Here is a 53,769-nt window from a genome sequence, read left to right as displayed (position 1 = left end):
CACCCGGCAGGGTGCCGATGACGTAGTTCGAGTTCGGCATGGCGTCGTAGCCGAAGTACGAGAGCGGGATGAAGAACGGCGACCCCGGGAAGGCGTAGCCGTGCTCCCCGTCGTGGTTGTTCGGGTGGTTGGTTTCCGTGTTGTTCGGATCCGAATACAGCGCCAGGTCGAAGTCTTCCAGGATGCTCCGGGTCTGGCGACGGGTCACCGACGCCGACAGGCCGATATCCGAACCGAAGGTGGTCGAATAGCCGAGCATGTACTCGTCCGTGTACGGCGTTTCGGTGGTCGGCGCGAACAGGGCGTCCGGGGTGCTCGCCCCGCCGCGAACGCGGAACGTGACCCATTCGCCGTTGACGTTGAGCTGCTCTTCGGTCACCGGGCCGGTCAGGGCGCCCGCGAAGTCCGACATGTTGTTGCGGACCGGGTCATAGTAGCGACCGATGAAGCCGAAGACCTTGCTGCGGCCGTCGCCCGTGAGGTCGTAGACCACGCTGAGACGCGGCGCGATCTCCCAGTCGAAGGTGGCGACCTGCGAGCCATCGGAAGCGAAGTGCTCCCATTTCTCGGCGCGGAGGCCCGCTCCGACGGTCAGCTGGCCCAGCGTCCAGGTGTCCTGCAGATAGAGGGACTGGCCTTCGCTGCGCACCTCATAGGCCCCGCTGACCGTGCGCAGGGCGCGGTAGAGGTTCACGTTGCCGTAAGGGTTGCCGGTGGTGTCGGAGAAGACGAGGGCGTTGAGTTCGTCCTCGGTGACCACGCCGTCGTTGTCGGTGTCCACGGAGGCCTTCGCCGTGGCGTTGCCTTCGAGCGCCTGAATAATGCGAGCGGCGTCCGGGGCGCCGACCGACGGCCGGGCGGTCCAGCCGCCGTCGACCAGCACGCTCTGGAAGGTGCCGCCGGCGGAACCGATGGCGAGCGAGTTGTAGGTCACGTCACCGGGAACCGTGGAGTCCTCGGCGTAGACGTTTTCGGTGCGGTTGTAGCCGGCCTTGATCGTGTGGGTGCCGAAGCTGGTATCGAGGAAGTACTCGAAATTGGCGCCGAACTCGTCACGGTTCCGGAAGGTTTCGATGTTGGAGCCGGAGCCGCCCAGGGACCGCTGGGCGAGCGTCGCGTTCGCGGCGGTCGGGAAGACGAGCGTGTCACGGATATCCGAGCTCGCGGCGAAGTTGGAGACCTCGCCCTCGTGGCGGAACCAGTAGGCGTTGACCAGCAGGTCGCCCCAGGTGCGCGAATAGTCGATCTTGTAGTTGTCGCCGCCCTGCACCCGACGGGTGTCGCGATTGTTCAGGACGCCCGCCGACGCAGAACCCGTCGTTTCGAACGGATCGCTGAACCAACTGGCCGACAGACGATCGTCGTTGGTGACCTGCCAGGTGGCCTTGGCGAAGGCGTACTCGCTCTCCTGCTCGACCGTGCGCAGGATATCGCCGTTGGTGATGTCCAGGACCTCGTCCTCGCGGAACTTCTTCTGGTACGAGCCGAAGATCCACAGACGGTCACGCAGGATCGGGCCGCCCAGGGTGAAGGCGGTGTCGTAGGTCGAGAAACCACCCGACGTGGTGTGCTCGTCCTCGGCGACCAGTTCGTCGTTCTGCAGGTAGTAGTTGAGCGAGCCGTGCCACTCGTTACCGCCGGACTTGGTGATCACGCGCGAGATCAGGCCCGAGCCGCCGGCGTATTCGGCCGGCACGCCGCCGACGATCACCGACTGTTCCTGGATGATCTCGGAGTTGAAGTTGGCGCCGAAGGTGCCGGTGGTCGGGTCGGTCACGTCGACGCCGTCCAGATAATAGACGTTGTCCGACGAGGAGCCGATGGAGCCGCCGATGTCGGAATAGTTCACGCCCGAACGCGACGAGGGGTTGGCGCCGGGCTTCGTACCCGGGACCAGCTGCAGATAGCTCTGATAGCTACGGCCGGTGGGGAGCGATTCCACGGTGTCCAGAGTCAGCGTGGTGCCGACGGTCGCCGAGGTGACGTCCACCGCCGCCAGCGAGCGGCCGGTGACAATGACGTCGCCTATGTTCGTCGCGTCATCGGCCGCGCGCGCGCCGCTGATCAGGACATAACCCAGGCTCAGGTCCCTGCCGCTGACCACAGCGACATTGCTGGCGGTGTATTCGTCATAGCCGGCGGCCACCACGCTGACGGTGTAGTTCGTCGCCGGGTCCAGGCCCGCGAGGCGGACGCGCCCCTCTGCGTCGGTCACGCCGGTTCTCGTCACGAGGCTGTCGGGCGAGCTGACGGTCACCGTCGCGCCGGACAGCGGTTGGCCGTCATCACCGGTGACGTCGATCCGCAGCGTACCCGTTTGCGATTGAGCGAAGGCGGCGGTCGGCGTGAGCAGGGTGACGGTCGACACGGCGGTCAGCGCCATGAGCGCCGCTCCGCCGATCATGGTCGAGTGCAGCAACCGCTGCTTGATGGCGTGATTCTTCAACAGGTAACCCTCCTGGAACCGCAGGACGCGTCCAAGAGGAAGCGAACATTGACGGCAACAAACACCGCGCGCCCCAATGCACCCGGATCAGGAAGACCCTAGCTTGGCAATAAGCGAACCGCCCGCACAATTACCGGTTTGTAATCCAATCCTGGCCAGCCTGTCGCAATCTCGCCACATATGATCTCAACTAGCTGAAATACGGATACTAATGACCGGAATAATTACCGCGCTCCGCCGCCTCTCACCACAAGTCTGGGTCACGGGACAGGTCCTGCCAGACCAGATCGCGGATCTGGCCGCGGCCGGATTCACCTGTCTGGTGAATCACCGACCCGACGACGAAGAGCCGGGGCAACCGCGCTCATCGGAGATCGAACGAGTGGGGTCGGAGGCCGGCCTCAGGGTCGTGCACGCCCCTGCCCACGGCCTGCCCGATGCGGCAGCCGTCCAGGCGACCCGCGACACGCTCGACGCCCTCGGACCGGACGACAAGGCGGTGTTCTTCTGCCGTTCCGGGATGCGGTCCGCCGCCGCCTGGGCCATGGCGGAACGGCTCGCCGGCGTCGAGCCCGGCGCCCTGCGCGACGCGGCGGCGGGCTACGACCTCAGCCGCGTTCCGTTGTAGAAACTCCGTCAGCGAACGAGGCTGACACGGACGGCGTAGGGCGCCGGCTCCGGCGTGCAGGACGCGACGGCGAGTTGCGCCGCCATGAGACACAGGAAGGCCGCCGCGATGGGCTGGAGCCGTTTTGAGACAGCCAGGGCGATGGAAACGGCCATATCGGGCACTCCGGGGAAGGTTCACCGGGGCCTGACGCAAGGCGCGGGCCGGGCTGGAAGGACGACGCGATGATCCCCTTCGTGCGCGAACTGGACGTCGCCTACGGCCGGGTCGACCCGGTGTCGCCGCTGATCCGGCGGGTGATCGCCGCCAATCCGGGCCCGTTCACCTTCACCGGCACCGGCACCTATGTCGTCGGAGGGGCGGAGCCCGGCGCGGGCGTGGCCGTCATTGATCCCGGCCCGCCCGACGACGCGCACCTCGCGGCCCTGCTGGCGGCGGTGAAGAGTCAGAGGGTCAGCCACGTGCTGGTCACCCACACCCATCGCGACCACTCTCCCCTCGCCCGCCCCTTCGCCCGGATCGTCGGCGCGCCGGTGCTGGCCGCCCGCCCGCCCGCGCAGGTCGTTCACGCCTCGGGCCGGCTCGACGAGGATGAGGACGAAGCCTTCACACCGGATGTGATCCTGACCGGCGGCGAGGTCGTGGCCGGCGACGGCTGGACCCTCGAGGCGATGGCCACGCCCGGCCACGCCTCCAACCACATGGCCTTCGTGCTGCGCGAGGAGAACGCGCTGTTCAGCGGCGATCACGTGATGGGCTGGTCGACCACCGTGGTGGCTCCGCCCGATGGCGACATGACCGCCTACATGGCCAGCCTGGATGCGGTGATCGCGCGCGGCTTCTCGACGATCTGGCCGACGCATGGCGCGCCCATCACCGAGCCGGGGCCGTTCCTGACGGCCTATCGGGCTCACCGGCTGGAACGGGAGAGGCAGATTCTCGACCGGCTCGCGGCGGGCGACCGGCGGATCGCCGACATGGTCCCGGCGCTCTACGCCGGCGTGGACGAGCGGCTATGGCCGGCGGCCGCCCTGTCGGTCTGGGCCCACCTGATCGCCCTGGTCCGCCAAGGCCGGGTCGTCGCCGAGCCCGAGGCGACGCCGCAGGCGGTCTATCGGCCCGCCTGACCCCGCGGCGCAGGCGGTGCGGACCGTCCGCCAGTCGGCTTCGGTCAGGGCCGGCGCGCCCGGCCGTCCGGCTGCCTCGGCCGCGCGCTCCCGCCGGCTGGAGGCGGGATGGCTGTTGATGAATTCCGTGGCCTCCTCGAGACGCCCGCCGCCGCCGGCCCGGGAGAGTCGGGCGAAGAAGGGGGCCATGCCCTGCGACGACAGCCCGGCCCGGCGTAGCAGGGCCTGGCCGCGGGCGTCGGCTTCCATCTCGGCGGCGCGGTCGTGGCGGAGGCTGGTCAGTTGGCCGCCCAGCAGCACCGCCTGCTGGCCGGCCCCCGTGCCGCCGCCGACCACCAGGTCCAGCAGCATGCCGGCGCCGAGGTCGCGCCAGACCGCCTGCATGACATGTCGCTTCTCGACGTGGGCGACCTCGTGGGCGATCACCGCGGCCAGTTCGTCGGGCGACTCCGCGTCCCGGATCAGGTCGTCGGTGACCAGAATCGCGCCCCCCGGCAGGGCGAAGGCGTTGACCAGCGGCGCGTCGACCGCCCTCACCCGGATATCGAAGGCGGAATCGGCTCCGGCCGCTAGCCGCTGGCCGAGGCGGTCGAGGACGGCTTGGGCGGCGGGCTCCTCGCAGGCCGGAAAGACCGCGCCGATCTGGGCCTCGAAATTCACGCCCATGCGGCGCTCCATCGAGACGGGCGTGACCCGGGCCAGCGGACCGGACAGGGCCGGGACGCCCACGGTGACGAACAGGACCACCGCGGCCGCCATCCCGGTCAGTCCGCCGACCAGCCACATCTCCCGCCGTCGTCGCGTCCGCCGCCGGTCGTCGAGGCGGCTCCCCACCAGCGTCCGCCACTCGTCGGCCGGAAGGACCAGCCGGGCGTCGGGCTCGCGGCGGCTGGACACCCGCGCCTCGCCGGCCTCGACCTCGACGTCGAGATCCCGCACCGGCCAGACGATCTCGCGCCCGTCGGCGAGGATGCGCAGGGCGTCGCCGTCGACGGTCGCCCCGGCCTCATGCGCCCGCGCCGTGCGGCCGTCGAAAAAGCGGACCGCCATGCCTCAGATGGCCGAGAAGCCGAAGGCGTCCGCCAGGCCCTCGCCGCTGCCTGGACCGCGACCGGCCTGCCGCGCCAGATCGAGACGGGCTTCGCCGGTCGACTCCAGCCGTTCCGCCAGGAACCGGGCCGTGCGCGCCTGGGCCCAGGGCATCAGGAAGCCGAGGGTGATCAGCAGCAGGAACAGGTTGGTCACCGTCAGCCACCACAGCGGGATGGCCTTGACCTTGAGCCGGAACGTGGCGTCGTCGAGCCTTACGCCGGCGACGACCGACCTGAGCATCGCGGCCTGGTAGGGCGCCCAGAGCAGCAGGGCGAAGGGCGCGATCAGAAGGGCGATCCCATAGAAGGCGAACACAAAGGCGAGGTCGGGCACGGCCACCGGCCCGTCGGGCGATTCCGCTATGAGACCGCCGGTCGAGAGGGCCGCAGCCATGAATACCCCGATGAAGACGAAGTAGCCGACCAGGGTGCCGATCCAGCCGATGGCGTAGGCGCCGTACACCCCCTCGGCCTCAGCCCGCTCCTTGCGGAAGCGGAGCGGGCGATCGCCGAAGCGCAGGCCGCCCCAGATCTTGCCGGCCAGGTTGCGCTCGGCCGAGGGCCAGTACCAGCCCGCGGTGAGGCCGCTCAGGAGGACGGCGCCCAGGTAATGGAGCCCATAGCTGGCCGCCGAACCCTTGAGCTGAAAGCGCACCCCGCGCCAGGTCGTGCGGCTGGCCATGTAGCGGAAGGCGGCGAAGGTGCCGAAGCCCCAGAGCCAGAACATGAACAGGTAGAGCGGCAGGTAGGCGACCAGGATGAACCACTCGCCCAGGAACTGGACGGCGAACACCACGCCCAGGAAGGGGGCGCCCAGGACCAGCAGGGCGAGCAGGAAACCGATGAACAGCTCGACGCCCCGGCCGGTGTATTCGAATGACTCGCCGTTCAGCCGCAGGCCTCGCCAGACGCGCTGGCGCACCTCGGTTTTTCCCCAGAACCGGTAAAGCGTCAGCGTGACGAGATTCAGCAGGCCGTTCTTCAGGCTGAGGCCGAGAAACCGGCCCGGCTCCAGCGTGGTGGAGAAGGTCAGCCCTTCGGCCGCGCCCTCGTCGCCCAGCGGACCGAGGCCGCCGTCGGCAGTTACGTCGCTCATTTCAATGTTCCCCCAAACCCCACCGACAGGCGTAGCACAGCCGAAGGCGGAGGCAACGGATTCCGTCACAACCGGAAAGGGATTTACCCGCGATCCTGGTCAGCCGCCGCTGCGGAGGGCAGCGCTGATGCGGGTCGCGAGCCGACAGGCCTCGCCGCCGTGGCGGCGGCTGTCCCGGGCCGCGACCCGGACATCCGTACGGCCCGGGCGGATGCGGATGACCGCGTCGTGGACCGAACCAAACCAGAAGCCGCGGTGCGACCCCGCCGCGCGCCCGACGCCGGCGCCGCCCTGCAGGCTGAAGCCGGATTCCTGCAGCGCCCAGACGGCCGACTCCGGGGCGACCTGCGTCATGGCGGGCACGGCGCCCGGGCAGGCCCCGACGCCCGCCCTCCCGGCCGGGCCCGGCCCGCCGCGCCGGGCGTTCAGTTCGCCGAAGCCGGGAACCTCGGTCATGTCGGTGCTGATGTCGTCCGGGGGTCCCGACGCGATCCGCCCCGTCTGCCAGGCGTAGGCCCCGATCGTGGCGGCGGAGACTGCGACGGCGGCCAGGGCCAGCCACGGCGACGCCCTGCGGCGCAGGGCCATGATGAGCAGCGCCAGCGCCGCCAGCGCCCCGAGACCGGCGAGAACGGGGCCGACGCGCATCGCCAGCAGGTCGTGGCCGACGGCGTAGCTCCACCATCCGGTCCGGGTCCCGAGCGCGGCGACGAAGACGAGCAGCGGGGCGGCCAGCGCCAGTGCGGCCAGGCCCTGGACCTTCGCCCCGCTCCTGTTCGCGCGCCGCGCCATCGTCTCAGCCTCCGTTCGGCAGTCGGTAGTCCTTCATCCGCTCGCGGACCAGCTTCTTGTCGATCTTGCCCGTGGCCCCCAGCGGGATGTCATCGACGAAGACCACATCGTCCGGCATCCACCACTTGGCGATCTTGCCCTGCAGGAAATCGAGATGTTCCTGCTTGTTCTCGCCCTGGCCGGGCTTGAGCTTGATGACCAGCACCGGGCGCTCGTCCCATTTCGGGTGGGCCGCGCCGATGACGGCGGCCAGCTCGACCTTCGGGTGACCGACGGCGATGTTCTCGATCTCGATCGAACTGATCCACTCGCCACCGGACTTGATCACGTCCTTGGCGCGGTCGGTGATCTGCATGAAACCCTGCGGGTCGATGGTCGCGACGTCGCCGGTGTCGAAGAAGCCCTCATTGTCGAGGATTTCGCCGCCCTCGCCCTTGAAATAGGCGCCCGCGATGGTCGGTCCCTTGATCATCAGCCGGCCGTAGGTGTGCCCGTCGTGCGGCATCTCCTGGCCGGCCACGTTCTTGAGCTTGAGCTCGACACCGAGCGGCGGCGTGCCCTGCTTGACCCGCCACTTGATCTGCTCGTCGTAGGGCAGCGCCTTCAGCTCGGGCGGCAGGTTCGAAAGGGTGCCGATCGGCGAGGTCTCGGTCATGCCCCAGCCCTGCAGCACCTCGATGTCGAACTCTTCCTGGAAGGCGCGGATCAGGCTTTCCGGCACGGCCGAACCGCCGATCAGGACGCGCTTCACCGTGGGAATCTTCAGATTGTTCTCGCGGAGGTGGGTCAGCAGCCCCTGCCACACCGTCGGCACGGCGGCCGAGAAGGTGACGCCCTCGCTCTCGATCAGTTCGTAGATGGCCGCGCCGTCCATGCGGGCGCCAGGCATGACCAGCTTGGACCCCGCCGCCGGCCCGCCGAAGGCGATGCCCCAGGCGTTGGCGTGGAACATCGGCACCACCGGCAGGATCACTTCGCTCGGCGTCGCGCCCAGCACCGTCGACTGCAGGCCCAGCAGCGTATGGATGAAGTTGGAGCGGTGCGAGTACAGCACCCCCTTCGGGTTGCCGGTCGTGCCCGAGGTGTAGCAGAGGCCGCAGGCGGTCAGCTCGTCGAAGCCGCCCCACGCCACGTCTTCGGAGGCGGTCGACAGCAGGGCCTCGTAGCATTCCGCGCCCGGCAGCTTCGTCGCCGGCATGTGCAGTTCGTCGGTCAGGACCACGACCCGCTCGACCGAGGGGCAGTGCGGCAGCACCGCCTCGAGCAGGGGGATGAAGGTCAGGTCGACGAAGATGATCTTATCTTCGGCGTGGTTGATGATGTAGGCCAGCTGTTCCGGGAACAGCCGCGGATTGAGGGTGTGGCAGACCGCCCCGATGCCCATGATGCCGTACCAGGCCTCGATGTGGCGGCCGCTGTTCCAGGCCAGGGTGGCGATGCGGTCGCCGACCTTGACGTCCCAGTCCTGGAGCACGCTGGACACCCGTTTGGCGCGGGCGTGGATCTCGGCATAGGTGGTGCGGACGATCGGCCCCTCGACCGACCGGGTCACGACCTCGCGATGGCCGTGCCAATTCCTGGCGTGGTCGATGATCTTGTCGACCGTCAGCGGCCAGTCCTGCATCAGTCCGAGCATCGGTGTCCCTCGATTGCGCCTGCTTCACCGGGCGCTTGGCGATCACGCTATCGGCTCGATCAGCAACAGGCAACGTGACGCAAGGTCAGCCTGGGCCGTCGGTGCTGGCGCAATTCGCCCGCCAGACCTAGAAGGCCGTGATGCCCATTCTGATCGCCATCACCGGAGGCTCGGGCTCCGGCAAGAGCACCCTGGCGGAGACCCTGGTCGCCGCCCTGCCCGCGGGCGCGGCCGTGCTGGTGCGCGAGGATTCCTACTACCGCGACGCGGCCAGCCTGCCGGGCTTCGACGCCGCCACCTTCGACTTCGACGACGTGGCCGCGCGCGACCATGAGCTGATGATCCGCGACCTGGCCACGCTCAAGGCCGGACGGGACATCACCGCCCCGGTCTATTCCTTCATCCACCACGGCCGCGAACCGGGCGGCGAGCCGGTGCGCGCGGCCGATGTGGTGATCGTCGAGGGCACCCACCTGCTGTGCACGCCCGGTCTGGTCGAACTGTTCGACATCCGGGTGTTCGTCGACACCCCGGCCGACATCCGCTTCATCCGCCGCCTGCTGCGCGACCAGGCCGAGCGGGGCCGGACCGCCGACTCGGTGATCCAGCAATATCTGGGCACGGTCCGCCCGGGGCACGAGCGGCTGACCGAGCCGTCGCGGGTCAACGCCGACTTCATCGTCGCCGACGCCACCGCCGCCGTCCGGCTCGAGGACCCGCAGGCGGTGGTCCGGCTGGCCGCGCCGGTGCTGGCCCATCCGTTGTTGGCGCGGCTGTTCACCGGCTGAACGGCCCGGCCGGGGTCAGGGCCAGAGCCGCGTCCTGGTCCATCCCTGCCCGGCCCGGTCGAAGCGCAGCCGGTCATGCAGGCGGAACGGCCGGTCACGCCAGAACTCCACGACGTCCGGAACGACCCGCCAACCGGTCCAGCGTTCCGGGCGCGGCACTTCGCCGTCGGCGAAACGGGCGGTCTCCCGGGCCACGGCGATCTCCAGCGTGTCCCGGCTATCCAGCGGCCTCGACTGGTCCGAGGCCCAGGCCCCGATGCGGCTCTCGCGGGCGCGGCTGGCGAAATAGGCGTCGGCCTCGGCTGCGCTGACCGGCTCGACCGCGCCGCGCACCCGCACCTGGCGGCGCAGCGACTTCCAGTGGAACAGCAGGGCCGCCGACGGATGCGCCGCCAGCGCCTCGCCCTTGGCGCTCTCACGGTTGGAGTAGAAGGTGAGGCCGCGGGCGTCGACGTCCTTGAGCAGCACCATCCGGGCATCGGGCCGGCCGTCCGTGTCGACGGTGGCCAGGGCCATGGCGTTGGCGTCGTTCGGCTCGGACGCCCGCGCGTCGGCCAGCCAGTCCACGAACAGGCCGATCGGCTCGACGCGGTCGAAGATGGTCTCGTCGCTATTGGCGGCGAGGGCGGCGGCGTACTGCTCCGCGTACTCCTCGCGGGTCGGGCTGGGCGGGATCACGGGCGCGGTCATGATGTGCAGATAGACCCTCGCGGCCTCGCTGGGGAGAGGCGTCACGGTTAACCGGACCTTGACCATGTCCGTGGCCTTAGTGGGCCATGCGCGCCCGATCGCACTCCGAGGTCGCCTCCCTCGACGAGGCCCACGCCCTGCTCGGCCTGACCGGCCCGGCGGCGGACGGCGAGGCGCTGACCGCCGCGTTCCGGGCGGCGGTGAAGGCCGCTCACCCTTCGGCCCCGGGCGGAGACGCCGACCGCTTTCGCCGCGTGATCGCGGCCTGGCGACTGATCCAGAGCCGTCATCGCCCGCTGGCGCTCGCCGCGCCGGCGTCGCCCCCATCCTCGCCGCCGGTCGTGTCCATCGGCCCGGTGGACGCCCTGAACGGCGGCCGTCTCGCGGTCCGGACGGCCGGTCGCACCTTCGATATCCGCCTGCCCAGGGGCCTGCGCAGCGGCGAACACCTGCGCCTGCGCGGTGCGGGCGGCGGCGGCGCCGATGTCTATCTGCCGGTGCTTATCCGCGCCGCCGACGGGCTGAGCGTGCTCGGCGACGACCTGTACATGGACTGGCCCGTGCCGAACCGGCTGATGGAGGACGGCGGGCGGCTCGAGATCGACACCCACGCCGGACGCCGCTCGGCCTGGATAGTGGCCGGACATGCGCCGCTGCGTCTGCGGCTCGCCGGGCTGGGCCTGCCGGCCCGCGGCGCCCGTCCGCAGGGGCACCTGTTCATCAACCTGAGGCCGTCCGACGACGCCCCCTCGGCGGCCGAGGATCTGCTGATCCGCTTCACCCGCGTCTGGACGCCGGACCGGCTGGCGGCTTAGGTCGCTTCCATGTCCCACAACAGTTTCGGCCATCTGTTTCGCGTGACCACCTGGGGCGAGAGCCACGGCCCGGCGATCGGCTGCGTGGTCGACGGCTGCCCGCCGCTGATCCCGCTGACCGAGGCCGACCTGCAGCCGTGGCTGGACCGGCGCAAGCCGGGCGGCAGCCGCTTCGTCACCCAACGGCAGGAGAGCGACACCGGCCGCATCCTGTCCGGCGTCTTCGATGATGGAAACGGCCCGGTCACCACCGGCACGCCGATCGCCATCCAGATCGACAACGAGGACGCCCGCTCGAAGGACTATGGCGACATCGCCCGCGCCTTCCGCCCCGGCCACGCCGACTACACCTACCAGGCCAAATACGGCGTCCGCGACCACCGCGGCGGCGGCCGCTCGTCGGCGCGGGAGACGGCCGTGCGGGTGGCGGCCGGCGGCGTGGCGCGCAAGGTGCTGGGCGAGGCCGTGCGCATCCGCGCCGGCGTGGTTCAGCTGGGCCCGCACCGGATCGCCCACGAGGCGGTGGATTTCGACGCGGTCTACGACAACGCCCTGTTCGCCGCCTCCGCCGACGTGGTCCCGGCCTGGGAGGATTACCTCGACGGGGTCCGCAAGGCCGGCTCGTCGATCGGGGCGGTGGTGGCGCTGGAGGTCACGGGCGTGCCCGCCGGCTGGGGCGCGCCGGTCTACGGCAAGCTCGACGCCGAACTGGCCGCCGCGATGATGTCGATCAACGCGGTCAAGGGCGTCGAGATCGGGGCCGGCTTCGGCGCCGCCGAACTGTCAGGCGAAGACAACGCCGACGAAATGCGGATGGGCGATGACGGGCTGCCGGTCTTCCTGTCCAACAGGGCCGGCGGCGTGCTGGGCGGCATCTCGACGGGCCAGCCGGTGACCGCCCGGGTCGCCTTCAAGCCGACCTCCTCCATCCTCACGCCGCGCCAGACCATCACCCGCGACGGCGCCGAGACCGACCTGCGCACCAAGGGCCGTCACGACCCGTGCGTGGCCCTGCGCGGCGTGCCGGTGGTGGAGGCGATGGCGGCGTGCGTGCTGGCGGATGCGATGCTGCGGCACCGGGCGCAGGTGGGGTGACCCCTTTCCGCCACTGACACTGTTACCTATATAGCTCCCGAACGGCGCGTCATACGATGCGCCCCCAATCGGGAGACCCCTCATGATCGACGTCCGCCCCTTCTCCAGCCTCGGCGGCGCCAACCACGGCTGGCTGAACGCGAAGCACCATTTCTCCTTCGCCAACTACTACGACCCGTCCCGCATGGGTTGGGGCCGGCTGCGCGTCTGGAACGACGACGAGATCGCCGGCAAGTCGGGCTTTCCGCCCCACCCGCACGCCGACATGGAGATCATCACCTATGTCCGCACCGGGGCGATCACCCACGAGGACTCGATGGGCAACAAGGGCCGCACCGGCGCGGGCGACGTGCAGGTGATGAGCGCCGGCACCGGCGTGCGCCACTCGGAGTTCAATCTCGAGGACGAGACCACCACCCTGTTCCAGATCTGGATCGAGACCGACAAGCCGGGCGCCAAGCCGGGCTGGGGCGCCAAGGCCTTCCCCAAGGCCGACCGCACGGGCCGCTTCTCGGTGCTCGCCTCGGGCGACGCGGCTGACGACGCCCTGACCATCAACGCCGACGCCCGGGTGCTGGGCGCCACGCTCAACGCCGGCGAAAGCCTGACCTACAGCCTGGCCGAGGGCCGCCGCGCCTATCTGGTCCCCGCCGTCGGCGAGGTCGAGGTCAACGGCGTCAAGCTCAACGCCCGTGACGGCGCGGCCATCAAGGACGAGGCCGACATCACCATCACGGCCAGGGCCGACGCCGAACTGGTGATGGTCGACAGCCTCTGACCGCTGTGCTCCACGACGGCGCCGGGTGTAGCATCCGGCGCCGTCGCTCCGGAGAGCCGCCATCCCCGCCCGTTTCACCCAGACCTGCCACGTCCTCGCCGTCCCTGACGTCGAGGCGTCGGCGCGCCATTACATCGAGGCCCTGGGTTTCGAGCCGCTGGACATCCCCGCTCCGGGCTGGCGCTTCGTGCAGCGGCCCGGTGCGGTTCGATCTCGGCGAATGCCGGGACGCCCTGCCCGCCCACGAACTCGGCGACCATTCCTGGGTGGCGCGCATATTCGTCGAGGGCGTCGACGCCTATCACGACGAGATCGCCCCCAAGGGCGCCTTGATCACCTCGCGGCCCACGACCAAGCCATGGGGCTTGCGCGAGATGGGCGTCAGTACGCCGGACGGGCACCGGCCGGTGTTCTGCGAGGCGGTGAACCGCTGAAGAAAAACCCCGCCCGGATCGCTCCGGGCGGGGTTCTCTTTGTCAGTGGGTGGCAACCACCGTGCCGGGGTCCTGCACCGGCGGCGGCGGCGGCAGGGGCTCGGCGGACTCGTCCCATTCGACCGGCGTCAGCACGCCCGTCAGGGCCCACTTCAGCGCTTCGTCGGCGGTCTTGATCGGGACGATCTCCAGCGCCGACTTCACATTGTCGGGCACGTCGGCGAGGTCCTTCTCGTTCTCTTCCGGGATCAGCACCGTCTTGATGCCCGAGCGGAGCGCTGCGAGCAGCTTCTCCTTCAGGCCGCCGATGGCGGTGACCCGGCCGCGCAGAGTGATCTCGCCGGTCATGGCGATGTCCTTGCGGATCGGGATGCCGCTCAGCACCGAGACCATGGCCACCGTCATGGCCACGCCGGCCGAGGGACCATCCTTCGGCGTCGCGCCGTCCGGCACGTGCACGTGGATGTCGGTCTTCTCGAACACCGGCGGCTTGACGCCGAAGCTGAGCGAGCGGGCCCGGACGTAGGAGGCGGCGGCGGAGATCGACTCCTTCATCACCTCCTTCAGGTTGCCGGTCACGGTCATGCGGCCGCGGCCCGGCATCTTGATCGCCTCGATGGTCAGGATGTCGCCGCCGAACTCGGTCCAGGCCAGGCCGGTCACGATGCCGACCTGATCCTCCTCGTCCGTCTCGCCGTAGCGGTACTTCTTGACGCCCGCGTATTCGGCCAGCTTGGCCGCGTCGACGGTGATCGACAGCGTCTTCTCCCGGGCCATCTCGCGCACGGCCTTGCGGGCCAGCCCGCCCAGGGCGCGCTCGAGCGAACGCACGCCGGCTTCACGGGTGTAGTAGCGGATCAGGTCGCGGATGCTGTCGTCGGGCACCACGAACTCGGCCGGCTTCAGGCCGTTGTCAGCCGTGACCTTGGGCAGGACGTGACGCTTGGCGATCTCGACCTTCTCGTCCTCGGTGTAGCCGGACACCCGGATGATCTCCATCCGGTCCATCAGCGGCTGCGGCATGTTCAGGCTGTTGGCCGTGGTCACGAACATGACGTTGGACAGGTCGTAGTCGACCTCGAGGTAGTGGTCGCCGAACGCGTTGTTCTGGGCCGGGTCCAGCACCTCGAGCAGGGCCGAGGACGGGTCGCCGCGCCAGTCGGCGCCCAGCTTGTCGATCTCGTCCAGCAGCACGAAGGCGTTGGTGGTCTTGGCCTTCTTCATCGACTGGATGATCTTGCCCGGCATCGAACCGATGTAGGTCCGGCGGTGGCCACGAATCTCGGCCTCGTCGCGCACGCCGCCCAGCGACATGCGGACGTATTCGCGCCCGGTCGCCTTGGCGATCGACTTGGCCAGCGAGGTCTTGCCGACGCCCGGAGGGCCGACGAGGCACAGGATCGGGCCCTTCAGGCTGTTGGTGCGCGCCTGCACGGCCAGGTACTCGATGATGCGTTCCTTGACCTTCTCGAGGCCGTAGTGGTCCTCCTCGAGGATGGCCTCGGCCTTGTTCAGGTCGATCGGCTTCGTCTTGGCCTTGCCCCACGGGATCGACAGCAGCCAGTCGAGGTAGTTCCGCACCACCGTCGACTCGGCCGACATCGGGCTCATGTTGCGCAGCTTCTTGACCTCGGCCTCGGCCTTGACCCGGGCTTCGCGGGACAGGCGCGTCTTACGGATGCGCTTCTCCAGCTCCATGATCTCGTCGCGGGCGTCGTCGGTCTCGCCCAGCTCGCGCTGGATCGCCTTCATCTGCTCGTTGAGATAGTACTCGCGCTGGGTCTTCTCCATCTGGCGCTTGACGCGCGAGCGGATCTTCTTCTCGACCTGCAGGACCGAGATCTCGCCCTCCATCAGGCCGTAGACCTTCTCCAGCCGCGACGGCACGGAAATGGTCTCCAGCAGGCCCTGCTTGTCGGCGATCTTGACCGACAGATGGGCTGCGACCGAGTCCGCCAGCTTGGACGGATCGGTGATCTGGGGGATGGAGCTGAGGGCCTCGGGCGGCACCTTCTTGTTCAGCTTCACATAGTTTTCGAACTGCTCGACGACCGCGCGCAGCAGGGCCTCGGACTGCGAGGGGTCACCCGCGTCGTCGGCGATCTCGACCGCCTCGGCCTCGAAATAGTCGGTGCGGTCGGTGAAGCGGGTCAGGCGGGCGCGGCTCTTGCCCTCGACCAGCACCTTGACGGTGCCGTCGGGCAGTTTGAGCAGTTGCAGCACCGTGGCCAGCACGCCGATCGGATAGATGGCGTCCGCCTGCGGATCGTCGTCGACGCTGTTCTTCTGGGTGGCGAGCAGAATCTGCTTCTCGCCCTTCATGATCTCATCGAGCGCCTTGACGGACTTCTCGCGCCCCACGAACAGCGGCACGACCATGTGCGGAAAGACCACGATGTCTCTCAGCGGCAGGACGGGCAGGGTTTTGGTCTCGGACATGATGCGTACTTCCCGGGGCTCTCGTTGATCTCAAGCCCGCCGGGCCGGCGTTCGGGGCGACTGTGCCTCGCCGTTTCGACTCGGCCCGCCATTCGGCGGCCTTTGACGAGTATGTGGTTCGGATCGCCCGGGGTTCAAGCGTAACGGGTAGGCGATCGTCCCTTCCATCCACAAGGTTCCGGCGGCAACCGGCGGGCGCCGACAGAGGTTCCCCGGCATCGCCCGTGCGCGCGCGGGGCCAAGGCCGCACAAACCCGCCGCCACGACCTGTGACACCGTCGCATCACTGCGCCCGACGAAAAGGGCGGGCCCGTCGCCGGGCCCGCCCCTGTCTCTCCGTCGGCGCGGCGTCGTCAGGCGGCGCCGTCGGCGGTCTTCTTCTTGGTTTCCGAATAGATCAGCAGCGGCTGGGCCTTGCCCTCGATCACCTCGGCGTTGACCACGACCTCCTCGACGCCCTCGAAGGTGGGCAGTTCGAACATGGTCTCCAGCAGGATGCCCTCGAGGATCGAGCGCAGGCCGCGGGCGCCGGTCTTGCGGGTGATGGCCTTCTTGGCGACGGCGGTCAGCGCGTCGTCGGTGAAGGTCAGGTCGACGTTCTCCATCTCGAACAGGCGCTTGTACTGCTTGACCAGGGCGTTCTTCGGCTCGGTCAGGATGGTGACCAGGGCTTCCTCGTCGAGGTCCTCCAGCGTCGCCAGCACGGGCAGGCGGCCGATGAACTCCGGGATCAGGCCGAAGCGCATCAGGTCGTCCGGCTCGACGCCCTTGAGGATGTCGCCCGTGCGGCGCTCGTCGATCTCCTTGACCTTGGCCCCGAAGCCGATCGAGGCCCCGTCGCCGCGGGCCGCGATGACCTTCTCAAGGCCGGCGAAGGCGCCGCCGACGATGAACAGAATGTTGGCGGTGTCGACCTGCAGGAACTCCTGCTGCGGATGCTTGCGGCCGCCCTGCGGAGGCACGGAGGCGACGGTGCCTTCCATGATCTTCAGCAGGGCCTGCTGCACGCCCTCGCCCGACACGTCACGGGTGATCGACGGGTTGTCCGACTTGCGCGAAATCTTGTCGATCTCGTCGATGTAGACGATGCCGCGCTGGGCCCGCTCGACGTTGTAGTCCGAGGCCTGGAGCAGCTTGAGGATGATGTTCTCGACGTCCTCGCCGACGTAACCGGCTTCGGTCAGGGTCGTGGCGTCGGCCATGGTGAAGGGCACGTCGATGATGCGCGCCAGCGTCTGGGCCAGCAGCGTCTTGCCGGAGCCGGTCGGCCCGATCAGCATGATGTTCGACTTGGCCAGTTCGACGTCGTTGTTCTTCGTCGCGTGGTTCAGGCGCTTGTAGTGGTTGTGCACCGCGACCGAGAGCACCTTCTTGGCGTGGCTCTGACCGATCACATAGTCGTCGAGGACCTCCCGGATCTCCTTGGGCGACGGCACGCCGTCCTTGGCCTTGGAGAACGAGATTTTGTGCTCTTCACGGATGATATCCATGCAGAGCTCGACGCATTCATCGCAGATGAACACGGTCGGCCCGGCGATGAGCTTGCGCACCTCATGCTGGCTCTTCCCGCAGAAAGAGCAGTAGAGCGTGCTTTTGGCGTCTGTGCCGGCGGCTTTGGTCATCGACCCTTCTCACTCCCGCGATGGCCCCGATATGAGGCCTAACGCGCTTCCTCCGCGTTGATTCCCGAACAATGGGCGCAAAGGTCTTCAAAAAATGACAATCACCCATCACAGCGCCCGCCACAACCCCGCGAAAGCGGAGCAGCAGGCGGAAGCGGACGGTTCACTGTTGATGGTGATCGCGGCGAATGTCTGACATGGGAAGCGACGCTCCATTTCGCCAGCCGCCCCGCAAGGATCAGGCCATTGTCGCCTTCGACTTCGACGGCACCCTGACGATCCGCGACAGTTTCACCGAATTCCTGCGCTGGCGGGCCGGCGCGGGCGGCTGGGCCCTCGGCCTGGTCAGGATGGCCCCGGCCGTGGCCACCTACGCCCGCGACCGTGACCGGGGGCGGATCAAGGCGGCCTCGGTGAGGGAATTCCTCAAGGGCGTGCCCCGGGCGCAACTGGAACAGGACGCCGATGCCTTCGCCGGCCAGGTCTGGCCCGGCTTCATGCGCTACGACGCCCTCGCCGTCTGGAAGGAATGGGGCGCGAAGGGCGCCCACCGCGTCATCGTCACCGCCTCGCCCGAGACCACGGTCGCGCCGTTCGCCCGCCGGCTGGGGGCCGAGGCCCTGCTCGGCACGCCTCTGCTTTTCGACGGCGACGACCGCGTCACCGGCGCCTTCGCCAGCCCCAACTGCCGCGGTGAGGAGAAGGTGCGCCGCCTGCGGGCGGTGTACGGCGAGGACGTCCGGCTGGCGGCCGCGTACGGCGACACCTCCGGCGATACGGAAATGCTGGCGATCGCGGACGCGCCAGGCTTCCGGGTGTTCACGGCCAGGTCTTGATCGCGGCGGCGTGACAACGCCTATTCGACGACCGGCTCGTCCGCCCTCCTGAGAACGTCGGCCAGCCGGCCGCCCTGGTCGCCTCCGGATACGCGGCGGTCCGGGTCAGCTTGATACAGGGCGGCGAGATACGACCTGTCCCAATGGGTCAACCCGGTGACCGGGGGGCCGTCGAACAGGTTGAGGATCGTCTCGTACCCCGCAGTGTCGCCCTCCGGATCGACCTGTGCGTATCCGACCATCAGCAGGTAGTCGCAGAGCTGATCGATTGTGACCGATCCCAGCCTCTCGACATCGACGAGCACCATGACCCTCAACAGGTCGTCGCGGACCCGCGAGACCTGTTGGGACTTGCTGTAGATCTGGATCTGGGGCGGCGGGCGGTCGGGAAGCCGGACCGCCGGCTGCGCCCGCCCCGTGAAGACATCGAAGCTCGTGGGGACGCTGACGTGCCACCACCGCACGGCGGCATCGCTCGAGACGAAGCTCTCGAGGACGCTCGGCCGCGCCGCCGCGCCCGAAAACCCTGGCCGAAACAGATCCGGGCTGCGCGCAACCCATTCTCTCGCCACCCCGGGAGCATCGATCGTGCCGATGATGAAAACGTTGGGGTTGCAGTCGAGCTCGCCCACCGGCAGCCCCAGTTCGTCGGCCCGCGCCACCAGTTCATCGGCGATGTAGCGCGCTGCGGCTCCGTCGAAATTCACCACTCCGAAGCAGGCGCTCCCGGCCCAGCGCGCCAGTCCCCGTCTCTGGACCGGTTGCGCGACCTCGTCGACGAACGTCGCGGCGCGCTCCTCCAGCGTCTGACCGGAGACGACGACGTCTTCCAGGGTGCTCGCCGGAAGGTCCCGCCCGGCCTCGCCCGAAGGCGGGGTCTGCGCCCATGCCGGCCCGGCGCCGACGAGGATCAGCGTGGCGATCAAGACCGACAGCCGGAGCATGCGGACACCCTCCAGAGTTCCCGGACAGCATCCTACCCGCATTCCGCGAGGAGTCACGGCGCCGGCAAACGGCGCTCTTCCGGGTGGCCTGGACGAAGGATGGTTCCGCTCAGCGGCCGTCGGCGTCCACGTCGAAGACGACGGCCTTGCCGCGCGAGGTCGGGTTCCAGCCCGCCTCGATCGCCGAGGCCACGGCGTTGCGCACGGCCTCGACGTTGATGCGCTGCCTGTCCTGGTCCGGCCGGCCGTTCGGGCGCATCGGCATGGGGAACTGCACGACCGCCTCGCGCTTGAAGTCCTTCAGGCGAAGGCTGAGGGCCATTCCTTCCCACTTACCTCCCGCCAGCGGCTGGGGCTGGCGGCGGATTTCCCACTCATAGGTCTCGCCGTCGACCTCTACGGTCCCGCTGGTGTCGCGCGTGTGTTGCATGGCGGCCTGATAGCACAAATGAAAAGGGCGCGCCGACGATGGCGCGCCCTCTTCTCGTGGCGACGCAGTCGATCAGGATCCGGGCGTCTTCACGCCGTCTTCGTCCGCCTGTTCGCGTCGGTCGTACACGTGGTCGACGATGCCCCAGGCCTTGGCCTCTTCCGCGCTCATGAAATGGTCGCGGTCCAGGGTCTTCTCGACCTCTTCATAGGTCTGCCCGGTGTGGTGGACGTAGATCTCGTTGAGGCGACGCTTGGTGTAGCGGATGTCCTCGGCGTGGCGCTCGATGTCCGAGGCCTGGCCCCGGAAACCGCCCGAGGGCTGGTGCACCATGATGCGGGCGTTCGGCAGGGCCACGCGCTGGCCCGCGGCGCCGGCGGCGAGGATCAGCGAACCGGCCGAGGCGGCCATGCCCATGCACACCGTCGACACCGGCGAGCGGATGTATTGCATGGTGTCGTAGATCGCGAGCGCCGAGGTCACCTGACCACCGGGGCTGTTGACGTACATGCTGATCTCCTTCTTCGGGTTCTCCGACTCAAGGAACAGCAGCTGGGCGCAGATCAGCGAGGCCATGCCGTCCTCGAAGGGCCCGGTCAGGAAGATGATCCGCTCGCGCAGCAGGCGCGAGAAGATGTCGAAGGCCCGCTCGCCCCGGCTGGATTGCTCCACCACCATGGGGACGAGGTTCATGTTCATCAGTTCGATAGGATCGCGCATATGGGCCTTCTCGGGATGCAAGGGCGCGACTCACCGGCCGCTGCCTGTTGGACAGGATATCGCGTTGCCGGACCGTTGACGCAAGGCGCGACGCCACCGAAGCCTCAGGGGCGCGGATCGGGCGCTCCGGTTTCGCGGGCTGATGCCTGGCGGCGGTCGCGGACCACGGCATCTGCGACCGAGTGGACCTGGCTGTTCCGATTGATGCGGAGCTGGTCGTGCTGATACAGGGCCTCCAGATAGGACATGTCCCACTCCGTCAGGCCGTCAGGGCCGGTCGCCGGATCGTCGAACAGGTTCAGCACCGTATCATAGCCCGAGATGTCGGCTTCCGGATCGACCTGAGCCAGCGACACCATGGTCACATAGTCGGCCAGCTGGACCAGATTGGCGCCCGCCAGCCGGTCGACGTCGACGATGACGATGGTGCGGATCATGTCGTCGCGAATCTGGGTCCGCAGGCGCGAGGCGGCGAGGACGTGAATGGTCGGCGCGGACGGCCGACCCGTGCTGGGGTCGATATCGCCCGGCAGCCGGACGGCCCGGCTGCCCGTTTCTGCGTCGATCGGCATGCTGATCTGCCACCAGCGGACCGGTCGGTCGGCCGTCTGGAAGGCCGCGAAGGCGCGGGTCCCGGCGTCGGTCCCGTTATGGCGCAGATCGAAATTGCGCGGCCGGTCCGCAACCAGGGCCGAAGCCAGGGCCGCGCCGTCCACCGTGCCGACGATCAGGATATTGGGGCGGCAGCCGGGTTCCGAGGCCTCCACCCCCACGTCACGGGCGACATCTGAGACCCGGTCCACGACATATTGGGCGGCTTCGGGGCGCAGATTGACGGCGCCGACGCAGATCGGCCGATTCCAACGCGCAAGACCCCGGTTGTGGGCCGGAGCCGACACTTCGCTGACGAACTCCCGGACCAGGGCTTCGAGCGCCCGTCCCTCGACAACGACATCCTGCAGTCGCGAGGCCGGCGCCGGTTCCTGGGTCGCCGGCGCACCAAGGGCAAGGGTCACGGCGAAGGCGGCGAGCAACGGCATGGGATCAGATTCCGGAAACGGTCAGTCAACAGCGGCGGCGACGTTCTGCCGGCTCAGGGGGTGGGGCCGGCCGGCGTTTCGTCCTCGGGTTGCGCGCGGTAGGCCCGGGCGATGGAGGCGGCGACGGCCTGAACCTGCGATCGCTGGTTGATGCGCGTCGACTCGGAGTCGCCGTACAGCCCGTCCAGATAGGCGCGGTCCCACCCCGTCAGGCCGGCCGGAGCCGTGGCGGGGTCGTCAAACAGGTTCAGTATGGTGTCGAACCGTCTGGTGTCGGCGTCCGGGTCGATCTGGGCCAGCGTGACCATGGCGAGATAGTCGCCCAATTGCGCCAGAGACGTCTGCCCCAGCCGATCGACGTCGATGATGACGAAGGCCCGCTTCATGTCCTGCCGATACTGGGACGAGAGCCGCGAGACGCCTCTCACGGCGGTGTTGGGCGCATAATCCATCGCCGAGCCGGAGCCGATGCAGGTACGGTTGCATTGACCCGGCATTCGCACGGTCGACTGACCCGTATCGCTATCGGTCGGCTGGCTGATGTTCCACCAGCGCACGGCTGCGTCCGAGGTAAGAAACCGCTCAAACGCGGCCGGGCCCTGGTTCATGCCCGAGCCGCCCGGACGGAACAGCACCGGACGCATGGCCACGAATTGTTCGGTGAAGGCGGCGCCGCCGGTGGTCGCCACGATCAGGATGCTGGGGTGGCAGGGCGGTTCATGGGCGCGAAGCCCCAGGTCCCGGGCGAGGTCCGAAACCCGGTCCGCCACATACTGGGCGACCTCGGGCTCGAGGTTGGCCACCCCGACACAGACGCCAACATGCCACCGCGCCAGCCCGCGACGCGAAACGGGCGCCGCGACCAGGTCCACATAGGCCTCGGCGGCGTCCTCCAGCCTCTGGGCGTCGACGACGACGTCCTCCAGCCGGATGGGCCCAGGATCGACGGTCGCCCCGGGATCCTGGGGGGACGCCAGCGCGGCGGCGAAAAGCAGGGCGGCAAGCATGTGAAACCCCGTGAAGGTTGACGACGACAGACTATCACGCGCGCAACCGAACGCCAGTCACGGACGACATTGTCAACCCGGGGTTGTCGTCAAAGGAAAATGGGCCGCCGCTGGCGACAGCGGCGGCCCGTCGGTCGGGTCGTCAATCCGGTCGTCCCGGCGGGACGGTTCCGGGTCGAAGGCGACGATCAGAGGTCGTCGTCTTCCTTGAGCAGCTCTTCCTTGGTGATCTTGCTGTCGGTCACCTTGGCCGTGTCGAAGATCAGGTCGCAGACCTTCTCCTCGTAGATCGGGGCGCGCATCTGGGCGGCGGCGTTGGGGTTCTGGCGGTAGAAGTCCAGCACCTGACGCTCCTGGCCCGGGTAGTTGCGGGCTTCCTGCATGATGGCGTTGTTCAGCTCCTGGTCGGTGACCTGGACGTTGTTGGCGCGGCCGATCTCGGCCAGCACCAGGCCCAGGCGCACACGGCGCTCCGCGATCTTGCGGTACTCTTCCTTGAGCTTCTTCTCGGACTTCTTGGCGTCCTCTTCCGGCAGGTTGCCGGCTTCCTTGTCGGCCTGCACCTGCGACCAGATGCCGTCGAACTCGGCGTCGACCATCTTGGGCGGCAGCGGGAAGTCGTGGGCCTTGTCCAGCTCGTCGAGCAGGGCGCGCTTCAGCTTGAAGCGGGCGGCGCCCTTGTACTGCTGGTTCAGGTTGTCGCGCAGCAGCTCCTTCAGCTTGTCCAGCGACTCCAGGCCGATGCGCTTGGCGAAGTCCTCGTCGACCTTGGCCGGGGCCTCGGCCTTGATGGCCTTGACGGTGACGTCGAAGGTCACGGCCTTGCCGGCCAGATTCTTCGCCTGGTAGTCCTCGGGGAAGGTCACGTTGAGGACCTTCTCCTCACCGACCTTGGCGCCCTTGAGTTGCTCCTCGAAGCCCGGGATGAAGCGGCCCGAGCCGATCACCAGCTGGGCGTCCTCGGCGGCGCCGCCCTCGAAGGGCTCGCCATCCAGCTTGCCCAGGAAGTCGATGGTGACCTCGTCGCCCTCGGCGGCCTTGACGGTCTTGCCCTTCTTTTCCTCGTAGGATTTGGCCTGGCCTGCCAGCTCGGTCAGCGCCTCGTCGAGGTCGGCGTCGGTGGCCTCATAGGTCGGGCGCTTCAGCTTCAGCGTCTTGACGTCGACCGGGGTGAAGTCCGGCATGACTTCCAGCGACATCTCGTAGGCGAGGTCTTCCTGACCGGCGATGACCTTGTCCATGTCCGAGGTCAGCTTCATCTCGGCCGGGGCGGCCGGGCGGACCTTGGCGTCGTCGAGCGCCTTCTGGCTGGAGCTGTTCAGCGCCTCGTTGACGATTTCGCCCATCAGGTCGCGGCCGAAGGTCTTCTTGACGTGCGACGCCGGGACCTTGCCGGGCCGGAAGCCCTTCAGCTTCATCTGCGGCGCGACTTCCTTCAGCTTCGCGTCCAGCTTCTGGTTCAGCTCCGCGACGGGGATGGTCACCGCGATCACGCGGCTGAGGCCTTCGTTGGACTTTTCGACGACTTGCATGGTCGGGATTCTGACGCTCTGGGGCGGCGCCTTCGAGGCGGGGCGCGCGCGATGTGGGTAAAGCAATAAGGGCCGCCCTTGCGAGGCGGCGCCTTGAAGCCCGCCCTTATGTAGACGACGGCCCGAAAGGTCAATGTGAACCCGCAGGGCTCGGGTTTCGGCGGCGGGCCGGAGCCGCTATCTGGACGCCATGGACCAGTCCCCTCCCCCCATCGGCGTCGCCGTGTTCCCGGTCACGCCGCTGCAACAGAACTGCACCCTCGTCTGGTGCCGCAAGACGATGAAGGCCGCGATCATCGATCCGGGCGCCTCGGTCGACGCCCTGCTGGGCGCGGTGGCGAAACAGGGTCTGACCCTGGACGCCATCTGGATCACCCACGGCCACCTCGACCACGCCGGCGGCGCGGCCGAGATGCAGGAGAAGACCGGCCTAGACATCATCGGTCCGCACCCGGAGGACCAGTTCTGGATCGATGGCATCCCGCAGCAGGGCCAGCTCTACGGCCTGCCCGACGCGCGCAGCTTCACGCCGACCCGCTGGCTGGCCGACGGCGACGTCCTGGCGCTGGGAGAGACGACCTGGGAGGTCTACCACTGCCCCGGCCATACGCCCGGCCACGTGATCTTCTTCAACCGCGAGGCCCGTTTCGCCCAGGTCGGCGACGTGCTGTTCCAGGGATCGATCGGCCGCACCGACTTCCCCCGCAGCGACCACGGAGCCCTGCTCGAGGCGATCACGACGAAGCTCTGGCCGCTCGGCGACGACGTGACCTTCGTGCCGGGCCACGGCCCCAGCTCGACCTTCGGGGCCGAGCGGCGCGGCAATCCGTTCGTGTCGGACCAGGCCATGCGGCGGGCGCCGATCGCGCGCGCCGCCGTCGGGCCGTCCTGATCCTCCGTCCTAACGGGCGATCAGCATGCCGATGACCACGCCGAGGCCGAGCGCATAGAGGGTCGCCCGCATCGGCTCGTCCTCGACAGCGCGCCGCAGCCGATCGGCGCGGGTCCGGCTCCAGTCGCGTGCGGCGAGGGCGTCCTCGCGCACCGCTTCGTGGATCGGCCGCGGGCCGAAGGCGCGGGCCTCTCCGTCCATCAGGATGGCGTCCGCCTCCCGCTCGAGCCGGGCCGACTCCAGGTCGGCCTGGTCGTCGATGTCCTCGGGTTGGGTGGGGCCGGTGTAGGTCTCGGTCATGGCGGGCTCCTGCGGTTCGTTTCGGCTGTTCAATCCGCGCGCGCCGCCGGAGTTCCTGCCGTGAAGATCGTGATTGAACGGCCGCTCGGGCCCCGCGTTCAAACCGCACGAAGGAGGCAGCCATGACCTATATCGAACCCACCCCGCCCGGCACGCCCCAACCCGACATACCGCCGCCGGACACGCCGCAGCCCGACATCGATCCGGGCTCTACCCCCGACGAGGTGCCGCCGCTCGAACCTGGCGGCGGCGGCGAGGGCGACTCCCGGCCCTATGGCGAAGACGATGATTGAGCCTTGGGCAAACCCTCTGATTCGCTCGCGTTTCTGTGAGGTCGAAACCGGAACCGGACGACGGCGCGGGGGTTCACTCAGCAACCTCGACCGTCGGCACGAAAGGACATTGCAATGGCTTTAGGTCAGCCCACCCGAGCCTCCGGTGTTTCCAAGCGAGGCTTCGCCTCGATGGATCCGGAACGACAGCGGGAGATCGCGCGCAAAGGCGGCGCCAGCGTGCCGAGCGAAAAGCGCAGCTTTTCCCAGGATCGCAGCCTGGCCGCCCAGGCCGGTCGCAAGGGCGGCGAGGCCTCGCACGGATCACGGACCAAGGAGACGCGTCCGTCCGAATAGGGACCGGGCGCAAGACAGGATTGAAGGGGCGGCGTCGGGGCTGACGCCGCCTTTTCTGTATTCAGCCCTCGAGCAGCGCCAGAGCCACGGACGGCTCCGGACCCGCCTCGAACGCCGCCACGGTCCAGCCCGAGGCGGCCGCCAGGTCCCGCACCGACGCCTCGGTGAATTTGCGCGAGTTCTCGGTGTGGATCGTCTCGCCCTTGCGGAAGGCGATGACGCGACCGTCGATCTCGACCTCCATGTCCCGCGTCGCCTCCAGATGCATCTCCATGCGCGAGGCCTCGGCGTTCCAGACGGCGCGATGGACGAAGCTGTCGACATCGAAGCCCGCCTTGAGCTCGCGGTTGGCGCGGACCAGCAGGTTGCGATTGAAGGCCGCGGTCACGCCGGCGGCGTCGTCATAGGCCGCGGTCAGCACCTCCTGCGCCTTGACCAGGTCGACGCCGAGAATGAAGAGCGCCCGGTCGCCGAGCTGGCGCCGGGCGGCCGTCAGGAAGGCCACCGCCTCGTCCGGCTCGAGGTTGCCGATCGTGGAGCCGGGGAAGAAGCCGACCCGCCGCCCCTGCCCGATCCCCTCGGGCAGCGCGGCCAGATGCAGGAAGTCGCCGACCAGCGGCGCGACCTTGAGACCCGGGTAGGCGTCGTCGATGCGCCGGGCGGCGGCGTTCAGCGCATCGGCGCTGATGTCGATCGGCACATAGGCGGTCAGCTCGGGCGCGGCGTCGAGCACGATCCGCGTCTTCTCGCTGGCCCCCGATCCGAACTCGACCAGGGCCGCGTCCGGCCCGAAGCGACCGGCCCAGGCCGGGGCGACGTCGCGCAACAGCGCCGCCTCCTGCCGGGTCGGATAGTATTCCGGCAGGCGCGTGATGGCCTCGAACAGCCGCGAGCCCTCGGCGTCGTAGAACCATTTCGGCGATGCGGTTTTCGGCGTCCGCGTCAGGCCGGCGATCAGGTCGCGGCGAAAGCGGGCGGTCTCGCCGTCCTTGCTTGCGCGCGCCGACGGGGCGGGGAGATCCTCGGCCAGTCTCAATCCCATGAACGCCCACCTCTGATGCGGATAGAAGAAGTTCCGGTAGCTGGCCCGTCCATGCCCTTCCGGCGTCGCCCAGGAGGAACCCCGCAACACCATCTGGTTGGCCATGAACTTGCCGTTGTACTCAGACGCGGTCCCTGCGGTCGGCCTGAACCCCCGATATGGGGCGTAACTGCTCGACGTCCACTGCCAGACCTCGCCAAAAGCGTTCGAGAAGACTTCCGGGCGGCAACGGACCGCATGTTCCCACTCCGCCTCGGTCGGCAGACGGCGGCCGGCCCAGCGGGCGTAGGCGTCCGCCTCGTAGAAGCTGACGTGCCGCACCGGCGAACCCTCGTCGACCGGCCGCCGTCCCGCCAGCGTCATGGTCGTCCAGCCTGCGTCGTCGAGGCGCCAGTACAGCGGCGCGGTCCAGCCCTCGGCCTTCACCGTCGCCCAGCCGTCGGACAGCCACAGCTCCGGACGGGCATAGCCGCCGTCCTCGATGAAGGCCATCCAGTCGGCGTTGCTGACCAGATCGCGGTCGAGGCCGTACGGCTCCAGCCATTGGCGATGGGCGGGGCTCTCGTTGTCGAAGGCGAAGCCGCCGCCGTTATGGCCGATCTGCACCAGTCCGCCCTCGAACCGGGTCGCGCCGCCACGCGGGCGCTGCGCCGGCGACCGGCGCGGTTCCATGTCATAGGCCGCCGGATCCAGCGGCGAGCGGGCCATCAGATTCAGCAGGTCCATCAGGAACAGCTCCTGATGCTGCTGGTCGTGATGCAGCCCGAGCGTGAACAGATAGGCCTGCCGCGCATCCGGCCCGCCGCGCTCCAGCCACCGCTCCATGCGGCGGTCGATCTCGCGCCGGTAGGCCAGCACCTCGTCCAGGGACGGCCGCGTCATCAGACCGCGCTCGCCCCGCCCGACCCGCTCGCCCAGGGTTTCGTAGTAGCTGTTGAACAGGGTCTGGAAGCGCGGATCGACCGGCTGGTAGCCCGGTTCCCCGGCGAGGATCATCGCCTCGAAGAACCAGCTGGTATGCGCCAGGTGCCATTTGCCGGGGCTGCAATCGGGCATCGACTGGGCCGCGAGGTCTTCCGGGCCCAGACCCCAGGCCAGCGCCGGCATGGCGGATCGGACGCGACGGAACTCTTCGAGCATCGCCCCTGTCGCCGCCGAGGCTCTCATCGATGCGCTCATGCGTCGGGTCCCTCGCCTTGTCCGGTTCCCGCGGTTCGAGACAACCGACGGCGGTCCCCTTTTGTTCCATGCCGAAGCCGCCCTGTCCAGCGGAACGGTCCCGTCGAGCGGGCGTTCAGATTGCACGTCCCTGATTTACGGTGACATTCCGTCCGTATCGAGAGCTTGTCCGCATGTCGCTGCCCAGCGCGCCATTCGAGGGTCACGACTCCGGCCCCGACGCCCCCGGCGGCATCGTCGATCGCGCCCGCTGGCGGGAAGCCGTCACCGCCCGCATTCCCTCCCTGCGCGCCTTCGCCTGGTCGCTGTCGCGCAACGGCGCGGATGCGGACGATCTGGTCCAGGAGACGCTGACCAAGGCCTGGACCTACCGCGACCGCTTCGAGCCAGGCACCAACCTCAGGGCCTGGCTGTTCACCATCCTGAGGAACTCCTGGTACTCTTCGGTGGCCAAGCGCAGCCGCGAGGTCGCCGACGAGGACGGCCATCACGCGGCCCGCCTCACCGCCGAGGGCAGCCAGGAATGGACGGTGGAGCTGAGCGCCCTCAAGGTCGCGCTCGACGATCTGCCGGCCGAACACCGCGAGGCCATCGTCATGGTCGGGGCCGCCGGCCTGTCGTACGAGGAGGCGGCCGAAATCGCCGGCTGCGCCCTCGGCACGATCAAGAGCCGCGTCAACCGCGCCCGCAACCGTCTGGCCGAGGCCATGGACATGCCGCGCGGGGCCCTCTGAGGCTAGTGGGGCCGCCCCCGCATCCGCGGCTCGCCCGTCAGCCGATCGACGTGATCCTTCAGCGCCTCGGGCGTGGGCTGCGCCTCCACCGCCTCGAAGGCGTCACGCAACGCCTTGTCGCGCGGCGGCTTCGCGCCCGCTTTCGGTCTCTTGGCCATGCCCCGCTCCGGCGCCGGCGGCGCAGCACGAATGATCTCTATGTCGGCTATCCGATGTCCGGACGCCTATCAGACCCGCCGAATCGCGTCCAGAAGCTCGTCCACCGCCTCGGTCGTCGTCGCCCATGAGCAGACGAAGCGCACCGAGCCGTCGTCGAACCGGTAGCAGGCCCATCCCAGGTCGTTGAGCCGCTGGTGGGCGGCGGGCGGCATGCGCACGAACACGGCGTTGGCCTCGACCGGATGCGCGAGGGCGAAGGCCGAGCCGGCGAGGATGCCGTCCGCCAGACGCTGGGCCATCAGGTTGGCGTGGGCGGCCCCGTCCTCCCAGGCGTTGCTCTCCAGCAGGCCAAGGAACGGCGCGGCCAGGTAGCGGGCCTTGGACGCCGTCTGCCCGGCCTGTTTCAGGCGATTGTCGATCCGCCGGGCCAGAGAGCGGTCGAACATCACGATCGCCTCGGTGCAGTTGGCGCCCGCCTTGGCCCCGCCGAACACCAGCACATCCACGCCCAGGCGGGCGATCTGGGTCAGGTCGAAGCCCGCCGCCGCCGCATTGGCCAGCCGCGCCCCGTCCATGTGCACGCCGCAGCCCTTCAACTTCACCGGCTCGATCAGGTGCCGCAGCTCCTCCTCGGTGTAGACGGTGCCGTATTCGGTCGACTGGGTCAGGCTCAGCGCCGCGGGCGGCTGACGATGGCCGACCTCGGCTTCGTCCAGCGCGGCGTTCAGGGTGAGCGGATCGATCTTGCCCGAGAACCCGGGCAGGCCGATCAGGCCGACGCCCGAGCCGAAGAAGCCCGGCGCGCCGGTCTCGTCGGTGCACACGTGAGCGGCATGGTGGGCCAGCACCGCCTCGTGCGGCCAAGCCAGCATCGACAGGGCGATGGCGTTCGCCGCCGTGCCCGAGAAGACGAAGCGGATCTCGGCGTCGGCGTCGAGCCGGCGGCGGATCTGGTCGGCCGCGCGGGCGGTGACCTCGTCGGCCCCGTAGGCCCGGACGTAGCCGTCGTTGGCGTCGATGAGGGCCTGCAACGCGGCCGGCGCCATGCCCGCGGTGTTATCCGAACCGAAGTCGTAGCGCATGGGATTTAGGCCTTTCGGACCAAACGCCGGCGGCGGGGGGCCGGCGCGGGGGGCTCGGGCTTGGGTTCGGGCTTGGGCTTCTCGACCGGGTCGGGGCCGGGCGCGGGCGGTTCATAGGCCACCGCCACCTGATGCGGGAAGGGCAGTTCGATGTTCGCGGCGTCCAGCGCTTCCTTGACCCCTTGGGTCAGGTCGGCCTTGACCTGCCACCAGTCGTCGACCTTGACCCAGGCGTGAAGCGTCACCTCGACGGCGCTGTCCAGCAGATTGGTCACGCCCGCCCAGGGCGCGGGGTCCGCAAGCACCTTTTCGTGCGCCTCGGCCACGCCCGCGATCACCGCCCGGGCCTGTTTCAGATTGGCGCTGTAGCCGACGCTGAACAGGATCTCGACGCGCCGCGTCCTCTGGCCGGTCAGGTTGATGATCACATCGCCCAGCACCTTGGCGTTGGGCACCACGATCTTGTGGTTGTTGGCGTTCGACATCTGGGTGGTGAACAGGTCCAGCCGCTGCACCGAACCGCTCACGCCGCCGATCTCGATGACGTCGCCGACCTTGTAAGGCCGCAGCACCAGAAGCAGCACCCCGGCCGCGACGTTGGACAGGGTCCCCTGCAGGGCGAGACCGACCGCCAGCGAGGCCGCGCCCAGCACCGCGATGATCGAGGTGGTCTGCACCCCCAGCCGCTGCAGCACCGCGATGAAGCCGACGATGTAGACGACGACCCGCACCACCTGCACGACGAAGCTGAGCACCGTCTGGTCGTGTCTGAAGCCGCGCACCCGCGAGAGCGCCCGGCGGGTGATCCGCGAAGCCCATTTGGCCCCGATGACCGTCGCCGCGAGGATGATCAGGGCGATCGTCAGGTTGACCGCCAGATCGCCGGCCATGTCGGTCAGCTTGGCCAGCACGGCCGCATCCATGCTCACCGCCCGCTGGCCGGCGACCACCGCGTCGTTCAGGGAAGTCGGAAGCTCGATCATGAGCCGGGTCTAACGTCCTCGCCCCGATTTGGAAGCCCGTCGGACCGATTCTTCACACCCGCGCCGCTCCGACCCTTCCGCCGCCGCTTTCCAGCGCGTCCAGCAGGTCCATGACGTCGTCGAGCGTATTGGCCTCGCGCGCCGGCTTGTCCCAACGAATCCGGCTGACCCGCGGGAAGCGCATGGCCACGCCGGACTTGTGCCGGGTCGACCGGTTCAGCCCCTCGAAGGCGATCTCCAGCACCAGGCCGAAGTCGCGCTCGGCCCGCACCGACCGCACCGGCCCGAACCGGTCCACCGTGTGGTCGCGGACGTATTTGTCGAGCTGTTTCAGCTCCTCGTCGGTGAAGCCGAAATAGGCCTTGCCCACCGGGGTCAGCGCCCCCTCGCGCGTCCACACCCCGAAGGTGTAGTCGGAATAGAAGCTGGAGCGCTTGCCGTGCCCGCGCTGGGCGTACATCAGCACGGCGTCGATGACGTGCGGGTCGCGCTTCCACTTGAACCACGGCCCCTTCGGCCGGCCCGCGACATAGGGGCTGTCCCAGCGCTTGAGCATAAGCCCCTCCGCCGCCGCCCCGACCGGCGGATCGGCGCGCAGCACGGCCAATTCGTCCCAGTTCGCATAAGGCACGATCGGCGACAGGTGCAGCCGGTCTCCGCCATGGCCCGCGACCACCGCCTCCAGCCGGGCGCGCCGGTCCTTCAGCGAAAGCGGCCGCAGATCCTCGCCGTTCTCGGCCAGCAGATCGTAGGCCACGATGGCCGCCGGAAAGGCCGCCATCATCTTCGCATCCACCGTCTTGCGGTTCAGCCGTTGCTGCAGGTCGCCGAACGGCGCCACGCCCCCCTCCCCGTGCTCATCGGCCCGCCAGACCACCAGTTCGCCGTCGACCGCCCCCTCGAACGCCAGCCCCGCCACGACGTCGGCGAAGGCCCCTGAGATTTCGTCGCCGGTGCGGGAATACAGCTTCACCGCGCCGCCCTCGCGCACCGCCTGCACCCGGATGCCGTCCCACTTCCACTCGGCGGCGTAGTCGGCCGGGTCCAGCTTCTGGAAGTCGACCGCCTCGTCGATGGCCACCGCCAGCATCACGGGCCGGAACCGCCCCGGCGCCTCGGCGTCCGGCCGCGCGCCATGCCCCTCCAGCCAGGCGAAAAGGTCGCCGTAGGGCGGGGTCAGGGCGTGCCAGACCTCCTCGATCTCCGACACCTCGACCGACTCGAGCACCACCGCCGTCTCGCCGCCCTCGGGATCGGGCGGCTCGCTGACCGCCGCGGGCCGGATCATCGCCGCGGCGGTCTTGGCCAGCCGGGCCGACAGACCGACCCTCAGGCCCCCGGTCATCAGCTTCAGCAGCGCCCACCGCCCCTTGGGCTCCAGCGCGTCGAGCCAGCCTTCCAGCAGGCTCGCGACCTCGCTCCGTGAGGCGGTGCGCAGCGCCTCGACCACCTCGCCCAATTCGGGCTCGCGGTTGGCGCGATAGTCCGGGTCGCGCGGCCAGATCAGCGCCACCGTCTCGGCCAGGTCGCCGACGTAGTCATACGACCAGCCGAACAGGACCGGGTCGACCCGCGCCTCGACGGCCTTGCGGATCATGGCGGGCTTGGCGGCGTCAAAGGTCAGGTCGCCGGTCAGGGAAGCCAGGGCCCAGCCCCGGTCCGGATCGGGGCTGTTGCGCAGATAATCCCTCAACAGCACCAGCTTCGCGTTGCGCGAGGCCGTCAGCGACAGGCGGTCCAGCAGTTCGGCGAAGGCGCGCATCGGACCTTCAAACGCGAAAACGCCCCGGAAGTCTCCTTCCAGGGCGCAGTCACGGCCTTGAGTAGCGCGAAGGCCCGCTTAGTTGAACAGCCCGGCGATGACGGCCGTGATCAGGCCGGTCGCGATCGCGGTCATGACGACATCGTCACCGCTGCGGACGTAGTGATAGCCGCGGGGCGGCTGACGCAGGCCATAACGGTCGTAGTCGCTCACGACATACTGGTTGGAGCGGTAGTAGGACGGCATCCGCTGGCCATACGACCATGAGCGCGTCTGGTAGCCCCGCGGGGCGTAGTAGCGGCCCGCGTTGTAGCGACGCTGGGCCTGCTGCCAGCGGGCGTAGGCGCGCTGTTGCTGACGGGCTTCGCGGCGATCCTCGCGGACGTGCTGACGCCATTCGCGACGATCTTCGCGGGCGTCGCGGCGATCGTCCCGTCGATCATCGCGACGGTCCTGGCGCTGTTCATAACGGTCGCCGCGCGATTGCGCTTCGGCGGCGGAGGCCACGCCCAGCGACGTCACGGCGAACGTGGCGGCGAGGGCGGCGGTGAGAGCCTTCTTCATGGGACTGTCTCCAGATGCGGCCGAAGGAATTTCGACTTGCCCGCACCGTGGACCGTGGCCGTTGAGCCGGGTCTGAACGGCCCTGCTCACCCGCCGTTCACCCGACCGTCGCCTTTCGAACGCTATTGCCGCCCCCGCGTCAGGCCGCCTGGATCGCCTCGTCATTCTCGATCAGGGCGCGCAGGCCGTCCCTGCCGCCGCCGACGCGGTTCATCACCTGGGCCAGGGCCGCGAAGTCGATCGGCTTGTTCAGATAGGCGTCGGCGCCGGCCTCCAGCCCCGCCTCGTGATCCTCGACCCGCGCCGAGGCGGACAGGACCACGATCGGCGTCTCGGCGTTGGCGCCGCCGCCGGCGCGGATGCCGCGCGTCGCGGTCAGCCCGTCCATGACCGGCATGTTCACGTCCATGACGATCAGGTCGAAATGCTGGCCCGCCGCCATGTCGAGCGCGATCTGGCCGTTCTCGGCCGTCGACGAGGTGTGCCCCGCCGAACTCATCCAGGCTTCCAGGATCATCCGGTTGACCGGGTGGTCCTCGACCACCAGCACGTTCAGCGACCGTCCGTCCTCGACCTCGGCGGCGATCGGCGCGGCCGCCGCCTCGCGGGTCCATTCCACGACCTCGGCCTCGACGCTGAAGGTGAAGGTCGAGCCCTCGCCCAAGGTCGACGTCACCGAGATGTCGCCGCCCATGATGTTGGCCATGCGCCGCGAGATCGTCAGCCCCAGCCCCGTGCCGCCGAACCGGCGCGTCGAGGAGGCGTCGACCTGGGTGAAGGGCTGGAACAGCCGCTCGAGGTCCTCGGGCGAAATGCCGGCCCCCGAATCCCTGACGGCGAAATCGAACCGGGCCCGGTCGTCGCTGAGCCGCTCGGAGCGGACCGTGTAGACGACCTCGCCGGCGTCTGTGAACTTCACGGCGTTGGACAGCAGGTTGTGAATGACCTGGCAGACGCGCAACGGATCGCCACGGACCACCGCGGGAGTCTCGCCCTCGAAGCGCACCGAGAAGTTCAATCCCTTGGCCTCCGCCTGGGCCTGGAAGGGTCCGGTGACGCGCTTGTGCAGATCATCGACCGAGACGTCGACCATCTCGAAGGTCATCTTGCCCGCCTCGATCTTGGTCATGTCGAGGATGTCGTTGAGCAGGCTCAGCAGGTTGTCGCCCGAGTTGCGGATGATCGACAGATATTCCCGCTGGGTCGGTTCGAGCCGGGTCGCGCCGAGCAGCTGGGCCGCCCCGAGCACGCCGTTCATCGGGGTGCGCAGCTCGTGCGAGATCACGCCCAGGAAGCTCGACTTGGCCTCGCTGGCCGCGTTGGCGCGGTCGCGGGCGGACTCCAATTCCTCGATCAGATGGGCCTGATGCTCCTGGAAGGCGCGGATTCGCTCCTCGCGCAACATGGTCATCAGGACCAGCACCACCAGGCCGGCGGCCGTGAACGGCACCACGCCCATGAAGGCCCAGAACAGATCGGTGCCCCACAGCGATCCCGCGATGATGGCGGCCGAAACCCCATAGGGCGACGAGATCACGATGGCCTGCTTTGGCGAGCTGCGCAGCTGGGCGAACACCAGCACATAGCCGGACACTAGCAGGGTCATGGCCAGCGGCTGACCGAAGGGGTGGCCCGAGAACCAGGCCATCAGAGGCGCGGCCGCCCAGGCAGCCGTGGTGGCGGTGGCGACGGCCGGGAATATCATGCCCCAGCCGGCGCCGACGCGCTCGCTGATGCGCTTTTCGACGGAACCGCGCAGGCCGCCGGCGGCGATCGTGCCGAAGAACCACAGGGTCGCGGCGAACGGGCCCACCACGGCCAGAAGGCCCAAGGCCCAGCTGGTGATGATCAGATAGCGCAGATAGTGGGTCTGCAGAATCGCGCGCAGGGCCTGGGCCGCCTCGCCGGAACCCGGTTCGCCGTTGGCCGGCTTGCTGATTCCGTCGGATTCGACCATTGCGCGCCCCAGCTCCCAAACATTCCGGGGCGAACGCTATGGGCAAGTTTCTAAGACGAGATGAACGCTGACGCTTCTGTGACAGCCGTTCGCTGAACCGCGATTCAGGCCGCGCCGGCCTCGGCGGGCGTCAGGGCGCGAATCGAAAGGGCGTGCACCGGCCCCGCCAATTCCTCGCGCAAAAGGTCGTTCACTGCTCGCTGACGTTGTACCCGCCCCTGCCCCTCGAAGGCGCCGGAGACCACCGTCACATTGAAATGGCTCTCGCCGCCGGCCCGGCCGTCGACCCCGCCCTCGTGGTGGTGGCCCGCGTGACGGCCGCTGTCGTCCTCGATCTCCAGACGGACCGGCGCCAGTCCCGCCGTCAGTTTTTCACGAATAATCGTCGCGATCGGGCCTTCCGGCATGTGCTTGTCCTTGTTGGTGACCAATTCGCCCCTACACTTCGTGCGATGTCATCCGCCTTTCAATACAAGCCGCGCTTCAAGGATATGCGGATCAAGCCGCCCCGCCCCGAAGAGGAGGCGGCGGAGGCCGACGTCCTGCACCTCAAGCCCGGCGAGAAGCCCTGCCAGTGGCCCGACTGCCGCCAGGCCGCGACGGCGCGCGCGCCCAAGTCGCGCGAGCGGCTGAACGACTTCTACGACTTCTGCCAACGCCACGCCGGCGAGTACAACAAGGGCTGGAATTTCTACGCCGGCATGACCGAGGGCGAGGTCCGCGCCGCCCAGGAGAACGAGGCCATGACCGGCGGCCGCCCGACCTGGGAGATGAAGGCCGGCAAATTCACCCGCGAGGCCGCCGCCTTCGCCGCCAAGGTGGGCACGGCCAACACGACCGGCGCCGGGAGCTGGCGCGACAGCTTCGGCCTGTTCGGCCGGCGCATGAAGGAACAGGTCGGCCCCGACGGCCAGGACGACCTACGCCTGGGCAAGCTCGAGCGCGCCGCCCTGGCCGACCTCGACCTCGACGCCCGCACCGACAGGAAGGCCATCAAGGCCCGCTATCACGAGCTGCTGAAACGCTTTCACCCGGACCTCAACAAGGGCGACCGGGGCGCCGAGGCCAAGCTGCAGAACGTCATCAAGGCCTACAAGACGCTGAAGAAGGCGGGGCTGGCCTGACGACCGCTATAGCTGGACCCAGAACGGGAGCGATTGACCCTCGGCGGCCCCGAAGCCATCGACATAGAGGACCGGTTTCGCCACCAGTTCGGAACGGAAGATCTGTCCGGTCGGATAGGGCACGCAGAGGGTTCCCATCGGCACCTGCATGGAGCAGTAGCGGATAAAGGCGTACCAACGCGTGGACAGCCCGTTGCCGCTCACCATCACCGCCGGCGTTCCGAACGCCGCCTGCCCGTCGGGCGTCGAATAGCGCGGATCGAGGCTCGCAACCGGAGCGTTCGTCCCTGCGAAATTGAGCGTGATGACGACCTGGGCCGTGCCGCGGACCGACGACGGGATGCTCAACGATCCCGTCAGCCGCAGGCCCACGCCCAGGTAGGGATCCATCCAGTTTGGATCGACGCCATCGACCTCAAGGAACGAGTTCTGGGCGGGAATGGCTGGCGGCGTCCAGACGTCTTCAGGCAAGGATGCAGGGTCGGAGGAGGCCTCGTAGCCCTTCTGGTCGAAGACGATGTAGGCCTCGGTGCCCATCGCCTCGAACTGGTCGTACGACACCCAGGCGAAACCTCCGTCGCCCCATTGCCGCCCCCACGAGTTGATGACGCGGTAGGCGCCGCGATGGTCATCGTAACCGGCCACGACCATGGCGTGACGGCCCAGACGAGGCCCGCCGAACCGATCCAGCGTGGCCGATCCCCGCCACTCCCAGAACAGTTGATCGACGAAGGCGGCGAAGATGATGGGAAAGCCGGCGTTCAGGTGCGCCTTCAACTCGTTCCGGTTCCGCAGATCGACAGTCCGGAACGTGTCGATCTTGAATCCGTCAGCAGCGGTCAGGGCCGCGGCCGACGGCGCGATGAACGGGCTGGAGGTATAGGGCATGGCCGACAGAGGAGCCGCCCCCTGCGTGATCAACACCCGGAACGCGTCACCGAAATTCGAGCCGCGATCGACCCCGTGGTTGATTTGATTATAGACGAACGACGGGCTGAACACTCGGTTGCCGTGGAGTCGGCCATCGCCCATCGTCAGGGCCCAGTCCCGCTCGACCGCCTCGTGATAGCTCTTCATCGCATAGGCGACAGCCCAGCCGACACAGGACTGCTGTGCACCCTGATCGCCGGGAGGTGGAAAGCGATCAGTCAGATCGACCGCGGCGGGCAACGCTCGCCCCGCGAAAGGCTGATAGGCGTCGGGGATGGCGACATAACGGTCGCGAGGAGCCGGGATCAAGCCCGTCCCCACCTGGGCCTGCGCGCTGGCCGCGACAAGCGCTGCGCCCAGGAGTCCAAATAGCCATTTCCACATATTCGCCCCCTCTCCTACCGTCTGGATAACAGCGGTTTCCATCTGACGCCAGCGCTAGCACGGTTGCCCCGGACTACCCATCTGACGAAACCCACCAAGGAGCCCCGCCATGGAAGTCCTCTACCGCGCCCACGCCACCGCCTCGGGCGGCGGCCGTGACGAAGGCCGTTCCGCCACCGACGACGGCAAGATCGACGTCCGCCTGTCCGTCCCGACCGAAATGGGCGGCAAGGGCGGCGACGGGACCAATCCCGAGCAGTTGTTCGCCACCGGCTACGCGGCCTGCTACCTCGGCGCCCTGCGACTGGTCAGCGGCAAGGCCGGAACGCCGGTCGGCCCGGACACGAAGGTCGCCGCCGGCATCGGCTTCGGCAAGAACACCAAGGGCGAGGGCTTCAACCTCGACGTCGAACTGACCGTCAGCGACCACGGCCTCGACCAGGCCGTCATCGACGACCTGATCCAGAAGGCCCACCAGGTCTGCCCCTACTCCAACGCCACCCGCGGCAACGTGGATGTGAAGCTGACCGCGGCCTAATCCAGCGTGGTCCGGTAGCGCATCATCGCCAGCGCCCCGACCACCACCACGAACAGTCCCAGGGCGAACAGGCTCGGCCCGGCGTTCTCCAGCCCGACGCCCTTCAGCAGCGATCCCCGCACCACCCGCAGGAAGTGGGTGACGGGGATCGCCGTGCCGATCGCCTGGGCCCACTCCGGCATGCCGCGGAACGGGAACATGAACCCCGACAGCAGGATCGACGGCAGCATGTAGAAGAAGCTCATCTGCATGGCCTGCAACTGGGTCTTGGCCACCGTCGAGATCAGGAAGCCCAGCGACAGGGAGCCGACGATGAACAGCATCAGCCCCGCCCCCAGCGCGATCCAGCCGCCGCTCATCGGCACATCGAACAGCAGGCGCGCCATGACCAGGATGACCGTCGCCTGGATGATCCCGACCAGCACATAGGGCGTCAGCTTGCCGACCATGACCTCCAGCGGCCGTACGGGCGTCGACAGCAGGCTCTCCATCGTGCCCCGCTCACGCTCCCGCGCCATGCCCAGCGAGGTCATCATCACCAGCGTCATCGACAGGATCACGCCCAGCAGTCCCGGCACGATGTTGTAGGCGGTGATCGCCTCCGGATTGTAGCGCCGGTGCACGACCACCTCGAACGGCGGCCGGCCCGGCGCCCGCGCCGCCAGCGGCCCGGTCAGCTCGCGGGTCAGCGCCTGCGACGGGAGGCTGGCCAGCGCCGCCACCGCGCCCGAGGTGGCCGAGGGATCGGTGGCGTCCGCCTCGACCAGAATCTGCGCCGCGTCGCCGCGCACCACCCGTGTGGTGAAGTCGGCCGGAATGATCACCGCGAACTGGACCTCGCCCCGCTCCAACGCCCGGTCCAGCTCACCCTGGCTGCGCGCCTGCAGGGTGATGTCGAAATAGCCGCTGTTGTTCATCGCCGTCAGGATCGAGCGCGAAAAGCCGCCGTTGTCCTGCACCAGCACCGCGGTCGGCAGGCTGCGCGGATCGTCGTTGATGGCGTAGCCGAACAGCAGCAGCTGGATGATCGGCAGCAGCAGGATCATCGCATAGGTCAGCCGGTCGCGCGTCAGTTGCGTGAACTCCTTGGCCATCACGGCCCAGGTGCGGGTCAGGGACAGCATCTACGCCGCCCTCGCCTTCGCGGCCTCGATGTCGTGGATCAACTGGATGAACACGTCCTCCAGCGTCGGCCGCGTCTCGGTCCATTTCAGCGGGGCCTTGCGATATGGCGTGATGGCCGCCTCCAGCGCCGGGCGGTCGCGGCCGGAGACGTGCAGCACCGTCCCGAACGGCGCCGCCATCTCCACCCCGGCCCGCCCGCGCAGCTCGCGCGCCAGCCGATCCGCCCCCGGACCCTCGGCGATGAAGGTCACCAGCCCCGAGGCGGCGATCACCTCGTCGGCCGTGCCGCGCGCCAGCGTCCGGCCGCCGGCGATGTAGGCGATCTCGTGACAACGCTCGGCCTCGTCCATGTAGTGGGTCGAGACCAGCACGGTCATGCCCTCGGCGGCGAGGGCGTGGATCTCGTCCCAGAAGGTCCGCCGGGCCTCGGGGTCCACCCCCGCCGTCGGCTCGTCCAGCAGCAGCAGGTCCGGCCCGTGCAGGGTCGCCGCCGCCAGCGCCAGCCGCTGTTTCCAGCCGCCGGACAGATGCCCCGCCAGCTGCGCCCGCCGCTCGGTCAGCCCCAGCCGGTCCAGCGCCGCCTGCACCCGCTCCTTCCGCCGGTCCAGCTCGTGCACCCGCGCCGTGAAGGTCAGGTTCTGCTCGATCGACAGATCCTCGTAGAGCGAGAATTTCTGCGTCATGTAGCCGACCCGCTGCTTGATCAGCCGCGACTGCTTCATCACGTCATAGCCCAGCACCGTGCCCTCGCCGCTGTCGGGCCGCAGCAGGCCGCACAGCATCCGCAGCGTCGTTGTCTTGCCCGCCCCGTTGGGCCCGAGAAAACCGCAGATGCGGCCCCGGTTCACGGTGATGCCAAAGTCCTTCACCGCGTGCAGCGACCCGAACGACTTGTTCAGCCCCCGAACGTCGATGACCTTTTCGGGTGCGCCGCGATCGGAAGGTTCCGCCTTCTCGACCTGACGCGGCGCGGACGGTGTCATTCCCCCGCCTCCAGCGGCGTCACATCCACCGGCAGGCCGGGGTTGAGCGTCGCCGCCCCCTCCGGCCGCGCCTCGACCCGATAGACCAGCCGGTCGCGGCTGCCCTTGCTGTACAGGATCGGCGGCGTGAACTCCGGCCGCGGACTGACCCAGCTGATCCGCGCCCTTCCCGCCTGCGCGCAGCCGTCGCATGAGAACCGCACCGTCCGCCCCGGCCGGTACCGCGCCATCTCGGCCTCGGGCACGAAGAACACCAGCTTGACCTCGCTGTCCGGCAGCAGGGCCAGCACCGGCGTATTCGCCGCCGCCCATTCGCCGGGCCGGTAGAAGATCTCCTCGACCCGGGCGGCGGCCGGGGCGATCGGCGACAACTGGCCCAGCCGCGCCTGCGCCTCGGTCAGCCCCCCCGCCGCCTGCCGCGCCTGCTGCTCCGCCTGCGCCACGGCGTCCTGCCGGGCGCCCAGGGTCGCCACCTCGCGCCGCCGCCGCACCGCCGCCGTCCGGGCCCGGGCGGCGTCCCGCGCCGCCCGCACCTGATCCAGCCGCGCCGGCGCATAGATGCCGCGCCGCACCAGCGGCTCGATGCGTCCATACTCCGCCTCCGCCTCGCGCTGCGTCGCCTCCGCCGCCGCCAGTTCGGCGTCGAACACCGACAGCTCCTCGGCCCTCTGTCCCTTGCGCAGGTCGTCGGCCCGCGCCTCGGCCGCGCCCACCGCCGCCGCCGCGCTCTCGGCCTGGGCCTGCTGCACCTGCGGATCGATCAGGAAGGTGCGGCCGCCCGCCGCCACCCGCTGGCCCTCGCGCACATACAGCGCCGCCACCGACCCCGAGACCGGCGCCGCCAGATAGACCCGCTCGCCCTCCACATAGCCGGTCAGGGTCCGCGCCTCGCCGCCGCGCAGGAACAGCTGCCAGACCAGCAGGGCGAGGATCGCGATCGCCCCGATCGCCAGCACCGGCCGCAAACTCAAGTTCGGGCGCTTCATGGCCTCATCCCCCTCAGGACCGTGTCCAGATGCTGCTCGGCCAGGGCGACCACGTCCAGCCGCTGCGCCCCGATCGGCTCGAACGTCTCGCGCCACACCATCGACAACACCATCGGCCCCATCAGCCCCATGGCGAACAGGCGCGGATCGCCCGGCCGGATTTCGCCGCGGCCTTGCGCCGCCGCGATCAGCCCGCTCATCAGCTGCAGGCCGGGCTCGACCACCGTCTCGTGCCAGATGGTCGCCAGTTCGGGATGGTTTCGGCTTTCGGCGATGACCAGCTTGACCACGCCGGTGATGCGACGGTCCGTGACCACGGTGCGGGCCAGCATGCCCACCCCCAGCCGCGCCGCCTGCTCAAACGGCACATCAGCCGAGGCCAGCGCCTTCACATGCTCGAGGTTCGGCGAGATCGCGTCCGTCACCACCGCCCGGAACAGGTCGGCCTTGGTCTCAAAATACAGATACAGCGCGCCCTTCGACACGCCCGCCCGCTTCGCCACCTCTTCCAGCCGCGCGGCCTGGAAGCCGCGCTCGGCGAACACCTCCAGCGCCGCGGCGAGGATCTCGGCCGGACGGTCGGCGGGACGGCGGCGAAATTTCGGCTGGCCGGCGGGCAACATCGCGCGTCTCTGATAACTGACCGGTCAGTTATTATGCCTGTCGAGCGTCACTGTAAAGCGCCGTTCCGCCACCCGCGCCCAAGCGCCCGCTGGACCCCGCCGCGCTGGAATTCTAAGGAAGCGCATGACCTCCCCGCTCGACGCCTCCCCCGATCCCCTGCTGACGCTGGAACCGCACCGCCACGCCAGCGTCCGCGAGGTGTTCGGGATCGACTCGGACATGACCGTGCCGCTGTTCACCGAGCGCGACAGCCACGTGCCCGACATCGACGACGCCTACCGCTTCGACCCGCAGACCACCCTCGCCATCTGCGCCGGCTTCAGCTTCGACCGCCGGGTCATGGTCCAAGGCTATCACGGCACCGGCAAGTCGACCCACATCGAGCAGGTCGCCGCCCGCCTCAACTGGCCCATGGTGCGGGTCAACCTCGACGCCCACGTCAGCCGCATCGATCTGGTCGGCAAGGACGCCATCGTCCTCAAGGACGGCAAACAGGTCACCGAGTTTCGCGAGGGCATGCTGCCCTGGGCCATCCAGCGGCCCATCGCCCTCGTCTTCGACGAATACGACGCCGGCCGCCCGGACGTGATGTTCGTCATCCAGCGCGTGCTCGAGGCCCAGGGCCGCCTGACCCTGCTCGACCAGAACCGCGTCATCCGCCCGAACAAGTTCTTCCGCCTGTTCGCCACCACCAACACCATCGGCCTCGGCGACACCTCGGGCCTGTACCACGGCACCCAGCAGATCAATCAGGGCCAGATGGACCGCTGGAACATCGTCACCACGCTCAACTACCTCGACCATGACGTCGAGGCCGAGATCGTCGCCGCCAAGGTGCCGGAGTGGTCGGACGCCGAGGGCAAACGCCGCATCGCCGCCATGGTCCGCGTCGCCGACATGACCCGCAACGCCTTCATGAACGGCGACATCTCGACGGTGATGAGCCCGCGCACGGTGATCACCTGGGCCCAGAACGCGATCATCTTCGCGGGGGACGTGGGGCTGGCGTTCCGACTGACCTTCCTCAACAAGTGCGACGAGCTGGAGCGCCCGACCATCGCGGAGTTCTACCAGCGCGCATTCGGTGAGGATCTGCCGGAGGCGGCGACGCGGGTGAAGGTGGGCTAGGCCTTCTGGTCCGCTCATCCCGGCGAATGCCGGGACCCGAATCATAAAGCGCAGGCCGGGCGGGTTCGAGGGGCGCAATCCGACCTGGCGGGACATGCTCGACGACTACATCACCGCCTGACCTTTTCCGTTCAACCGCTCTACCCCGCCCCATTCCGCCACGCCCCCTCGGCCATCGCCCGCACCACGTCCCGCACCCCCTCCGGCCAGCCCTCCACCGCCGCGTCGAACGCCGTCCAGTCGCCGGCGAACAGCATCCGCGTCGCCTCCTCGTAGTTCGGCCGGTCCCCCGCCATCGCGGTCATGAACCGGTAGGCCGCCTCCCTGGCCCGCCGGGCTCGCTCCGGCCCCTCGCCCGCCCTCATCTGGGCCTCGACCAGCTTGCGCAGCGCCACCGAGGCTCCGCCCGGCTGGGCCGACAGCCAGTCCCAGTGGCGCGGCAGAAGGGTCACCTCCTTCGCCGTGACGCCCAGCTTCGGCCGCCCCGGGCCGCGCTTCTCCGGCTGCGCCGAGGCCGGGCCCAGGCGCGCCCTCGCCGCCACCAGGTCGCCGCGCAGGTCGAGGTCGACCACCCGGCCGTCGATCAGGTCGAACACCAGCGGCCCCTCCCCCGCGGCGGCGGCGGCGTGGATGACGGCCAAAGCCTCGCCGACGGGACCGCGGGCGATCAGGCGCTGGTCTGTGAAGGCGACGACGGGCCGGTCGGCGGGAACGGACATGGAAAATCTCCTCGGCGGTCGCCCGTGCGGCCGGCTTTGACTTAGGGCGCGTCCATCCTCGCGCGCAGAGGAGCGGCCGAGGGGACGCGGTGAAACAGGTGGACCGATAGACGGTGTATTCGCCGGTCCACCGTCGGTTTCGAAGGATTTACCCGGGTGAAACCGGCGGGTCAATATCACCCGGGTATAATTATCCGCGCCTGCCGGTCGCAGGCCCGGAACTCCCGCCCCGGCCATGCGCTAAACCGGCAACCCTCCCCCACCCGCATCGAAGGAGTTTCCCATGACCGACCAACGCATCGAAGGCGCCGCCACCGAAACGGAAGGCCAGATCCAGAACGGGCTCGGCCGCATGACCGGCGACCGAAAAATGCAGCTCGAAGGCAAGGTGAACGAGGTGAAGGGCAAGGCGCTCGACGCCTACGGCCGGGTCATCGACGGCCTCGACGGCCTGGTGGAGAAGGCCCCCGCCCAGTATCAGGGCCGGGCCCGTCAGGGCCTCGACTTCGCCCGCCGCAAGCCGCTGCTGACCACCGGCATCGTCGCCGGCCTGGCCGTGCTGCTCGGCGGTCTTGGCGGCCGCCGCCGCCACCGCTAGGCGCGTCGACAGGCCCAAACGGCAAAAGGCCCCGGCGTCGCCGCCGGGGCCTCTTCATGCGTCCGGAAGGCGGCGGATCAGCCCGCCGCTTCGTCCGCCGTCTCCTTCACCGGCGCCCCCGAGGGGCCCTTGATGTCGAAGACGATCTTGCCGTCCTTCAGCTCGACCTTCACATGCCCGCCGCGGGTCAGGCGGCCGAACAGGATGTCGTCGGCCAGCGGCTTCTTGATGTGTTCCTGGATGACGCGGGCCAGCGGCCGCGCGCCATACAGTTCGTCGAAGCCGTTCTTGGCCAGCCAGTCGTTGGCCTCGTCGGTCAGCTCGATGGTGATGTTGCGGTCCGCCAGCTGGGCTTCCAGCTGCAGGATGAACTTGGTCACCACCGACCGGATCGTCTCGGCGTCCAGCGCCTTGAACGCCACGATGGCGTCCAGACGGTTGCGGAACTCCGGCGCGAACAGCCGCTGGATGGCCTTCTCGTCCTCGCCCTCGACCTTGCCGCGGCCGAAGCCGATAGCCGCCCGGGCGTTGTCGGCCGCCCCGGCGTTGGTGGTCATGATCAGCACCACGTTGCGGAAGTCGACCTTCTTGCCGATGGCGTCGGTCAGCTGGCCGTTGTCCATCACCTGCAGCAGGATGTTGTAGACGTCCGGGTGGGCCTTCTCGATCTCGTCCAGCAGGACCACGGCGTGCGGATGCTGGTCGACGGCGTCGGTCAGCAAGCCGCCCTGGTCGTGGCCGACATAGCCCGGAGGCGCGCCGATCAGCCGGCTGACGGTGTGCCGCTCCATGTATTCCGACATGTCGAAGCGCAGCATCTCGATGCCCAGCGTCGAGGCCAGCTGCTTGGCCACCTCGGTCTTGCCGACGCCGGTCGGGCCCGAGAACAGGAAGGCGCCGATCGGCTTCTGCGGATCGCGCAGGCCGGCCCGGGCCAGCTTCATGGCCGCGGCGACCTGCTCGATCGCGCCGGACTGGCCGAACACGACGCGGTTCAGGTCCCGCTCCAGCTCGCGCAGCCCCTCGGTGTCGGACTTGGAGACCGACTTCGGCGGGATGCGGGCCATGCGGGCGATGACGGCCTCGACCTCCTTCTGCCCGATGACCTTCTTGCGCTTCGATTCAGGCAGCAGCATCTGCGACGCCCCCGCCTCGTCGATCACGTCGATGGCCTTGTCCGGCAGTTTGCGGTCGGTCATGTAGCGCGCCGACAGCTCGACCGCCGTGCGGATGGCGGCGTCGGTGTAGCGCAGCTTGTGGTGGCCTTCGTAGGAGGTCTTCAGCCCCTTCAGGATCTTGATCGTGTCGTCGACCGTGGGTTCGTTGACGTCGATCTTCTGGAAGCGGCGGGCCAGCGCCCGGTCCTTCTCGAAATGCTGGCGGTACTCCTTGTAGGTCGTCGACCCCATGCAGCGCAGCGTGCCCGAGGCCAGCGCCGGCTTCAGCAGGTTTGACGCATCCATGGCCCCGCCCGAGGTCGCCCCCGCGCCGATCACCGTGTGGATCTCGTCGATGAACAGGATGGCGTTGTCGTGCGTCTCCAGCTCCTTGACGACCTGCTTGAGGCGCTCCTCGAAGTCGCCGCGATAGCGGGTGCCGGCCAGCAGCGCGCCCATGTCGAGGCTGTAGATGGTCGCGCCTTCCAGCACGTCCGGCACCTCGTGGTTGACGATCTTGCGGGCCAGCCCCTCGGCGATGGCGGTCTTGCCGACGCCCGGGTCGCCGACCAGCAGCGGGTTGTTCTTGGTCCGCCGGCACAGGATCTGGATCGAGCGGTCGACCTCGGCCTGGCGGCCGATCAGTGGATCGATCTTGCCGTTGCGGGCCTTTTCGTTGAGGTCGACGCAATAGGCCTCCAGCGCCTCGCCGCCGGTCTTGGCGGCGGCCGCGTCCTCGGCGTCCTCGGGGCTGGCGCCGGACCGGGCCGGGCGGGTCTCGCCGACGCCCGCCTTCTTGGCGATGCCGTGGGCGATGTAGTTGACCGCGTCGTAGCGGGTCATGTCCTGCTCCTGCAGGAAATAGGCGGCGTGGCTCTCGCGCTCCGAGAAGATGGCGACCAGCACGTTTGCGCCGGTGACCTCTTCGCGGCCCGAGCTCTGGACGTGAATCACCGCCCGCTGGATGACGCGCTGGAAGCCCGCCGTCGGCTTGGCGTCCTCGCCGTCCGAGGTGGCCAGCGCGGCCAGGTCGGTGTCGACATACAGCGTCAGCGCCGTCTTCAGGCTGGGCAGGTCGACGTTACAGGCGGTCATCACATTGGCCGCGTCCGGATCGTCGACCAGGGCGAGCAACAGGTGTTCGAGGGTGGCGTACTCGTGCCGGCGCTCGTTCGCATAGGCGACGGCGCGGTGCAGGGTCTCTTCGAGAGGACGCGAAAATGAGGGCATTTGGAAGGTTCCTCTCAGTCCTTTTCCATCGTGCATTGCAGCGGATGCTGGTGACGGCGCGCCGTCTCGACCACCTGGGCGACCTTGGTTTCGGCCACTTCGTAGGTGAAGACGCCGCAGACCCCGACGCCATGCTGGTGCACGTGCAGCATGATGCGGGTCGCGTCCTCGCGGCTCTTCTGGAAGAACCGCTCCAGCACGTAGACGACGAATTCCATCGGCGTGTAGTCGTCGTTCAGGATCAGCACCCGGTACAGCGAGGGCTTCTGAAGCTTCGGCTTTGTTTCGGTGACGGTGGCGGCCCCGAGGCCCCCTTCCTGATCACCGGCCTTACGTGACGGCGGCATTCGTTGTCCGTGTTTGGGGAGTCGATGGACAGATAGGAGATGATGGCCTGATTTGAAGCGGCGTCCAGTCACACGTTGCGTGAGAAACGGCGGGGCCGGGGCCCGGGCTCGGGGCCGGAATCGAAAAGGGCCCCCGGATCGCTCCGGAGGCCCCCTCGAACGCTACTGTCGTTCAGGCTTAGCGGGCGGCCTGGAACTTCTCGACCGAGGCGGTGACGCGCTCGTTGATCGGCTTGAAGCTGTCCTTGACCGAGGCGGTGAACACGTCGGTCATGCGGGTGACTTCGGCCAGGTAGGTTTCGGCGGCCGACTTGGCCCAGTTGGTCTGCAGCTCGAGGGCTTCCTGGACCGAACGGGCGGCAGCCAGCGACTGGGCGGCGGCGACGCCGTCTTCCCAGGACTTCTTGCCGTAGGCCACGGTCTGGGCCGAGATGGCCTCGACGCCCTTCTGGGCGGCGGTGGCCGAGGCGACGACGGCCTCGAGGTTCTTCTTGCCCTCGGCGTTCAGCTCGGTCAGGCCGGCGACCGATTTGTCGGCGGCTTCACGGAACGCCTGCGCGCCGGCGGCCTGCATCTTTTCAGCCTGGGCCTGGGCCTTCTCGGCCGAAGCCTTGACCTGGGCGGTGGCGGTTTCGACGGTCTTCTTCACGGTTTCGGCGCTGTCGGCCATGGTATTTCTCCTGAACCTGTCGCGGCCTGGCCGCTGATGATCTTTTCCGCGGCAGCTTATCCGCCGCGACAGTCGGCTATATGGTGCAAGTGCGAAGAGACGTCAAGGGGATTTTGTGCACCGCACCATGAGACACCTGACAGGAGAGACCGCTTCACAAATCCGTTGACGGCTTGTTTACCCTCACGAAACCCCCGTGACGCATGTTAGCCTTTCGTCAGCGTCGCGTGGTGGGGCCGCCGTCGCGCTTTATGTATGAGGCCTGCGTTTGCCGATCTTTTCTCTGATCCGCCGCGGATTGCTGTCGCTGATGTTGGTCGCCGCCCTGGTGGTGGTCCCGACAACTTCGCCCGCAGCCGCCCAGGAAAACACCCGCTACGCCGCCATCGTGGTCGACGCCGAGAGCGGCGAGGTGCTGTTCGCGCGCCACGCCGACAGCCGGCGATATCCAGCCTCGATCACCAAGATCATGACGCTGTACCTGGCCTTCGAGGCCCTCACCGAGGGTCGGGTCAAGCTCGACGACGTCATCACCGTCTCGCCGCGCGCCGCCAGCCAGCCGCCGTCGAAGCTGGGCCTCGCCGCCGGCCAGACCATCACCCTCGACAACGCCATGCGCGCCACCGCCGTGCGCAGCGCCAATGACATGGCCATGGCCATCGCCGAACACGTCGGCGGCTCGCAGGATCGTTTCGCCGCCCAGATGACGCTGAAGGCCCGCGAACTGGGCATGACCAACACGCGCTATGTCAATCCGAACGGCCTGCCCGACGCCCGCCAGGTGACCACGGCCCGGGATCTCGCCATTCTGGCGCGGGCGGTGATGCGCGACTACCCGCAGTACTACCGCTATTTCGGCCTGCACGACTGGGCCTACAACGGCCGCGACTACCGCAACACCAACGGCCTGCTGCGCAGCGGCGACGGCTACGACGGCATGAAGACCGGCTACACCAACGCCTCGGGCTACAACCTCGCGGCCTCGGCCGTGCGGGACGGACGGCGGCTGATCACCATCGTGCTCGGCGGCCGCACCACGGCCAGCCGCAACGCCCATGTCGCCGCCCTGATGGACACCGGCTTCGAGGTGGAGCGCCTGCGCCGGAGCGGCCAGCCGATCCAGGTCGCCCAGGCCTTCTTCGAACAGCGCGGCTTCGGCATCGGTCCCGACAACTCGGGCCCGGTCCAGTACGCCTCCGTCGCGGATGACGAGGAGGAGCAGGAGACCGGTCTCGGCTCGACCGCCGTCAGCTACGTCGCCCTGCCCGCCCCGCCGCCACAGCCCACGGAGATCGTCCCGGCGCCATCGGAAGTCCGCACCGTCGCCTCGCTTCTGCGCGCCTCGGGTCCGGCCGACATGACCGCCGCGCTCAACGGCGCCCCGGCCGCCAGCCCCTCTCCTCCGGCGCCGCGCTCGCCGGCGCGGGAGACCGTGCGCGAAGCCGCCGGCCGCTGGGCCGTCCAGGTCGGCGCCTTCCGCGACGAGGCCATCGCCCGCGACTGGCTGACCGAGGTCAACCGCCGCTTCCGCAGCCAGTTCACCGCCGCCGAACGCACCGTCCAGAACGCCGAGGGCTGGTACCGCTCGCGCTTCACCGGCATGAGCGAACAGGCCGCCCAGGCCGCCTGCGCGACCCTGGCCGAACGCCGCGTCACCTGCATGGTGGTCCGGCCGCAGTAGGTGGGCGGCTTCCGCCTTGCCGGGCGGCCGCTTTTCCCCTATACGCGCCGCCTTTCCAGGGCTTCGGTCCTGACGCGGAGTTCCAAAGGGTTCGGGAAGTCATCCCGGCCGCCGCTTCAGGATCCATCGTGGGAGAGGACTTTACCCGGTCCCCTCGCGCCGACGCCCTACAAGGGAGACCACCGCATGGCTCTTTACGAGCACACGGTCATGTCGCGCCAGGATATCAGCGCGCAACAGGCCGAAGCGCTGAACGACACCATCAAGGGCTTGATCGAAACGGGCGGCGGTTCCGTCGCCAAGATCGAGTACTGGGGTCTGCGCAACCTGACCTACCGGGTCAAGAAGAACCGCAAGGCGCACTATTCGCTGCTCGCCGTCGACTGCCCGCCCGCCGCCATGGCCGAAGTGGAACGTCAGCTGTCGATCAACGAGGACGTGCTGCGCTGGCTGACCGTCCGCGTCGAGGAACTCGACCTGGAGCTGTCGCCGCTGCTGGCCCGCCGCGAACGCGAGCGTGAGCGCGAGCGTGAGCGCACGCCGCGTGAAGACGCCGCCGCCGAAGCCGTAGAATAGGAACCCGGAACATGACCGACACCACCGCTCCCTCGCCGGGCGCGCCGGCCGGCTCCGGCCCGGCCCGCCGTCCCTTCTATCGTCGCCGCAAGGTGTGCCCGTTCTCCGGCGCCAACGCCCCGAAGATCGACTACAAGGACGTGAAACTGCTGCAGCGCTACATCAGCGAACGCGGCAAGATCGTCCCGTCGCGCATCACGGCCGTCTCCCAGAAGAAGCAGCGTGAACTGGCCAAGGCCATCAAGCGCGCCCGCTATCTGGCCCTCCTGCCCTACGTGGTGAAGTAAGATGAAGGTCGTTCTGCTTGAACGCGTCGAGAACCTCGGCGCCATCGGCGACGTCGTGTCCGTCAAGGACGGCTTCGCCCGTAACTTCCTTCTGCCGCGCGACAAGGCCCGTCGGGCCACGTCGGCGAACCTGAAGGCCTTCGAACTCGACCGCGCCGCCATCGAGGCCCGCAACGAGAAGAACAAGTCCGAAGCGCAGAAGGTCGCCGACAAGATCGACGGCCAGACCTACGTCATGATCCGGCAAGCCGGTGAAACGGGTCAGCTGTACGGTTCGGTCGCCGGCCGCGACGTCGCCGAGGCCGTCCAGGCCGAAGGCGGCAAGGTCGAGCGCTCGCAGGTCGTGCTCAACACCGCGATCAAGACCTTGGGCGTCCACGAGGTGCAGGTCCGCCTGCACGCCGAGGTCTCGGCCACGGTCAAGATCAACATCGCCCGTTCGGCCGACGAAGCCGAGCGCCAGGCCAAGGGCGAGGACGTGATCAAGTCCGCCTACGACCAGGACCGCGCCGAGGCCCTTGAACAGGCCAAGGACATGGTCGCCGGCGGCGCCGGCCAGCAGGAAGGCCTCGGCTCCGAAGCCTGAGTCCAGCCTGACCGCTGAAACGATTGAAGGGCGCGTCCGCCGGGCGCGCCCTTTTTCGTGGCCCCCCGCCGCGTCAGCCGGCGTTATCTGATCCGCCTGCGGAATTCCGGAGCGTCCACAGCGACCCACGTTTGTCCCCGCCCAAGGGTGCGTCCGCCTCTGTCGTAAGGCGCGTGCATGAGTAAGAGATCATGCCGATGAACGCCCTGTCCCCCGTGCCCTTCCCGCCCTCGATGGACCCCTCGTCCATCCCGTCCCTGCCCCACAATCTCGAGGCGGAACAGGCGCTGCTCGGCAGCCTGATGTTCGACAACGCGGTGTTCGAGCGGCTCAGCGACCGACTGCGCGGCGCCCATTTCTACGAGCCCTTCCACCAGCGGCTCTACGAGGCCATCGAGGATCACGTCCGCCAGGGCCTGCTGGCCGAGCCGACCATCCTGATGGAGCGGTTCAAGCTGGACCCGGCTTTCCAGGAGTTCGGCGGCCTGCGCTACCTGGCCGACCTCGTCGACCGGGCCCCGCCGGGCGCCAACGCCCCCGACTACGCCCGCGTCGTCTATGACCTGGCCCTGCGCCGCGACCTGATCCGCATCGGCGGCGAGATCATCAAGGAGGCGCCCCAGCCCGAGACCGCCGCCATCGACCAGATCGAGAGCGCCGAACAGCAGCTCTACACCCTGGCCGAGACCGGCAAGCCGTCGTCCGGCTTCGTCAGCTTCTCCACAGCCCTGTCGGGCGCGGTCCAGATGGCGGCCGAGGCCTACCAGCGCGACGGCAAGCTGGCCGGCCTGGCCACCAACCTCGACGACCTCGACCAGAAGCTGGGCGGCCTGCACCCGTCCGACCTGCTGATCCTCGCCGGCCGCCCCTCGATGGGCAAGACGGCGCTGGCCACCAACATCGCCTTCAACGTCGCCCGCAACTACCGCTGGGAGCCGACGCCCGAGGGCCGCAAGACGGTCAACGGCGGGGTGGTGGCCTTCTACTCGCTGGAAATGAGCGCCGAGCAGTTGGCCATGCGTATCCTCGCCGACGCCTCGGGCGTGTCGTCGGACAAGCTGCGCAAGGGCGAGATCGACGCCGCCGACTTCGGCAAGATCCGCGACGCCGCCGTCGAGATCGGCGAGAGCCCGCTGTACATCGACGCCACCGGCGGCCTGTCCATGTCCAAGCTGGCCGCCCGGGCCCGCCGCCTGAAGCGGATGGAGCACGGCCTCGACCTGATCGTGGTCGACTATCTCCAGCTGATCACCACGGGCGAGAGCAACAGCCAGAAGAACCGGGTGCAGGAGGTGTCCGAAATCACCGGCGCCCTCAAGGCCCTGGCCAAGGAGCTCAGCGTGCCGATCCTGGCCCTGTCGCAGCTGTCCCGTCAGGTCGAGCAGCGCGAGGACAAGCGGCCCCAGCTGTCCGACCTGCGCGAATCCGGCTCGATCGAACAGGACGCCGACTGCGTCATGTTCGTCTATCGCGAGAGCTACTATCTCGGTCGCGCCGAGCCGCGCGAGGGCTCCGAGGAGCACCTCAAGTGGCAGGAGGACATGGACCGCCTCAAGCACCAGGCCGAGGTCGTCATCGGCAAGCAGCGCCACGGCCCCATCGGCATCGTCAAACTGTCCTTCGACGCCGACACCACCAAATTCGGCAACCTCGCCGGCGGCCAGCGCTACGACGGCTACGGCGACTGACGCCCTACCCCTTCACGCTGCCCGCCAGCATGCCGCGGATGTAGTAGCGCTGCAGGGCGAGGAAGAGGATCAGCACCGGGGCCACGGTGATCACCGCCCCGGCCATCATCATCTCGATGTCCTGCACGTGTTCGCGCGACAGCGCCGCCAGCGCCACGGGCAGGGTGTAGTTCGACTGGTCGGTCAGGATGATCAGCGGCCACAGGAAGTCGTTCCAGCTGCCCAGGAAGACGAACAGCGCCAGGGTCACGATGATCGGCTGCAGCGCCGGCAGCACCACGCGGCGGAAGATCTGCCCCTCGCTCGCCCCGTCGATCCGCGCCGCCTCCAGCATCTCGTCGGGGATCGACAGGGAATACTGCCGCACCAGGAACAGGCCGAAGATCGAGGCCAGCCACGGCACCAGCGCCCCGGCGTAGGTGTTCACCAGCCCCATCCCCTTCAGCATCAGAAACAGCGGCAGGGTGCCGATCTGGGCCGGCACCACCAGCGCCGCCACCAACAGCTGGAAAGTCCGCTCGCGTCCGCGGAAGCGCAGTTTGGCGAAGGCGTAGCCGGCCGGCACGGTGAACAGCAGCGCCAATCCCGTCGCCAGCGTCGCCAGCGCGAAGCTGTTCCACAGATAACGGCCCATGCCCTGCGTCACGAACAGGTCGCGGTAGTGCTCCAGCGTCCACGTTTTCGGCAGCAGCGGCGGCGGAAAGGTCGCCGCCTCGCCCGTCGACATGAAGCTGACCGACAGCATCCACAGCAGCGGGAACAGCACCAGCAGGGCGATGAACGCCACGCCCACGTTGAGCAGCACCGTCCTGACGCGGCGGGCGTTCATTCGTAGGCCCCCATCCGCTTCGCCACCGCCAGCTGCACCAGCGTCACCGCCAGGATGCACAGGAACAGGATGAAGGCCACGGCGCTGGCGGAGCCGAGGTTCCACCATTTGAAGCCCTCTTCGTACATGAAGTAGAGCACCGTGACTGTGCTCTGCGCCGGTCCGCCCTGGGTCATCACATAGGGCTCGGCGAACAGCTGGAAGAAGCCGGCCACCGAGATGATCGACACCAGAAGCAGGGTCGGAGCGATGGCCGGCAGGGTGACGTGCACGAACCGCTTCCACGCCCCGGCCCCGTCGATGCGCGCCG

General features: G+C 68.7%; 56 protein-coding genes (2 of these 56 cut by a window edge). 21 read left to right on the top strand and 35 right to left on the bottom strand.

Going from position 1 to position 53,769, the window contains the following annotated elements:
• Positions 1–2,446, bottom strand: the 5' portion of a protein-coding gene (locus ACSQ1L_RS00890; RefSeq protein ID WP_435991035.1) for a carboxypeptidase regulatory-like domain-containing protein. Its footprint begins 614 nt before the window's first position; the window shows 2,446 of its 3,060 coding nt (coding positions 1–2,446); the start codon lies at positions 2,444–2,446; the stop codon falls past the left edge of the window.
• 211 nt (positions 2,447–2,657) lie between these two features.
• Here ACSQ1L_RS00890 and ACSQ1L_RS00885 point away from each other — a divergent pair, with 211 nt between their 5' ends.
• Positions 2,658–3,074 (top strand): beta-lactamase hydrolase domain-containing protein, encoded by a 417-nt coding sequence (locus tag ACSQ1L_RS00885; RefSeq protein ID WP_435991033.1) that lies wholly within the window; start codon positions 2,658–2,660, stop codon positions 3,072–3,074.
• Between the two features lie 8 nt (positions 3,075–3,082).
• On the opposite strand, the gene ACSQ1L_RS00880 is transcribed toward ACSQ1L_RS00885, so the two are convergent.
• Positions 3,083–3,229 (bottom strand): hypothetical protein, encoded by a 147-nt coding sequence (locus tag ACSQ1L_RS00880; RefSeq protein ID WP_435991031.1) that lies wholly within the window; start codon positions 3,227–3,229, stop codon positions 3,083–3,085.
• Between the two features lie 69 nt (positions 3,230–3,298).
• On the opposite strand from ACSQ1L_RS00880, the gene ACSQ1L_RS00875 reads away from it, so the two are divergent.
• The gene (locus ACSQ1L_RS00875) at positions 3,299–4,201 is read left to right on the top strand and encodes an MBL fold metallo-hydrolase (protein WP_435991029.1); all 903 of its coding nucleotides are present in this window, start codon (positions 3,299–3,301) and stop codon (positions 4,199–4,201) included.
• On the opposite strand, the gene ACSQ1L_RS00870 is transcribed toward ACSQ1L_RS00875, so the two are convergent.
• The 4 genes from ACSQ1L_RS00870 to ACSQ1L_RS00855 all read right to left on the bottom strand — a co-directional run bounded on the left by ACSQ1L_RS00870 (position 4,088) and on the right by ACSQ1L_RS00855 (position 8,816).
• Complete coding sequence (locus ACSQ1L_RS00870) at positions 4,088–5,251, bottom strand: M48 family metallopeptidase (protein ID WP_435991027.1); 1,164 nt, start codon at positions 5,249–5,251, stop codon at positions 4,088–4,090. The genes ACSQ1L_RS00875 and ACSQ1L_RS00870 overlap by 114 nt on opposite strands.
• A gap of 3 nt (positions 5,252–5,254) precedes the next feature.
• A complete protein-coding gene (locus ACSQ1L_RS00865) occupies positions 5,255–6,388 on the bottom strand; it encodes a YjgN family protein (RefSeq protein WP_435991025.1) in 1,134 nt (377 codons plus the stop codon).
• 99 nt (positions 6,389–6,487) lie between these two features.
• A complete protein-coding gene (locus ACSQ1L_RS00860; RefSeq protein WP_435991023.1) occupies positions 6,488–7,180 on the bottom strand; it encodes a DUF1499 domain-containing protein in 693 nt (230 codons plus the stop codon).
• Between the two features lie 4 nt (positions 7,181–7,184).
• Positions 7,185–8,816: a long-chain-fatty-acid--CoA ligase gene (locus ACSQ1L_RS00855; protein ID WP_435991021.1), complete on the bottom strand. Its 1,632-nt coding sequence runs from the start codon at positions 8,814–8,816 to the stop codon at positions 7,185–7,187.
• Positions 8,817–8,956: 140 nt separating this feature from the next.
• Between ACSQ1L_RS00855 and udk the strand changes: the two genes are divergently transcribed.
• Positions 8,957–9,604: a uridine kinase gene (gene udk / locus ACSQ1L_RS00850; protein ID WP_435991019.1), complete on the top strand. Its 648-nt coding sequence runs from the start codon at positions 8,957–8,959 to the stop codon at positions 9,602–9,604.
• Between the two features lie 15 nt (positions 9,605–9,619).
• Here the strand turns inward: udk and pdxH are convergent, their stop codons facing one another.
• Positions 9,620–10,294 carry a pyridoxamine 5'-phosphate oxidase gene (gene pdxH, locus ACSQ1L_RS00845; RefSeq protein ID WP_435992479.1) on the bottom strand — a complete coding sequence of 225 codons (675 nt, stop codon included), beginning with the start codon at positions 10,292–10,294 and terminating at the stop codon, positions 9,620–9,622.
• An 86-nt stretch (positions 10,295–10,380) separates the two neighbouring features.
• On the opposite strand from pdxH, the gene ACSQ1L_RS00840 reads away from it, so the two are divergent.
• The 4 genes from ACSQ1L_RS00840 to ACSQ1L_RS00825 all read left to right on the top strand — a co-directional run bounded on the left by ACSQ1L_RS00840 (position 10,381) and on the right by ACSQ1L_RS00825 (position 13,416).
• Entirely contained in the window at positions 10,381–11,109 is a 729-nt protein-coding gene (locus ACSQ1L_RS00840; protein WP_435991017.1) for a DnaJ C-terminal domain-containing protein, read from the top strand.
• A gap of 9 nt (positions 11,110–11,118) precedes the next feature.
• Complete coding sequence (gene aroC, locus ACSQ1L_RS00835) at positions 11,119–12,204, top strand: chorismate synthase (RefSeq protein ID WP_435991015.1); 1,086 nt, start codon at positions 11,119–11,121, stop codon at positions 12,202–12,204.
• An 82-nt stretch (positions 12,205–12,286) separates the two neighbouring features.
• Positions 12,287–12,982, top strand: coding sequence for a pirin family protein (locus ACSQ1L_RS00830; RefSeq protein ID WP_435991013.1), 696 nt, complete (start codon positions 12,287–12,289; stop codon positions 12,980–12,982).
• A 200-nt stretch (positions 12,983–13,182) separates the two neighbouring features.
• On the top strand, positions 13,183–13,416 hold the full coding sequence (locus ACSQ1L_RS00825; protein ID WP_435991011.1) for a hypothetical protein: 234 nt from the start codon (positions 13,183–13,185) through the stop codon (positions 13,414–13,416).
• 42 nt (positions 13,417–13,458) lie between these two features.
• Here the strand turns inward: ACSQ1L_RS00825 and lon are convergent, their stop codons facing one another.
• Together lon and clpX are read right to left on the bottom strand one after the other, a co-directional pair.
• Entirely contained in the window at positions 13,459–15,855 is a 2,397-nt protein-coding gene (lon, locus tag ACSQ1L_RS00820) for an endopeptidase La (protein WP_435991009.1), read from the bottom strand.
• A gap of 353 nt (positions 15,856–16,208) precedes the next feature.
• Positions 16,209–17,477 (bottom strand): ATP-dependent Clp protease ATP-binding subunit ClpX, encoded by a 1,269-nt coding sequence (gene clpX, locus ACSQ1L_RS00815; RefSeq protein ID WP_435991007.1) that lies wholly within the window; start codon positions 17,475–17,477, stop codon positions 16,209–16,211.
• Between the two features lie 188 nt (positions 17,478–17,665).
• On the opposite strand from clpX, the gene ACSQ1L_RS00810 reads away from it, so the two are divergent.
• Positions 17,666–18,313, top strand: a complete 648-nt coding sequence (locus ACSQ1L_RS00810) for an HAD-IB family hydrolase (RefSeq protein WP_435991005.1) — start codon at positions 17,666–17,668, stop codon at positions 18,311–18,313.
• 20 nt (positions 18,314–18,333) lie between these two features.
• Here ACSQ1L_RS00810 and ACSQ1L_RS00805 read toward each other — a convergent pair whose 3' ends face one another.
• The 6 genes from ACSQ1L_RS00805 to tig form a co-directional block, all read right to left on the bottom strand.
• Complete coding sequence (locus ACSQ1L_RS00805) at positions 18,334–19,257, bottom strand: hypothetical protein (protein WP_435991003.1); 924 nt, start codon at positions 19,255–19,257, stop codon at positions 18,334–18,336.
• A gap of 109 nt (positions 19,258–19,366) precedes the next feature.
• Entirely contained in the window at positions 19,367–19,687 is a 321-nt protein-coding gene (locus ACSQ1L_RS00800; RefSeq protein WP_435991001.1) for a hypothetical protein, read from the bottom strand.
• Positions 19,688–19,759: 72 nt separating this feature from the next.
• Entirely contained in the window at positions 19,760–20,407 is a 648-nt protein-coding gene (locus tag ACSQ1L_RS00795) for an ATP-dependent Clp protease proteolytic subunit (RefSeq protein WP_435990999.1), read from the bottom strand.
• Between the two features lie 104 nt (positions 20,408–20,511).
• Entirely contained in the window at positions 20,512–21,447 is a 936-nt protein-coding gene (locus tag ACSQ1L_RS00790; RefSeq protein ID WP_435990997.1) for a hypothetical protein, read from the bottom strand.
• A 53-nt stretch (positions 21,448–21,500) separates the two neighbouring features.
• Positions 21,501–22,454 (bottom strand): hypothetical protein, encoded by a 954-nt coding sequence (locus tag ACSQ1L_RS00785; protein WP_435990995.1) that lies wholly within the window; start codon positions 22,452–22,454, stop codon positions 21,501–21,503.
• Between the two features lie 188 nt (positions 22,455–22,642).
• Complete coding sequence (tig, locus tag ACSQ1L_RS00780) at positions 22,643–23,986, bottom strand: trigger factor (protein ID WP_435990993.1); 1,344 nt, start codon at positions 23,984–23,986, stop codon at positions 22,643–22,645.
• Positions 23,987–24,176: 190 nt separating this feature from the next.
• Between tig and ACSQ1L_RS00775 the strand changes: the two genes are divergently transcribed.
• Positions 24,177–24,878 carry an MBL fold metallo-hydrolase gene (locus ACSQ1L_RS00775; protein ID WP_435990991.1) on the top strand — a complete coding sequence of 234 codons (702 nt, stop codon included), beginning with the start codon at positions 24,177–24,179 and terminating at the stop codon, positions 24,876–24,878.
• Between the two features lie 9 nt (positions 24,879–24,887).
• On the opposite strand, the gene ACSQ1L_RS00770 is transcribed toward ACSQ1L_RS00775, so the two are convergent.
• Entirely contained in the window at positions 24,888–25,178 is a 291-nt protein-coding gene (locus tag ACSQ1L_RS00770) for a hypothetical protein (protein ID WP_435990989.1), read from the bottom strand.
• Between the two features lie 122 nt (positions 25,179–25,300).
• Between ACSQ1L_RS00770 and ACSQ1L_RS00765 the strand changes: the two genes are divergently transcribed.
• Both ACSQ1L_RS00765 and ACSQ1L_RS00760 read left to right on the top strand, forming a co-directional pair.
• On the top strand, positions 25,301–25,471 hold the full coding sequence (locus ACSQ1L_RS00765; RefSeq protein WP_435990987.1) for a hypothetical protein: 171 nt from the start codon (positions 25,301–25,303) through the stop codon (positions 25,469–25,471).
• A gap of 114 nt (positions 25,472–25,585) precedes the next feature.
• Entirely contained in the window at positions 25,586–25,807 is a 222-nt protein-coding gene (locus ACSQ1L_RS00760; protein WP_435990985.1) for a general stress protein, read from the top strand.
• A 61-nt stretch (positions 25,808–25,868) separates the two neighbouring features.
• On the opposite strand, the gene egtB is transcribed toward ACSQ1L_RS00760, so the two are convergent.
• Positions 25,869–28,028, bottom strand: coding sequence for an ergothioneine biosynthesis protein EgtB (egtB, locus tag ACSQ1L_RS00755; protein WP_435990983.1), 2,160 nt, complete (start codon positions 28,026–28,028; stop codon positions 25,869–25,871).
• A 173-nt stretch (positions 28,029–28,201) separates the two neighbouring features.
• Between egtB and ACSQ1L_RS00750 the strand changes: the two genes are divergently transcribed.
• A complete protein-coding gene (locus ACSQ1L_RS00750; RefSeq protein WP_435990981.1) occupies positions 28,202–28,762 on the top strand; it encodes a sigma-70 family RNA polymerase sigma factor in 561 nt (186 codons plus the stop codon).
• 2 nt (positions 28,763–28,764) lie between these two features.
• Here ACSQ1L_RS00750 and ACSQ1L_RS00745 read toward each other — a convergent pair whose 3' ends face one another.
• The 7 genes from ACSQ1L_RS00745 to ACSQ1L_RS00715 form a co-directional block, all read right to left on the bottom strand.
• The gene (locus tag ACSQ1L_RS00745; RefSeq protein ID WP_435990979.1) at positions 28,765–28,920 is read right to left on the bottom strand and encodes a hypothetical protein; all 156 of its coding nucleotides are present in this window, start codon (positions 28,918–28,920) and stop codon (positions 28,765–28,767) included.
• Between the two features lie 69 nt (positions 28,921–28,989).
• Entirely contained in the window at positions 28,990–30,003 is a 1,014-nt protein-coding gene (locus tag ACSQ1L_RS00740; RefSeq protein WP_435990978.1) for a threonine aldolase family protein, read from the bottom strand.
• Between the two features lie 5 nt (positions 30,004–30,008).
• A complete protein-coding gene (locus ACSQ1L_RS00735; protein WP_435990976.1) occupies positions 30,009–30,986 on the bottom strand; it encodes a mechanosensitive ion channel family protein in 978 nt (325 codons plus the stop codon).
• 52 nt (positions 30,987–31,038) lie between these two features.
• Positions 31,039–32,748 (bottom strand): cisplatin damage response ATP-dependent DNA ligase, encoded by a 1,710-nt coding sequence (locus ACSQ1L_RS00730; RefSeq protein ID WP_435990974.1) that lies wholly within the window; start codon positions 32,746–32,748, stop codon positions 31,039–31,041.
• Positions 32,749–32,826: 78 nt separating this feature from the next.
• Positions 32,827–33,312 (bottom strand): RcnB family protein, encoded by a 486-nt coding sequence (locus tag ACSQ1L_RS00725; RefSeq protein WP_435990972.1) that lies wholly within the window; start codon positions 33,310–33,312, stop codon positions 32,827–32,829.
• Between the two features lie 139 nt (positions 33,313–33,451).
• Positions 33,452–35,269 (bottom strand): ATP-binding protein, encoded by a 1,818-nt coding sequence (locus ACSQ1L_RS00720; RefSeq protein WP_435990970.1) that lies wholly within the window; start codon positions 35,267–35,269, stop codon positions 33,452–33,454.
• A 104-nt stretch (positions 35,270–35,373) separates the two neighbouring features.
• A complete protein-coding gene (locus ACSQ1L_RS00715) occupies positions 35,374–35,676 on the bottom strand; it encodes a BolA family protein (RefSeq protein WP_435992477.1) in 303 nt (100 codons plus the stop codon).
• Between the two features lie 45 nt (positions 35,677–35,721).
• Between ACSQ1L_RS00715 and ACSQ1L_RS00710 the strand changes: the two genes are divergently transcribed.
• On the top strand, positions 35,722–36,393 hold the full coding sequence (locus ACSQ1L_RS00710; protein WP_435990968.1) for a J domain-containing protein: 672 nt from the start codon (positions 35,722–35,724) through the stop codon (positions 36,391–36,393).
• Positions 36,394–36,399: 6 nt separating this feature from the next.
• Here the strand turns inward: ACSQ1L_RS00710 and ACSQ1L_RS00705 are convergent, their stop codons facing one another.
• Positions 36,400–37,707, bottom strand: coding sequence for a C1 family peptidase (locus ACSQ1L_RS00705; protein ID WP_435990966.1), 1,308 nt, complete (start codon positions 37,705–37,707; stop codon positions 36,400–36,402).
• Positions 37,708–37,816: 109 nt separating this feature from the next.
• Between ACSQ1L_RS00705 and ACSQ1L_RS00700 the strand changes: the two genes are divergently transcribed.
• Entirely contained in the window at positions 37,817–38,245 is a 429-nt protein-coding gene (locus ACSQ1L_RS00700; RefSeq protein WP_435990964.1) for an organic hydroperoxide resistance protein, read from the top strand.
• Here the strand turns inward: ACSQ1L_RS00700 and ACSQ1L_RS00695 are convergent.
• The 4 genes from ACSQ1L_RS00695 to ACSQ1L_RS00680 are packed head-to-tail and all read right to left on the bottom strand — an operon-like array spanning position 38,242 to position 41,962.
• Complete coding sequence (locus ACSQ1L_RS00695; RefSeq protein WP_435990962.1) at positions 38,242–39,369, bottom strand: ABC transporter permease; 1,128 nt, start codon at positions 39,367–39,369, stop codon at positions 38,242–38,244. The genes ACSQ1L_RS00700 and ACSQ1L_RS00695 overlap by 4 nt on opposite strands.
• Positions 39,370–40,353, bottom strand: a complete 984-nt coding sequence (locus ACSQ1L_RS00690; RefSeq protein WP_435990960.1) for an ABC transporter ATP-binding protein — start codon at positions 40,351–40,353, stop codon at positions 39,370–39,372. It lies immediately after the preceding gene.
• Positions 40,350–41,339, bottom strand: coding sequence for an HlyD family secretion protein (locus tag ACSQ1L_RS00685; RefSeq protein ID WP_435990958.1), 990 nt, complete (start codon positions 41,337–41,339; stop codon positions 40,350–40,352). The genes ACSQ1L_RS00690 and ACSQ1L_RS00685 overlap by 4 nt, the downstream gene beginning before the upstream one ends.
• A complete protein-coding gene (locus tag ACSQ1L_RS00680) occupies positions 41,336–41,962 on the bottom strand; it encodes a TetR family transcriptional regulator (RefSeq protein WP_435990956.1) in 627 nt (208 codons plus the stop codon). The genes ACSQ1L_RS00685 and ACSQ1L_RS00680 overlap by 4 nt, the downstream gene beginning before the upstream one ends.
• A gap of 124 nt (positions 41,963–42,086) precedes the next feature.
• Here ACSQ1L_RS00680 and cobS point away from each other — a divergent pair, with 124 nt between their 5' ends.
• Positions 42,087–43,091 carry a cobaltochelatase subunit CobS gene (cobS, locus tag ACSQ1L_RS00675; protein WP_435990954.1) on the top strand — a complete coding sequence of 335 codons (1,005 nt, stop codon included), beginning with the start codon at positions 42,087–42,089 and terminating at the stop codon, positions 43,089–43,091.
• Positions 43,092–43,231: 140 nt separating this feature from the next.
• Here cobS and ACSQ1L_RS00670 read toward each other — a convergent pair whose 3' ends face one another.
• The gene (locus tag ACSQ1L_RS00670) at positions 43,232–43,810 is read right to left on the bottom strand and encodes a DUF2239 family protein (protein WP_435990952.1); all 579 of its coding nucleotides are present in this window, start codon (positions 43,808–43,810) and stop codon (positions 43,232–43,234) included.
• 283 nt (positions 43,811–44,093) lie between these two features.
• Here ACSQ1L_RS00670 and ACSQ1L_RS00665 point away from each other — a divergent pair, with 283 nt between their 5' ends.
• Complete coding sequence (locus tag ACSQ1L_RS00665) at positions 44,094–44,408, top strand: CsbD family protein (protein WP_435990950.1); 315 nt, start codon at positions 44,094–44,096, stop codon at positions 44,406–44,408.
• A 77-nt stretch (positions 44,409–44,485) separates the two neighbouring features.
• Here the strand turns inward: ACSQ1L_RS00665 and clpA are convergent, their stop codons facing one another.
• The 3 genes from clpA to ACSQ1L_RS00650 all read right to left on the bottom strand — a co-directional run bounded on the left by clpA (position 44,486) and on the right by ACSQ1L_RS00650 (position 47,812).
• Complete coding sequence (clpA, locus tag ACSQ1L_RS00660; protein WP_435990948.1) at positions 44,486–46,795, bottom strand: ATP-dependent Clp protease ATP-binding subunit ClpA; 2,310 nt, start codon at positions 46,793–46,795, stop codon at positions 44,486–44,488.
• Positions 46,796–46,809: 14 nt separating this feature from the next.
• Entirely contained in the window at positions 46,810–47,142 is a 333-nt protein-coding gene (clpS, locus tag ACSQ1L_RS00655) for an ATP-dependent Clp protease adapter ClpS (protein ID WP_324797296.1), read from the bottom strand.
• A 178-nt stretch (positions 47,143–47,320) separates the two neighbouring features.
• A complete protein-coding gene (locus tag ACSQ1L_RS00650; protein WP_435990946.1) occupies positions 47,321–47,812 on the bottom strand; it encodes a phasin family protein in 492 nt (163 codons plus the stop codon).
• Between the two features lie 310 nt (positions 47,813–48,122).
• Here ACSQ1L_RS00650 and ACSQ1L_RS00645 point away from each other — a divergent pair, with 310 nt between their 5' ends.
• The 5 genes from ACSQ1L_RS00645 to ACSQ1L_RS00625 all read left to right on the top strand — a co-directional run bounded on the left by ACSQ1L_RS00645 (position 48,123) and on the right by ACSQ1L_RS00625 (position 52,630).
• Positions 48,123–49,493: a D-alanyl-D-alanine carboxypeptidase gene (locus ACSQ1L_RS00645; RefSeq protein WP_435990944.1), complete on the top strand. Its 1,371-nt coding sequence runs from the start codon at positions 48,123–48,125 to the stop codon at positions 49,491–49,493.
• 186 nt (positions 49,494–49,679) lie between these two features.
• On the top strand, positions 49,680–50,069 hold the full coding sequence (gene rpsF / locus ACSQ1L_RS00640) for a 30S ribosomal protein S6 (RefSeq protein ID WP_435990942.1): 390 nt from the start codon (positions 49,680–49,682) through the stop codon (positions 50,067–50,069).
• Between the two features lie 11 nt (positions 50,070–50,080).
• A complete protein-coding gene (gene rpsR, locus ACSQ1L_RS00635; RefSeq protein WP_168048961.1) occupies positions 50,081–50,356 on the top strand; it encodes a 30S ribosomal protein S18 in 276 nt (91 codons plus the stop codon).
• Between the two features lies 1 nt (position 50,357).
• Positions 50,358–50,942, top strand: a complete 585-nt coding sequence (rplI, locus tag ACSQ1L_RS00630; RefSeq protein ID WP_435990940.1) for a 50S ribosomal protein L9 — start codon at positions 50,358–50,360, stop codon at positions 50,940–50,942.
• Between the two features lie 197 nt (positions 50,943–51,139).
• Positions 51,140–52,630 (top strand): replicative DNA helicase, encoded by a 1,491-nt coding sequence (locus ACSQ1L_RS00625; protein WP_435990938.1) that lies wholly within the window; start codon positions 51,140–51,142, stop codon positions 52,628–52,630.
• 4 nt (positions 52,631–52,634) lie between these two features.
• Here the strand turns inward: ACSQ1L_RS00625 and ACSQ1L_RS00620 are convergent, their stop codons facing one another.
• Both ACSQ1L_RS00620 and ACSQ1L_RS00615 read right to left on the bottom strand, forming a co-directional pair.
• Positions 52,635–53,459, bottom strand: coding sequence for a carbohydrate ABC transporter permease (locus ACSQ1L_RS00620; RefSeq protein ID WP_435990936.1), 825 nt, complete (start codon positions 53,457–53,459; stop codon positions 52,635–52,637).
• On the bottom strand, positions 53,456–53,769 hold the 3' end of the coding sequence (locus ACSQ1L_RS00615) for a carbohydrate ABC transporter permease (protein ID WP_435990934.1). It continues 646 nt past the right edge of the window; only the last 314 of its 960 coding nucleotides appear in the window; its start codon lies off the right edge, out of view; it ends in the stop codon at positions 53,456–53,458. The genes ACSQ1L_RS00620 and ACSQ1L_RS00615 overlap by 4 nt, the downstream gene beginning before the upstream one ends.

Origin of the sequence: Brevundimonas sp. LjRoot202 (assembly GCF_964253355.1) — a bacterium.
GTDB lineage: Bacteria > Pseudomonadota > Alphaproteobacteria > Caulobacterales > Caulobacteraceae > Brevundimonas.
Note: the sequence above shows the minus strand (reverse complement) of the source record. Positions and strands in the feature narration are given on the sequence as shown.

What these genes read in the sequence shown, in the direction of transcription:
- ACSQ1L_RS00860 (WP_435991023.1), bottom strand. Translation starts at nt 7,180, where the DNA reads ATGGCGCGGCGCGCGAACAGGAGCGGGGCGAAGGTCCAGGGCCTGGCC.
- egtB (WP_435990983.1), bottom strand. Translation starts at nt 28,028, where the DNA reads ATGAGCGCATCGATGAGAGCCTCGGCGGCGACAGGGGCGATGCTCGAA.
- udk (WP_435991019.1), top strand. Translation starts at nt 8,957, where the DNA reads ATGCCCATTCTGATCGCCATCACCGGAGGCTCGGGCTCCGGCAAGAGC.
- cobS (WP_435990954.1), top strand. Translation starts at nt 42,087, where the DNA reads ATGACCTCCCCGCTCGACGCCTCCCCCGATCCCCTGCTGACGCTGGAA.
- ACSQ1L_RS00725 (WP_435990972.1), bottom strand. Translation starts at nt 33,312, where the DNA reads ATGAAGAAGGCTCTCACCGCCGCCCTCGCCGCCACGTTCGCCGTGACG.
- aroC (WP_435991015.1), top strand. Translation starts at nt 11,119, where the DNA reads ATGTCCCACAACAGTTTCGGCCATCTGTTTCGCGTGACCACCTGGGGC.
- ACSQ1L_RS00870 (WP_435991027.1), bottom strand. Translation starts at nt 5,251, where the DNA reads ATGGCGGTCCGCTTTTTCGACGGCCGCACGGCGCGGGCGCATGAGGCC.
- ACSQ1L_RS00785 (WP_435990995.1), bottom strand. Translation starts at nt 22,454, where the DNA reads ATGCTTGCCGCCCTGCTTTTCGCCGCCGCGCTGGCGTCCCCCCAGGAT.
- lon (WP_435991009.1), bottom strand. Translation starts at nt 15,855, where the DNA reads ATGTCCGAGACCAAAACCCTGCCCGTCCTGCCGCTGAGAGACATCGTG.
- rpsR (WP_168048961.1), top strand. Translation starts at nt 50,081, where the DNA reads ATGACCGACACCACCGCTCCCTCGCCGGGCGCGCCGGCCGGCTCCGGC.
- ACSQ1L_RS00800 (WP_435991001.1), bottom strand. Translation starts at nt 19,687, where the DNA reads ATGCAACACACGCGCGACACCAGCGGGACCGTAGAGGTCGACGGCGAG.
- ACSQ1L_RS00830 (WP_435991013.1), top strand. Translation starts at nt 12,287, where the DNA reads ATGATCGACGTCCGCCCCTTCTCCAGCCTCGGCGGCGCCAACCACGGC.
- ACSQ1L_RS00810 (WP_435991005.1), top strand. Translation starts at nt 17,666, where the DNA reads ATGTCTGACATGGGAAGCGACGCTCCATTTCGCCAGCCGCCCCGCAAG.
- tig (WP_435990993.1), bottom strand. Translation starts at nt 23,986, where the DNA reads ATGCAAGTCGTCGAAAAGTCCAACGAAGGCCTCAGCCGCGTGATCGCG.
- ACSQ1L_RS00690 (WP_435990960.1), bottom strand. Translation starts at nt 40,353, where the DNA reads ATGACACCGTCCGCGCCGCGTCAGGTCGAGAAGGCGGAACCTTCCGAT.
- rplI (WP_435990940.1), top strand. Translation starts at nt 50,358, where the DNA reads ATGAAGGTCGTTCTGCTTGAACGCGTCGAGAACCTCGGCGCCATCGGC.
- ACSQ1L_RS00735 (WP_435990976.1), bottom strand. Translation starts at nt 30,986, where the DNA reads ATGATCGAGCTTCCGACTTCCCTGAACGACGCGGTGGTCGCCGGCCAG.
- ACSQ1L_RS00805 (WP_435991003.1), bottom strand. Translation starts at nt 19,257, where the DNA reads ATGCTCCGGCTGTCGGTCTTGATCGCCACGCTGATCCTCGTCGGCGCC.
- clpA (WP_435990948.1), bottom strand. Translation starts at nt 46,795, where the DNA reads ATGCCCTCATTTTCGCGTCCTCTCGAAGAGACCCTGCACCGCGCCGTC.
- ACSQ1L_RS00730 (WP_435990974.1), bottom strand. Translation starts at nt 32,748, where the DNA reads ATGCGCGCCTTCGCCGAACTGCTGGACCGCCTGTCGCTGACGGCCTCG.
- ACSQ1L_RS00620 (WP_435990936.1), bottom strand. Translation starts at nt 53,459, where the DNA reads ATGAACGCCCGCCGCGTCAGGACGGTGCTGCTCAACGTGGGCGTGGCG.
- ACSQ1L_RS00645 (WP_435990944.1), top strand. Translation starts at nt 48,123, where the DNA reads ATGTTGGTCGCCGCCCTGGTGGTGGTCCCGACAACTTCGCCCGCAGCC.
- ACSQ1L_RS00770 (WP_435990989.1), bottom strand. Translation starts at nt 25,178, where the DNA reads ATGACCGAGACCTACACCGGCCCCACCCAACCCGAGGACATCGACGAC.
- ACSQ1L_RS00720 (WP_435990970.1), bottom strand. Translation starts at nt 35,269, where the DNA reads ATGGTCGAATCCGACGGAATCAGCAAGCCGGCCAACGGCGAACCGGGT.
- ACSQ1L_RS00695 (WP_435990962.1), bottom strand. Translation starts at nt 39,369, where the DNA reads ATGCTGTCCCTGACCCGCACCTGGGCCGTGATGGCCAAGGAGTTCACG.
- ACSQ1L_RS00685 (WP_435990958.1), bottom strand. Translation starts at nt 41,339, where the DNA reads ATGAAGCGCCCGAACTTGAGTTTGCGGCCGGTGCTGGCGATCGGGGCG.
- ACSQ1L_RS00875 (WP_435991029.1), top strand. Translation starts at nt 3,299, where the DNA reads ATGATCCCCTTCGTGCGCGAACTGGACGTCGCCTACGGCCGGGTCGAC.
- clpX (WP_435991007.1), bottom strand. Translation starts at nt 17,477, where the DNA reads ATGACCAAAGCCGCCGGCACAGACGCCAAAAGCACGCTCTACTGCTCT.
- ACSQ1L_RS00665 (WP_435990950.1), top strand. Translation starts at nt 44,094, where the DNA reads ATGACCGACCAACGCATCGAAGGCGCCGCCACCGAAACGGAAGGCCAG.
- rpsF (WP_435990942.1), top strand. Translation starts at nt 49,680, where the DNA reads ATGGCTCTTTACGAGCACACGGTCATGTCGCGCCAGGATATCAGCGCG.
- ACSQ1L_RS00855 (WP_435991021.1), bottom strand. Translation starts at nt 8,816, where the DNA reads ATGCTCGGACTGATGCAGGACTGGCCGCTGACGGTCGACAAGATCATC.
- ACSQ1L_RS00865 (WP_435991025.1), bottom strand. Translation starts at nt 6,388, where the DNA reads ATGAGCGACGTAACTGCCGACGGCGGCCTCGGTCCGCTGGGCGACGAG.
- ACSQ1L_RS00745 (WP_435990979.1), bottom strand. Translation starts at nt 28,920, where the DNA reads ATGGCCAAGAGACCGAAAGCGGGCGCGAAGCCGCCGCGCGACAAGGCG.
- ACSQ1L_RS00740 (WP_435990978.1), bottom strand. Translation starts at nt 30,003, where the DNA reads ATGCGCTACGACTTCGGTTCGGATAACACCGCGGGCATGGCGCCGGCC.
- ACSQ1L_RS00710 (WP_435990968.1), top strand. Translation starts at nt 35,722, where the DNA reads ATGTCATCCGCCTTTCAATACAAGCCGCGCTTCAAGGATATGCGGATC.
- clpS (WP_324797296.1), bottom strand. Translation starts at nt 47,142, where the DNA reads ATGCCGCCGTCACGTAAGGCCGGTGATCAGGAAGGGGGCCTCGGGGCC.
- ACSQ1L_RS00775 (WP_435990991.1), top strand. Translation starts at nt 24,177, where the DNA reads ATGGACCAGTCCCCTCCCCCCATCGGCGTCGCCGTGTTCCCGGTCACG.
- ACSQ1L_RS00790 (WP_435990997.1), bottom strand. Translation starts at nt 21,447, where the DNA reads ATGCCGTTGCTCGCCGCCTTCGCCGTGACCCTTGCCCTTGGTGCGCCG.
- ACSQ1L_RS00840 (WP_435991017.1), top strand. Translation starts at nt 10,381, where the DNA reads ATGCGCGCCCGATCGCACTCCGAGGTCGCCTCCCTCGACGAGGCCCAC.
- ACSQ1L_RS00650 (WP_435990946.1), bottom strand. Translation starts at nt 47,812, where the DNA reads ATGGCCGACAGCGCCGAAACCGTGAAGAAGACCGTCGAAACCGCCACC.
- ACSQ1L_RS00625 (WP_435990938.1), top strand. Translation starts at nt 51,140, where the DNA reads ATGAACGCCCTGTCCCCCGTGCCCTTCCCGCCCTCGATGGACCCCTCG.
- ACSQ1L_RS00700 (WP_435990964.1), top strand. Translation starts at nt 37,817, where the DNA reads ATGGAAGTCCTCTACCGCGCCCACGCCACCGCCTCGGGCGGCGGCCGT.
- ACSQ1L_RS00705 (WP_435990966.1), bottom strand. Translation starts at nt 37,707, where the DNA reads ATGTGGAAATGGCTATTTGGACTCCTGGGCGCAGCGCTTGTCGCGGCC.
- pdxH (WP_435992479.1), bottom strand. Translation starts at nt 10,294, where the DNA reads ATGACCGCGCCCGTGATCCCGCCCAGCCCGACCCGCGAGGAGTACGCG.
- ACSQ1L_RS00795 (WP_435990999.1), bottom strand. Translation starts at nt 20,407, where the DNA reads ATGCGCGATCCTATCGAACTGATGAACATGAACCTCGTCCCCATGGTG.
- ACSQ1L_RS00715 (WP_435992477.1), bottom strand. Translation starts at nt 35,676, where the DNA reads ATGCCGGAAGGCCCGATCGCGACGATTATTCGTGAAAAACTGACGGCG.
- ACSQ1L_RS00880 (WP_435991031.1), bottom strand. Translation starts at nt 3,229, where the DNA reads ATGGCCGTTTCCATCGCCCTGGCTGTCTCAAAACGGCTCCAGCCCATC.
- ACSQ1L_RS00680 (WP_435990956.1), bottom strand. Translation starts at nt 41,962, where the DNA reads ATGTTGCCCGCCGGCCAGCCGAAATTTCGCCGCCGTCCCGCCGACCGT.
- ACSQ1L_RS00760 (WP_435990985.1), top strand. Translation starts at nt 25,586, where the DNA reads ATGGCTTTAGGTCAGCCCACCCGAGCCTCCGGTGTTTCCAAGCGAGGC.
- ACSQ1L_RS00885 (WP_435991033.1), top strand. Translation starts at nt 2,658, where the DNA reads ATGACCGGAATAATTACCGCGCTCCGCCGCCTCTCACCACAAGTCTGG.
- ACSQ1L_RS00765 (WP_435990987.1), top strand. Translation starts at nt 25,301, where the DNA reads ATGACCTATATCGAACCCACCCCGCCCGGCACGCCCCAACCCGACATA.
- ACSQ1L_RS00750 (WP_435990981.1), top strand. Translation starts at nt 28,202, where the DNA reads ATGTCGCTGCCCAGCGCGCCATTCGAGGGTCACGACTCCGGCCCCGAC.
- ACSQ1L_RS00670 (WP_435990952.1), bottom strand. Translation starts at nt 43,810, where the DNA reads ATGTCCGTTCCCGCCGACCGGCCCGTCGTCGCCTTCACAGACCAGCGC.